Raw genomic sequence first — 57,671 nt, forward strand, 5'->3', positions numbered from 1 at the left:
ACGAAGAAGAACCGCATCGGCGACTTCTTCACCGTCGGCGACCTCGGTCTCCTCGACGAGGATGGCTATCTCTTCCTCCGCGATCGCAAGATCGACATGATCATCTCGGGCGGGGTCAACATCTACCCGGCCGAGATCGAGGCCGCGCTGCTCGCCCACCCCGCCGTCGCCGACGCGGCCGCCTTCGGCATCCCGCACGACGACTGGGGCGAGCAGGTCAAGGCCGTGGTCGAGCCCGCTCCCGGACGCGAGCCGGGTGCCGCCCTCGCCGCCGACATCCTCGACCACTGCGAACGGCAGCTCGCGGGCTACAAACGCCCCAAGAGCGTCGACTTCATCGAGACGATGCCGCGCGATCCGAACGGGAAGCTTTACAAGCGGCGGCTACGGGATCCGTACTGGGAGGGGCGCAACCGGGTGGTGTGACAGGGCGCCCGCGGTGAGGCCGATGGTGTGGTCCTGTGTGCGACGGGACCACACCACCAGCTGCTCCTCTAGCGGTGCTCGTTCACCCGGACCACCCTCAGCGCGGGCGAGGACAGGATGTCCTTCTCGCAGAACCGGGACGTCACCCAGCGCTCGCCGGAGAACAGCCGCGTCTGGTCGCTGTAGTGCGCCGAGTTCGGGTTCGACGACTGGGAGTACGTCAGCAGCGTACGGGCGACCGGGCAGCGGCTGCCGTCCCAGCCGACGGCCTGGATGTAGCTCGACCCGGTGGTGACCTCCGTGTAGGCGCCGTCCGCCGGGTTCCACGCCCCTTCGACCTTGTTCCACACACCGAGCGACTCCGTGCCGCCCGGGACCGGGATGCGCTCGTCGCCCCGCACGACGTACTGGTTCGCGCCGAGCCGGGCGTCGAGCGCGGTGCCCGTCGCCCGCAACTCGGTGACCGTGTCGGCGAGAGCTCTGGCGACGCCGGGAGCGTCGGTGTTGAGCGTGTTCGGAGTGCGGACCGGGTCCGCGGCCGAGAACGGGACCTTCCAGAGCTGCGCCGCAGGGACGGTGGCCGTCAGCTTCCGCCAGAACCGGTCGAAGAGGAGCGCGCCCCGGCTGTCGGTGTTCGTGCTGTGGTCCCACGCCTTGAGCACACCACAGGCCTCGCCCACATCAACGGCCGTACCGTTGCTGCCTGTTGCGATGCCACCGGGCAGTGCGGCACACGCCTTTGCCGCGTCGTCGGCGATGAGATCACCGGCCGGCACCCGGTTCGCGAACTGCTGCGCCTGGAGATCCCGTACGGTCAGCCGTCCCTTCTCGGCCAGCGCCGATACGTCCTCGATCGCCCCGCGCGTGCGCATCGAGCGCTGCGTACCGATGGACCCGAAGACCCGCTCGTAGCCGGTCAGCGGCTGATCGGCATTGGCGAGCCAGGCACTGTCGTTGGAGTTCTCCGCGTACGGAGCGTCCTTGAGCACCGGCATCTTCGCGGGCCCGAAGATCCCGGGCTGTACGGCGTCGGGGTCGCTGCCGAGTGCGCAGTCGCCGCGCGAGCCGTCCAGGACGGCCAGGCCGTTCGACGGATAGGTGGCCCTGCCGAGCGCCGTCGAGCAGCGCTGTGCCAACTCGTCGGTGATGCGCGGGAGTACCTGGGACTGCGTGAACAGCGAGTGGCCACCCGAGTCGGCGGCGACCGTGTTCACCCAGGGCAGTCCCTGGGTGCGCTTGAGGGAGGTGAGGACGTCGGCCGTGCTACGGGACTTGCTGAATGCGAGCCCGGTGTCGGAGGCGCGCAGGTTCGCGGCGTTCGGGTCGTTCACCGCGTACGCGGTCGTGGACGTCCAGGGGAGCGGCAGTTGCGCGCCGAGGGAGGTGATGACCGGGCCGTACCGGGTCCACCACTGGGTGCGGGTCACCGGCGCACCGTCCAGCACGTCGACGGTGACGGTCCGCTTCGTCATCCGCTCCGCCTTGCCGTCCACCAGGTACGACGTCGGGTCGGCCGGATCCAGGGTCAGCTGATGGAGGTTGAGGGTTGTCCCCGTCGCGACCGTGTGGCTCCACGCCACCTGCGCGTTGTGCCCGACGGACACCGTCGCCGAACCGAGCAGCGCACCGCCCATGACGTTCAGCTCGCCGGGGATCGTCTGCTGCATCTGCCAGAAGCGGCGGCCGCCCTGCCAGGGGTAGTGCGGGTTGCCGAGCAGCAGGCCGCGGCCGTTCGCCGTGGTGGCACCGCTGAAGGCGACCGCGTTGGATCCCATGTCGGCGGTGTCGAAGAGGTCTTGGGCGGCGAGGGCGGCGCTCTTGGTGTCGGGCGCGGCGGGGGACGTCGTCGCCGTCGGCGGCTGCGCGGCCGTGATGCCGTTCACCCCGCGGCCCTCACCGCCGAGCACGGCCAGCGCGTAGCTCCGTGCGGCCACGTCCAGGGTGGTCACCGAACGCACCCAGGTGGCGCCGCCGCACGCCGGGTCGGTGATCCGGTTCTGGGCGAGCCAGGCGTTGTAGCCGGCAGCCCAGCCGCGCATCAGTTCCTTGACCTCGCGGCTGGGGCCCTGCGGCGCGGGCTCCGCGAGCAGCTTCTCCACCGTGCCGGCGTCGCGCACCCCATGGAAGTACAGGTCACTGGAGAGGTTGCTGGTCGCCGAGGACAGCGAGCCGTCCGGGGTCCCGTCGGGACCGAGGTGGCGGGACCGCTCGCCGCGCAGGGTCAGGAAGCCGTCGGCGAGCGTGCACACCTGGTCGGCGGCCTGCGCCCAGCCGGTGCCGAAACCGAGGTTCGCGTAGTCCTTGGCAAGGATGTGCGGAATGCCGTACTCGGTGTACCGGATCACGGCCGACAGGCCGCCGCGTGAGGGGTGCTGCTGACTTCCTTGTTGCTGTGCCGCGGCCGACGGAAGTGCGGCCGCGGCCATGAGCAGAGTGACGGCGGTGATCGCGAACCGTCTCAGGCGGGTGCGCATGATGCTCCCAACATCGTTGAGAAAAGGGGCGGTTGAGCGTACCTATGGGTATGCGCCGACTGGGGTGACCGGGGTGTCCGTTCCCGTCATCCTGCGCCCGGCTTGACCTCCTTCATGCAGGGCAACGAGGATCATGTGTCATGACGCCTGAACACGGCAGCACGGTTGACGGAGTGCTGAAGGGCAGCGCCCGGCGTGTCCCGGCCCGCGTCGCGGTCGAGTACCGCGAGCGCTCCTGGACGTACGCGGAACTCGACGACGCCGTGTCCCGGGCGGCCGGCGTGCTGCTGGAGCAGGGGCTCGCCCCCGGCGACCATGTCGGCGCCTACGGACACAACTCGGACGCGTACCTGATCGGCTTCCTCGCCTGCGCCCGCGCGGGACTGGTCCACGTGCCGGTCAACCAGAACCTGACCGGCGACGACCTCGCGTACATCGTCGGCCAGTCCGGCAGTTCCCTGGTCCTGACCGACCCGGACCTCGCCGGTCAACTCCCTGACACAGTACGTACGTTGCCGCTGCGGGACGCGGACGACTCGCTGCTCGCGCGGCTGGACGCGGCGCCCGTGCACGAGGGGGCCGAGCCGCGGACCGAGACGCTCGTGCAGCTGCTCTACACCTCGGGCACGACCGCGCTCCCCAAGGGCGCGATGATGACGCACCGCGCCCTGGTGCACGAGTACCTGAGCGCCATCGCGGCGCTGGACCTGAGCCCGGGGGACCGGCCCGTGCACGCGCTGCCGCTCTACCACTCGGCGCAGATGCACGTGTTCCTGCTGCCGTACCTCGCGGTCGGCGCGACGAACGTCATCATCGACGCGCCTGACGCGGACCAGATCTTCGAGCTGATCGAGGCCGGCCGCGCGGACAGCCTCTTCGCCCCGCCCACCGTGTGGATCGGCCTGTCGAACCGCCCCGACTTCGCGGCCCGCGATCTGAGCGGACTGCGCAAGGCGTACTACGGCGCTTCGATCATGCCGGTGCCCGTACTGGAGCGGCTGCGCGAGAGGCTGCCGAAGCTGGCCTTCTACAACTGCTTCGGGCAGAGCGAGATCGGCCCCCTGGCCACGGTCCTCGCGCCGGACGAGCACAAGGGGCGGATGGACTCCTGCGGACGCACGGTCCTGTTCGTGAACGCGAAGGTGGTCGACGAGAACGGCAAGGAAGTCCCCGACGGGACGCAGGGTGAAGTCGTCTACCGTTCACCGCAGTTGTGCGAGGGGTACTGGGACAAGCCGGAGGAGACGGCCGAGGCCTTCCGCGACGGCTGGTTCCACTCCGGGGACCTCGCCGTGCGGGACGCCCACGGGTACTTCACCGTCGTCGACCGGGTGAAGGACGTCATCAACTCCGGTGGCGTGCTCGTCGCTTCACGCCAGGTCGAGGACGCGCTGTACACGCACGAGGGGGTCGCCGAGGTTGCGGTGATCGGCCTCCCGGACGACCACTGGATCGAGGCCGTCACCGCTGTCGTCGTTCCCCGCGGCGAGGTCACCGAGGCCGAACTCCTCGCGCACGCACGGGAGAAGCTCGCCCACTTCAAGGCGCCCAAGCGGGTGCTGTTCGTGGACGAGCTGCCGCGCAACGCGAGCGGGAAGATCCTCAAGCGGGAGCTGCGGGAGAGGTTCGCCTGAGGACGCCGGACAGTAGCTACTGCCCCCGCAGATCGACGATCCGCTTGATCTTCCCCACCGACCGCTCCAGCGACTCCGGTTCGACGATCTCGACCGCGACCGACACCCCGATCCCGTCCTTCACGGCCGCCACGATGGCATGTGCGGCCGCCTCGCGGGTCTCGGGTGTCGCGCCGGTGCGCGCCTCGGCCCGTACGGTGAGCGCGTCGAGGCGGCCCTCGCGGGTGAGCCGGAGCTGGAAGTGCGGTGCCACTCCCGGTGTACGCAGCACGATCTCCTCGATCTGCGTCGGGAAGAGATTGACCCCGCGCAGGATCACCATGTCGTCGCTGCGGCCCGTGATCTTCTCCATCCGGCGGAACACCCGCGCCGTACCGGGCAGCAGGCGCGTCAGGTCCCGTGTCCGGTAACGGATGACGGGCATCGCCTCCTTGGTGAGCGAGGTGAACACCAGCTCGCCCTCCTCGCCGTCCGGCAGCACCTCACCGGTGAACGGGTCGACGACCTCCGGGAAGAAGTGGTCCTCCCAGATGTGCAGGCCGTCCTTGGTCTCCACGCACTCCTGAGCGACGCCCGGACCGATCACCTCCGACAGCCCGTAGATGTCCACCGCGTCGATCGCGAACCGCTCCTCGATCTCGCGCCGCATCTCCTCCGTCCACGGCTCGGCCCCGAAGATGCCCACCCGCAGCGACGTCCCCCGCGGGTCGACGCCCTGCCGCTCGAACTCGTCGAGAAGCGTCAGCATGTACGAGGGGGTCACCATGATGATCTCGGGCCGCAGGTCCTGGATCAGCTGGACCTGACGTGCCGTCATGCCCCCGGAGGCGGGGATGACCGTACAGCCGAGCCGTTCGGCGCCGTAGTGTGCGCCGAGCCCACCGGTGAACAACCCATAGCCGTACGCCACATGCACCTTGTCACCGGGCCGTCCACCCGCTGCCCGGATCGAGCGGGCCACCATGTCGGCCCACATGGACAGGTCGCCCTCCGTGTAGCCGACAACCGTGGGGCGTCCCGTGGTGCCGCTCGACGCGTGAATGCGCCGGATCTGGTCCAGGGGCACGGCGAACATCCCGTACGGATAGTTCTCGCGCAGGTTCGCCTTCACGGTGAACGGGAAGCGTGCGAGGTCGGCGAGCGCGCGGCAGTCGTCGGGGTGTACGCGGGCCTTGTCGAAGGACTCGCGGTAGAAGGGAACGTTCTCGTACGCGTACCGCAGCGATGCGCGCAGTCGCTCCAGCTGGAGCGCCCGCAGGCCCTCCGGGCCGAGCCGCTCGCCCGCGTCGAACAGGGCCGCCGAGGCCGCGGAGCGCGTGGAGTCCATGGAATCCGCCATCGGGACTGCTCCCTCACCAACCGTATGGAATCGGGCGAACGATCATTCGGTCGTGCCGTTTGGGATCAGTAATTCAGGCCGCCCGGCCTCAGGCAAGTGCTCGGCGCGCACTATTTCGCGAGTCCTTGGGTGCAACGACGCCCGTGGATCGGTGACCCGAGCTCCCGCCCGCGCTGCGGCCCGCAGGTGCGCCGGGGCTGCCTGCCTGCGGCTGTCGGCGCGACGCCTGCATCCGCAACATCATCGCCGCGCGTGGCGGATCTTCAGCCGTCCGAACCCCATGGCCCCGGAGATCCGGATGGTCGGCCCGCCGGAGCGTGGGCGCCGCGGGACCTTGTAGCGCCAGTCCTTCCAGCCGGTCTGCAGCTCCCCGACTTCGACGGTCGCGTCGCGAGGCACCGTGATCTTGGCCCTGCCGGTGCCGAGCTGCAGCTCGATTTCGACCACCGGATGCTCGATGACCGCCCGGGACAGGTCCAGGTGCACTCTTCCGAAGGCGGACTCGACCTTGAGGGTCCGAGGCACCCGCCATGCGCCCCTCCGCTGGATCCGTCCGCCTCCGGCGGCGATCGTCGACGCAGTCTCCGCGGGCTCCTCCGGAAGCGAGGACAGGGCCGAGACGAGCTCGCCGTGCGTGGTGGCGGTGAGTACCTTGTGCAGGCGTTCGTCCATCTCCTCGTGCGAGATGTGCCCTTCGGCGTATCCCTGCTGCACGCGCCGCACGGCCGTGTCGCGGTCGTTCTCACTGATCAGCGTCGGCGGCTTTTCCGGCAGGGAACTCACTCTTCCACCCTAGCCGGTTGATGGTGGGGCGGCGATGGGTGTGCTGTGTACCGCGAGGCTTCAGTGAGCCGCCTTTGCCGCCACCGACCGGGCCCATCGATAGTCCGCCTTCCCGCTCGGCGACCGCTGGATGGTCTCCGTGATGACGAGCTGGCGCGGGATCTTGTAGCCCGCGAGGTGGGAGCGGCAGTGGGTCTGGAGGTCGTCCAGGGAAAGCCGTTCCGCGCCGCCGCGAAGCTGGACCACCGCCGCGACGTGGTTGCCCCACTTCTCGTCGGGCACTCCGGCGACGAGGGCGTCGTAGACGTCGGGATGGGACTTGAGGGCCTGTTCGACCTCCTCCGGATACACCTTCTCGCCACCGGTGTTGATGCACTGGGAGCCGCGGCCGAGGACGGTGACGATGCCCTCCTCGTCGACCGTTGCCATGTCGCCGAGCAGTACCCAGCGCTCGCCGTCCTTCTGGAAGAAGGTCTCGGCGGTCTTCTTCGGGTCGTTGTAGTAGCCGAGGGGCACATGGCCGCGCTGGGCGATGCGGCCCGGTTCGCCCACGGCGATCGGTTCGTAGGTGGCCGGATCGACCACCTGCGTACGGGAGTTCACACGCACCCGGAACCCTCGCTCCGGGCCCGAGTCCGCCGTGGCAGTGCCGTTGAAGCCGGACTCCGACGAGCCGAAGTTGTTGAGCAGCATCACGTTCGGGACGAGCGCCTGGAACTGCTCACGCACCGTCTCCGACATGATCGCTCCGGACGAGGACACGCTGAACAGGGAGGAGCAGTCGGTGCTCTTCAAGGGCCCGTTGAGGGCGTCGATCAACGGCCGCAGCATCGCGTCGCCGACCAGCGACACGCTGGTCACCTGCTCCTTCTCGATCGTCCGCAGCACCTCCTCCGGCACGAACTTGCGGTGGATCACGATCCGTTGGCCGAAATTGAAGCCGATGAAGGCCGTGAGGGTGGAAGTGCCGTGCATCAGCGGGGGAGTGGGGAAGAAGGTGATGCCCTCGCCTCCGGCCGCGACGCGCTCGGCGAGTTCCTCCGGAGTCTTGACCGGCTCGCCCGTCGGCGCGCCGCCGCCCAACCCGGAGAAGAACAGGTCCTCCTGACGCCACATCACCCCTTTGGGCATCCCGGTGGTGCCGCCGGTGTAGATGATGAACTGGTCGTCCGCCGAGCGCTGCGGGAACCCCCGTTCCGGGGATCCGGTGGTCTCGGCGTCGGCGAACTCGACGGCGGGCACCGCGACGGCATCGGGGGCGGGCGTTCCCACCCGGACGAGATGGCGCAGGGCCGGAGCCCGTGGCAGCGCCGCCGCCACCCGGTCCGTGAACTCCGCGTCGAAGACCAGGACCACCAGATCCGCGTCCTGGTAGAGGTACGCCAACTCCTCTTCCACATAGCGGTAGTTGACGTTGACCGGCACGACCCGCGCCTTCAGGCAGCCGAGTACGGTCTGCAGATACTCGATGCCGTTGTAGAGGTGCAGCCCGAGGTGCTCGCCGGGGCGAACGCCGCTGTCGATCAGGTGGTGCGCGACGCGGTTCGCGGCCGCGTCCAACTGGGCGTATGTCAGCCGGCGTTCGGCGCCGGTGCCGGGGTGGTCGATGTACACGAGCGCCTCGCGGTCGGGGACCACGTCGACGACCGACTCGAACAGGTCGGCAAGGTTGTACTCCACCGCTCCTCCTGACCCCGGACGATCGTGGCTGCCCAACGGTGCGACGTCATCGGCCGGGCCGCCATCGGCTCGACGGTCATCAGAGCAAAGCCGGACCCAACTGTGAAGGGTCCGCGCAGAACTAATCTGACTACCTGTCAGAAAACCCTTGTACTGGCTCGACACCTACTGCAACCTGTTCTCGCATCCGAGACGGTCGCAACGGTCCGGGACGGTCGCAACGGCCCGAGGCGGTTCAGCGTGGCCGGGACGGCCAGTACGGTCCGAGACGGGAGGAACCCATGGGCGGGACGGAACACCTCACCGTGCAGCGCGAAGGCGCCACGCTGGTGCTCACGCTGAACAGGCCAGAGGCCAGGAACGCGCTCTCACTGCCGATGCTGGTCGGTCTGTACGACGGCTGGACCGAGGCCGACGAGGACGACGCGATCCGCTCGATCGTGCTCACCGGCGCGGGGGGTGCCTTCTGCGCCGGGATGGATCTCAAGGCACTGGCCGGAAAGGGCATGGAGGGCGAGGAGTACCGGGATCGCCTGAAGGCGGACCCGGATCTGCACTGGAAGGCGATGCTCCGCCACCACCGCCCGCGCAAGCCGGTGATCGCCGCCGTCGAAGGGCACTGTGTCGCGGGCGGCACCGAGATCCTCCAGGGCACCGACATCCGTGTCGCCGGCCGCTCCGCGACCTTCGGCCTCTTCGAGGTACGGCGCGGACTGTTCCCGATCGGCGGCTCCACCGTCCGCCTCCAGCGCCAGATCCCACGCACCCACGCCCTCGAAATGCTGCTCACGGGCCGCGCCTACACCGCGCGGGAGGCCGCCGACATCGGCCTGATCGGGCATGTCGTCCCCGACGGAACCGCCCTCGACAAAGCCCTCGCGCTCGCCGAACAGATCAACGACTGCGGCCCACTCGCCGTCGAGGCCGTCAAGGCCTCCGTGTACGAGACCGCCGAGATGACCGAGACCGACGGACTCGCCGCCGAACTGGCCCGCGGCTGGCCGGTCTTCGACACCGCGGACGCCAAGGAGGGCTCCAGGGCCTTCGCCGAGAAGCGCCCGCCCGTCTACCGGCGCGCCTGATCTCCGAACGAGACACGCGTCCGACCTCCGAAGGAGAAATCCGGGATGCCCGAAGTCCTCAAAGCCCCCCTCGTCGTCGAGTTCCCCTTCACCCGCTCGCTCGGCCCCGTCCAGAGCGCGTTCCTCACCGGCCTGCGCGAACGCGTCGTCCTCGGCGTACGGACCGGCGACGGCCGCACCCTCGTACCGCCCGTCGAATACGACCCCGTCACCGCCGAGGAGATACGCGACCTCGTCGAGGTCGCCCCCACCGGCACCGTCACCACCTGGGCCTGGAACCACGCACCCCGTCGCGGCCAGCCCCTCGCCACGCCCTTCGCCTGGGTCCTGGTCCGGCTCGACGGCGCCGACACCGGCCTCCTGCACGCGCTCGACGCCCCCGGCCCCGACGCCGTACGCACGGGAATGCGCGTCCGCGTCCGCTGGGCCGAGGAGCGCTCCGGCGCCATCACCGACATCGCGTGCTTCGAGCCGTACGACGGCGACCCGTGGCAGGCGGCGGGACCAGGGCACGACGGCCGCTTCGAGGACATGGTGACCGGCATCGTCGCCCCCGCCCGCCTCGACTACGTCTACTCACCGGGCCGCGCCCAGTCGGCCCACATCAGCGCCCTCTCCGAGCAGCGGACCGTCGGCGAGCGCTGCCCGTCCTGCCGCAAGGTGTACGTCCCGCCCAGAGGTGCGTGCCCCACATGTGGGATCGCCACATCGGAGCAGGTGGAAGTAGGGCCGGGCGGCACGGTCACGACGTACTGCATCGTCAACATCAAGGCGAGAAATCTCGACATCGAAGTGCCGTACGTCTACGCGCACATCGCCCTCGACGGCGCCGACCTCGCGCTGCACGGCCGGATCGGCGGCATCCCCTACGACCAGGTGCGGATGGGCCTGCGGGTCGAGCCGGTGTGGACGGAAGGCGGCCGCTACCCCGATCACTACCGGCCCAACGGCGAACCGGACGCGGACTACGAGATGTACAAGGAGCTGCTGTGACGCGTGAGATTGCCGTGGTCGCCTTCGCGCAGAGCGACCACCGGCGCACCAGCGACGAGCAGTCCGAGGTGGAGATGCTCCTCCCGGTCCTGCACGACGTACTCGACCAGACGGGGCTGAAGACCAGCGACATCGGCTTCACCTGCTCCGGCTCCACGGACTACCTCGCGGGCCGCGCCTTCTCCTTCACCATGGCGCTCGACGGGGTGGGCGCCTGGCCTCCGATCTCCGAGTCGCACGTGGAGATGGACGGCGCGTGGGCGCTCTACGAGGCATGGACCAAACTCCTGACCGGGGACGCCGACACCGCGCTCGTCTACGCGTACGGCAAGTCGTCACCCGGCTCGGTACGGGACGTCCTGACGCGGCAGCTCGACCCGTACTACGTGGCGCCGCTGTGGCCGGACTCCGTGGCGCTCGCGGCGCTCCAGGCGCAGGCGCTCATCGACGCGGGCGAGACCGACGAACCCGAGCTCGCCGCGGTCGGCGCCCGCAGCCGAGCGTCGGCATCCGCCAACTCCCATGCCCAGCTCAGGGGTTCGGTGCCGCAGAGGGACTACGTCGTACGTCCGCTGCGCACCGGCGACTGCCCGCCCATCGGCGACGGGGTCGCCGCCGTGATCCTCGCGGCGGGGGAGCGGGCCCGCGAACTGTGCGCACGGCCGGCCTGGATCCGGGGTATCGACCACCGCATCGAGGCACACAGCCTCGGCGTGCGCGACCTGACGGACTCGCCGTCCACGCGCCTGGCCGCCGAGCGGGCCGGCGCCTTCGAACGCCCCGTGGACACCGCCGAGTTGTATGCGCCCTTCAGCTCGCAGGAGGTCGTCCTGCGCAAGGCGCTGCGCCTCGGTGACGACGTCGACGTCAACCCCTCGGGAGGCGCGCTCGCCGCCAACCCGGTGATGGCGACGGGGCTCATCCGCATCGGTGAGGCCGCCGCGCGCATCCACCGTGGCGAGTCCGACCGGGCGCTGGCCCACGCGACTTCGGGCCCGTGCCTCCAGCAGAACCTGGTCGCCGTACTGGAAGGGGATGCCCGATGAGCAAGGAGCCCGTGGCCGTCGTAGGCATCGGCCAGACCAAGCATGTGGCCGCCCGACGGGATGTGTCGATCGCGGGGCTGGTCCGCGAGGCAGCCCAACGCGCCCTGCGGGATGCCGAGTTGACGTGGGCCGACATCGACGCGGTCGTCATCGGCAAGGCGCCCGACTTCTTCGAGGGCGTCATGATGCCGGAGCTGTATCTCGCCGACGCGCTCGGTGCCGTCGGCAAGCCCATGCTCCGGGTGCACACGGCGGGTTCGGTCGGCGGATCGACGGCGCTCGTCGCCACCAACCTGATCGCCGGGCGCGTCCACGGCACCGTCCTGACCCTGGCCTACGAGAAGCAGTCCGAGTCGAACGCCATGTGGGGGCTGTCGCTGCCGATCCCCTTCACCCAGCCTCTGCTGGCCGGGGCGGGCGGCTTCTTCGCGCCGCACATCCGGGCGTACATGCGGCGCACGGGCGCGCCGGAAACCGTCGGCTCGATGGTCGCGTACAAGGACCGCCGCAACGCGCTGAAGAACCCGTACGCGCACCTCCACGAGCACGACATCACGCTGGAGAAGGTCCAGGCCTCGCCCATGCTGTGGGACCCGGTCCGGTACTCGGAGACCTGCCCGTCCTCGGACGGCGCGTGCGCGATGATCCTCACCGACCGGGCGGGGGCGGCCCGTTCGCCCCGGCCGCCCGCGTGGCTGCACGGCGGTGCGATGCGCAGCGAGCCGACCATGTTCGCGGGCAAGGACTTCGTGTCGCCGCAGGCGGGCAAGGACTGCGCGGCCGACGTGTACCGGCAGGCCGGCATCGCCGACCCACGCCGTGACATCGACGCCGTCGAGATGTACGTACCGTTCTCCTGGTACGAACCGATGTGGCTGGAGAACCTCGGCTTCGCCGCCGAGGGCGAGGGCTGGAAGCTCACCGAGTCCGGGGTGACGGAGCTTGACGGGGACCTGCCCGTCAACATGTCGGGCGGGGTGCTCTCCACCAATCCGATCGGCGCCTCCGGCATGATCCGCTTCGCCGAGGCGGCACTCCAGGTACGCGGGCAGGCGGGAGATCACCAGGTCGACGGGGCGCGCCGGGCGCTGGGGCACGCCTACGGCGGCGGATCCCAGTTCTTCTCGATGTGGCTGGTCGGGGCCGCGCCGCCCGCCTCCTGAAACCGTCCCTCTCACGTGGCCTGTCCGCCGCCCGAACCGATCGCTAGGCTGGCCGCGGACGACGAACCGGGAGGAGCAGGGACGTGGCCGAAAGCACCATTGAGCAGCACCCGCTCGCGGGCTGGGACAAGCCGGAGCTGGACCTCAGCAGGGCCGAGTGGCATTCCAGCAGCCGAGGGCGGGGAGACGTCCAGATCGCCTTTGTCGAAGGCTTCATCGCGATGCGCAACAGCGGCCGACCCGAAAGTCCTTCCTTGATTTTCACGCCGGCGGAGTGGGGCGCGTTCGTGTCGGGCGCCCGGGAGGGTGAGTTCGACCTGACCTGAGTTCCGTACCGCGACGGCGGTGATCCTCCCCTCTTCCTCAGGACAGGAGGGGAGGATGGCCGCTGCACGCGGAGAGTTCGGCCTCGGCGGGCACGTGGTGTGAGGGCGCCCGACTGTGGTCGAACGGGGGCCGTCCGGAGCGCTCCCGGCGTACGCTGAGGTGCCTGTAGGCCACGGTGTGCACCTGCTCCCCGCGCCGGCTGCACCACCGTGGCAGGGGGTGCACCATGGGTCAGAGCAACGCACGGAGCAGAAGGACGCTCTTCGAACGTGAGAGTGAACTCGCCGCGGCCGAGGAGGCGTTGAGCGAACTCACCGGGCTGCGCGGCGACGGCGTCGAACCGCCCCAGCGCCCTCGTGGCACTCTCCTCGCCTTCGCGGCGCGCGCCGGACTCGGTAAGACGACGCTCCTCGCCGAGGTCCGTCGCCGCGCCGCGGCCAGAGGCTGCACCGTACTGTCCGCACGCGGCGGCGACCAGGAGCAGCGCGTCGCCTTCCACGTAGCCCGCCAGCTTCTGCAACCGCAGCTCGCCGGGGCCGCGGAGTCCGAGATCCGTGCCTCGCTGGGGAGTTGGTACGCGATCGTCGGCCCGGCACTGGGACTGTGCGCGCCGGCCGAGGGTGCCCCGCCCGACCAGCAGGGCCTGCGTGACGGGCTCGACTGGGTGCTGACCCATCTCGCCGTGCAGCGCGCCCCGATGGTGCTCGTCCTGGACGACGCGCACTGGGCCGACCCGGAATCACTGAGCTGGCTCGCCGCGTTCGCTCCGCGTGCGGAGGAACTGCCGCTGCTGCTGGTCGTCGCCTACCGGCCCGAGGAACTCCCCGAGCACGCCGAGGCGTTCAGGGGACTGCCCGGACGCGCGGGCCAGCGCCCCCTCGGCCTCGAACCGCTCAGCGCCGCGGCCGTCGCCCATCTCGTACGGGAGAATCTCGGCGCCCAGGCCGACGACGCGTTCTGCCGCGAATGCTGGGCGGTCACCGCGGGCAATCCGTTCGAGGCCGTCGAACTGACCGCGAAAGTACGCGACCGCGGTCTTGCCCCGACCGAGGCCGGGGCGCATCTGCTGCGCGACCTGGCCGCCGCGGTCAAGGGCAGCGGTCTGATCGCCCGCCTGGAGCGGCTAGGCACCTCGACCGTGCGGTTCGCCTGGGCCTGCGCGGTCCTCGGCACCGAGATCCATCCGACGCTCGCCGCCGCCGTCGCAGGCCTAGGCTCCGAGGAAGCCGCCGACGCGGCCGACGCCCTGCGCGGCGCCCGCATCCTCACCGGCGCCGACACCCTGGAGTTCGTGCACCCGCTCATCGCCACCGCCGTCTACCGCGCGATCCCCGGTGGCGTCCGCGTCGCCCTGCACGGACAGGCGGCCTGGTGTGTCGTCGACGAGGGGCTCGGCCCGTCGGCCGCCGCGCGCCACCTCATGGAGACCCACCCCGACGGCGACAACTGGGTCGTTCAGCAACTGCGCGCCGCCGCCCGCGAGAACCTCCGCGCGGGCGCCCCCGACGCCGCCCGCCGCTACCTCGCCCGCGCCCTGCGAGAACCGCCGCCCTTCGAGGACCGCGCCGCCGTGCTGTACGAACTGGGCTGCGCCTCCCTGCTCACCGAACCGGCGACCACCGTCAACCACCTGCGCGCCGCACTCGAAGAACCCATCCACGACCCGGAGTTGCGGCACAACATCGTCTACCGCCTCTCCCAGGTCCTGGCCCACAGCGACCGCCTCGCCGAGGCGTCCGAGACGCTCGCCCGCGAGATCCCCGTGACCGGCGACGCCCGGGTGCGGCTGCGCTTGCAGTCCGAGCAGTTCATGTGGGACGCCTTCCGCGCCGACGAACCCGACTCACCCGCCCGCTCCCGCCGCCTGGCCCGCCTCGCCGACCGGCTGACCGGCCGCGATCTCACCGAGCGCTACGTCATCGGCCTGCGCGCCTGGGACGCCACTCTGCGCGGCGAACCCGCCCCCGTCGCCGTCCACCACGCCGAACGCGCCCTCGCCGGAGGACTCGGCTGGGCCGAGGCCGACCGCGGCTTCGAGGTGCCCGTCCTGGTCGCCCTCACCTTCATGTTCGCCGACCGGCCCGGCCGCACCGAGGAACTGTTCGCCACCGGGATCGCCGACTTCGAGTCCCAGGGCTGGCACGGCGCCCACCTCTCCTTCGGCTACACCCTCCTCGCGTACGTCCGCTACCGCCGCGGCCGCCTCACCGAGGCCGAGGACTTCGCCAGGGCCGGCCTCAGGCTCGCCGAGCGCGTCGGGCCCGGCACCCCCGTGCACTGGTACTCCGTCGGCGTCCTCATCGAGACCCTGCTCGCCCGCGGCCGGATCGCGGAGGCCACCCGGATCGGCGAGGACCACGCCTTCGGCGCACCCTTCCCGGCCGCCGTGACCTTCCCCGACGTCCAGACCGTGCACGGCGAACTGCTGCTCGCCCGCGGCCTCACCAAGGACGCGGCCGCCGAGCTGGCGGCTGCCGGGCGCCGCCTCGACCCGCGCGGTATGCGCAACCCCGCCTGGTGTCCCTGGCAGCTGCACCTCGCCCGCGCCGAGAGCCACGACGCCCCGGAACGCGCCGTCGCCACGGCACTGGAAGCGGTGAACCGGGCCCGTCAGTTCGGCGCCCCCTCGGCGGTCGGACAGGCACTCCGCGCCGCCGCCGAGGTCTCCTCCGGCTCGACCCGCGTCAAACTCCTCGAAGAGTCCGTGAGCCACCTGGAGCGCTCCCCGGCCGCGTACGAACTCGCCTGCGCCCTGATCGCGCTCGGCACCGAACTGCGCCGCGCCGGACGTCCCGTCGAAGCCGCCGAACACCTCTACCGAGGGCTCGACGCGGCCGTGCAGTGCGGCGCCGACGGACGCGTCGAGGAGGCCCGTGACGAGCTGGCCGCCGCCGGCCTCGGGCCGCGCCGCCTGCACAGCACCGAGACGGACACGCTCACCGCCCGTGAGCGCACCGCCGCCGCGCTGACGGTCCGGGGCCGCACCTCGGCCGAGATCGCCGCGGAGCTGCACACCGACGAGCAGACCGTCGTACGGCTCCTGTCGGCGGTCTACCGCAAGGTGGGCACGGAGCGTACGGGACTCGGCGCCGCGCTGGGGGAGCGGACGGCCCGACAGGCGGGGGAACAGCCGTCCGCGTAACCGTTCGCAAGGGCCGCCCCCGGGCCCCGGTTCACGCCCGTGCACGTACCATTGCGGCATGTCCTTCCTCCGCCGCCGCAGCGCCACTCCCGCCGGGCCCGACTTCGATGTTCTGGCCATGGACCCGGGCGACTGGCCGGGCAATCTCGGCGCGGGCCTGCTGCCCGCTCCCGACGGCAGCTGCCAGGGCGTCTTCCTGCGCTACGACCTGTTCGGCGGCCGTGGCCCCGCGATGATCATCGGCAATCTGCCGGAGGGTTCGCCGGCCCGTGACGTGCCCGAGGGAGAGGTCCCCTTCGAGGTGGCCCAGCTCCTGCTCGCGCTGGAGAACGACGAGGAGGTCACCGTCGTCGGCACCGAGGACATGCCGGTGATGCAGGGTGACAACCTTCTGATCGTGCGCCGCCTCAAGCTCTCCGAGACGCGCATCTCCTGCGTGCAGTTCGACCGCAGCGACAAGGTGCTGGTCACCATCGCCGCCTGGGACCGCCCCATCACCGACGATCTGTACGCACTGCTCAAGCCGCTGCCGGCGGAGCTGTTCCAGCAGGGCTGAATCCTCGCAAAGCGGCCTCTTCCGGGCTGCTGGCGTTCGTGGATCTGTACGGCTTGTCATGACCCTTGTCGGTCAGACATCGGACCCTTACCGTCCGATGGCATGTCGCATGAGATATCCCGAAGAACCACGCTGAAATCCGCACTCGGCGGCGCCGGGGGTCTGGCACTGGGCGGGGGAGTCCTCGCTCAGTCCGCAGACGCCGCTGATTCCTCCGATGTCTCCCAGGTCCCTGTCGGCTTAGCCCTCTGGTACGCGGCCCCCGCCGCGGACTGGGAGCGCGAGGCCCTGCCCCTCGGCAGCGGCGCGCTCGGTGCCATGGTGTTCGGCACCCTCGCCACCGAGCGGCTCCAGTTCAACGAGAAGACCCTGTGGACCGGCGGCCCCGGCTCGCGGCAGGGCTACGACTTCGGCAACTGGCGCACACCCCGCCCCGGCGCGATCACCGCCGTACAGGAGCAGATCGACACCGAGGCCAAGCTCGACCCCGTCGCCGTCGCCGCCGAGCTCGGCCAGCCGAAGGCCGGATTCGGCGCCTACCAGACCTTCGGCGACCTCCACCTCGAGCTGCCCGGCGCTCCGGCTCAGACTCCCGACTCCTACCGTCGCACCCTCGATCTGCGCGAGGCGGTCGCCACCGTCACCTACACGGACGACCAACAGGCACGTCACCACCGGGAGTTCTTCGTCTCCCATGCCGACAACGTCATCGCGGGTCGCCTCACCGGCGGCGTCGGCGTCACCCTGCGCTACACCTCGCCGCGGGCCGACTTCACCGCGACCGCGAGCGGGGACCGGATCACCGTACGCGGTGAACTCGCCGACAACGGGATGAAGTTCGAGGCGCAGCTCCGGGTACGTCAGGAGGGCGGCAGCCTCGTCGCCAACCCCGACGGCACGCTGACCGTCACCGGGGCGAACAGCGTCTGGTTCGTGCTGGCCGCGGGCACCGACTACGCCGACACCTACCCCGACTACCGCGGAGCCGACCCGCAAGCGAGCGTGACCAAGACCGTCAACAGCGCTTTCGGTAAAGGCTATTCGACACTCCGAGCCCGCCATGTGCGCGACCACCGCGCCCTGTTCGACCGGGTCACGCTCGACATCCGAGCAGAGGTCCCCGACGTTCCCACGGACCAACTGCTCGCGGGCTACACGGGCGGGACGACTCCCACGGACCGCGCCCTGGAAGGTCTCTTCTTCCAGTACGGCCGCTACCTCCTCATCGCCTCCTCGCGCCCCGGCTCACTTCCCGCCAACCTCCAGGGCGTGTGGAACCAGAGCACCGCGCCACCCTGGTCGGCGGACTACCACGTCAACATCAACCTGCAGATGAACTACTGGCTGGCCGAGGCCGCCAACCTCGCGGAGACGACTGTGCCGTACGACCGTTTCGTCGAGGCACTGCGCGCCCCCGGGCGGCGTACCGCCGAGGAGATGTTCGGCTCGCGCGGCTGGGTCGTGCACAACGAGACGAATCCCTACGGCTTCACGGGCGTGCACAACTGGGCGACCTCCTTCTGGTTCCCGGAAGCGGCGGCCTGGCTGACCGGGCAGCTCTACGAGCACTACCGGTTCGGCGGATCCACGGACTACCTGCGCTCCACCGCCTACCCCGCGATGAAGGAAGCCGCCGAGTTCTGGCTCGACAACCTGCGCACCGACCCACGCGACGGAACCCTCGTCGTCACGCCGAGCTACTCGCCCGAGCACGGGGACTTCACGGCGGGCGCGGCGATGTCGCAGCAGATCGTGCACGACCTGTTCACCAACACGCTGGAGGCGGCGCGAATTCTGGGCGACAGCCCGGAGTTCCGCGAGCAACTGGCTGAAACGCTCGGCCAGTTGGATCCGGGTCTGCGGATCGGCTCATGGGGGCAGCTCCAGGAGTGGAAGACGGATCTGGACGACCCGGCCGACGACCACCGGCATGTCTCGCACCTCTACGCGCTGCACCCGGGGAGGCAGATCGAGCCGGGCAGTGCTTGGGCGGACGCGGCGAAGGTCTCGCTCACCGCGCGAGGCGACGGCGGGACCGGTTGGTCCAAGGCCTGGAAGATCAACTTCTGGGCGCGGCTGCGCGACGGCGACCACGCCCACAAAATGCTCGGCGAGCAGCTCAAGTCCTCGACGCTGCCGAACCTTTGGGACACGCATCCGCCGTTCCAGATCGACGGCAACTTCGGCGCGACCTCCGGGGTCGTCGAGATGCTGCTGCAGAGCCAGCACGATGTGATCGAGGTGCTCCCCGCGCTGCCCGCCGCCTGGCCGGACGGCTCGGTGCGCGGTCTGCGCGCCCGTGGCGGTGCCACGCTCGACATCGAGTGGGCGGAGGGAAAGGCCACGCGCATCACGCTGACCGCGTCCCGGACCCGCGAACTCACCGTCCGCAGCGAACTGCTTGAGGGGGGCGAGGTGGTGTTCAAGGCGGTCGCCGGTCGGCGCTACGTCTGGAAGGCGTAGTGCAGCTCCGCTGATCGTGCGGCGGGGGCCGGGTCCGGGTGTCCAGCGGACCCGGCCCCCGTCATCACGAGGCCGAGGAAGCCAGCCGTACATCCGCGGCGCGCACGAACGCCACCCGATGCCCGAACTGGATCTCGTAGTACATGTCCTTGCCGATCACGACCTTGTGCGATGTCGTGTCGAACGTCGGCGCGTAGTAGTACTCGCCCGGCACCTTGTCACCGACCGCGTACTCCTGGCCCGCGAGCAGCTTGTACGGCAGGGGTGAGACCGACTGGACGGGTACGCCCGCCGGGTACGCCGCCTTCTCCGGGTAGGCGCGGCCGTAGACGGGGATCTCCGAGAGGCCTGTCCTGGGCGTGATCACGAGCCCTGACGCGCTCACCGCCGTGGGCTGCTTCGGCGGGTTCTTGAACCAGGCCTTCTGACCGAGATACCAGATCGCCGTCCAGTCGCCGTCGCGGTCGGCCACCGCGTACCGCTGCCCGGTGGAGACCCGTGAGCCGATGTCGTTCACGTCGATCGTCGAGGCACCGCCGCCCGGCCGCAGACCGATGTCCTTGATCAGGGGCGACTTCTCGTCCGCCGCGCTGTAGAGCCGCACCTCGCTGGAACCGTGCACGGCGCAGGGCTCGCCCGAGGTGACGCAGCCGGTGTAGGCGGGCCGGTTCGAGGTGAAGTCCGGCAGCACGGTCACCAGCCCGCCGCCGGCCTTCGCCGTGGCGCGGAACGGGTGGCCGAGCAGGGTGAAGTAGTGCTGCCAGTCCCAGTACGGACCCGGGTCGGTGTGCATGCCGGGGATGGTCGACGTCGTCGTGCCCGGAACGTTGTCGTGGCCGATGATGTGCTGCCGGTCCAGCGGAATGGCGTACTTCTTGGCGAGGTAGGCCACCAGCCGCGCCGAGGCCCGGTACATCTCCTCCGTGTACCAGGCGTCCGGCGAGGCGAGGAAACCCTCGTGCTCCAGGCCGATCGACTTGGCGTTGACGTACCAGTTGCCCGCGTGCCAGGCCACGTCCTTGGCCTTCACATGCTGGGCGATGTGACCATCGGTCGAGCGAAGGGTGTAGTTCCACGACACATAGGTCGGGTCCTGGACCATCTGCAGGACACCGTTCCAGGTGCCCTCCGTGTCATGGATGACGATGTACTTGATGCTCTGCGAGGCGGGCCGGCTGCCGAGGTCGTGGTTTCCGTAGTCGCCGTCGCCGAACTCCTCGTACGGTGCCGGGATCCACTCGCAGGACACGGTCGTCGGGCACTCCGTGCCGGCTGCGGAGACCGTACGCAGTCCGGCTCGCCCGAGCTGTGCGGTGTCCGGGCTCAGCTCCGGCTGAGCGGTCAGCCGGACCTGCTGACCGGCGTCCGTGGTGCGCTGTTCGCCGCCGCGGATCACGTCGTAGACGTCATCGGCGTACGTCGCCGCCGTCGAGGTGTCGTCCGCGCCCGAGAAGCGTGCCACCGCTCCGTACCAGTCGGCGGCGTCCCCGCTCAGCGGCTCGCCGAGGTCGCGCTGTGCGGCGGCGAGGAGTGCGGCGCCGCCGGCCACGTTCGCCGCGGTGTCCGTACGCAGTTGCTCCGCGGGGAGGCCGGTGAGCTCGGCCGCCTTCGGCAAGGTCTTGAGGCGGGCGGGGAGTTCGGAGTTCGTCGGCACCGCTGTGTCGGGGTGCAGCGCGGGGCGTGAGCTGTCGCCGCGGGCGTCCTCCGTGCCTTCGCTGTGGTGCGGCGCCTCGGCGATCGCCGTACGCGCGTCGGTGAGGTGCATGGGGCCGTAGCCGCCGCTGACGCTCGGCGCTCCGCCGTGCGCGTCCCAGCGGGACTGCAGATAGGAGACGGCGAGCAGCACGCTCTGCGGCACGTGGTACTCGGCGGCCGCATCGGCGAAGGCGCTCTGGAGCTGTGCCGAGGCGGCCTGCGTCGTGTTGCCGGAGGGGGCCGCGCCGAGCAGCGGCAGCAGCAGCGCTGCCGAGGCGACGGCGCCCGCGGTCCTGCGCGCGCGTCTGTGCCCGGCGATGGTCCTGGGGTCGGTGGCGGGTCCTCGCAAAGCAGCCTCCTGGGACGGTCGAGCGCGGTGGGGCGTGCAGGGCCGAACGTGCGTCAGTGCTATCGGCTCTTCGACGATCCGTCAATCATGCCCAGGTGCAGGCGATTTCCCATGTCAGGGAGGGGTGAAGCAGATTTCGTGGCGGCGACAGGGCCGCCTGCGGAGTGTCAGTTGGCTGGACCAATAACCCGGTTGGGGGATGCGTAACCCGAAGATCCCCGGCATGACGAAGGTCCGCGGTGCGCCCCTGTCCAAGGCGCTACCGCGGACCACCATCCCCGTCAGCGAGTGCCGACCGCCGCTCGAACGGCCCGCCGGGCCATCTGACAGTCGTCGTGCAGCCGCCTCAGCAGCAGCCGCTGTTCCTCGCCGGACGGCGCAGCACCCGGATGGGCCGGTCCCGGTGCCGCCGGGGTCGCGTCGTGCATCGAACGCTGCACGGCCGTCTCGTAGGTACGGATCTCCCGGGTCAGTACGAGCATCAGGTTCACCAGGAACGCGTCGCGCGCCGCCGGTCCAGCGGACTGCGCGAGCTGGCTGATCTGCCGCCGCGCCACCGGAGCGTCACCGAGGACCGCCCACAGGGTCGCGAGGTCGTACCCCGGCAGATACCAGCCCGCGTGCTCCCAGTCCACCAGCACTGGACCGGCCGGTGAGAGCAGGATGTTCGACAGGAGGGCGTCGCCGTGGCAGAACTGGCCCATGCCCTGGCGGCCCGCCGAGTGCGCGATGCCGTGCACCAGTTTCTGCAGATCGCCCATGTCCCGGTCCGTGAGCAGACCCAGCTCATGGAAACGGGAGATCCGCTCCGCGTAGTCGATCGGGGCGTTGAACGTCCCCGCCGGCGGCCGCCACGCGTTCAGCCGGCAGATGGCACCCAGTGCCGCCCGGATGTCCGCGCGGGGAGGCGCTTCCGCCGGATGCCGCTGCAGCGCGGCCACCCGGCCCGGCATTCGCTCGATCACCAGAGTGCAGTTGTCCGGGTCCGCCGCGATCAGCCGGGGCACCCGGACCGGTGGCCGGTGCCGCACGAACGAGCGGTAGGCAGCTATTTCATGCCTGCTCCGCTCCGCCCAGACCGGGGAGTGGTCGAGTAGACACTTGGCGACGGCCGTGCTGCGCCCGGTCGTGCCGACCAGGAGTACGGAGCGTCCGCTGCGGCGCAGTACCTGGACCGGAGCGAACTCCGGGCAGATCCGGTGCACCGACGCGATCGCCGTGCGCAGCTGCGCGCCCTGAGGGCCGGACAAGTCGAGTCTCCCGCTGAGCGGTTGGGTGCTGAGCCCCGGAACACGCCGCGTCCGGCCGGCACCGAGCACGGGGCCCGCCGCGGGACGTGCGGGGTCGAGGTAGGGGCCGCTGCCCGCCGGGCGGGGGTGCAACGACCGGGGCGGGGCGGACACGGAGGACGATGCTGTGTACATGGGCGAAACAGATCCCTTCGTGTGCCTGCAAGATGCCGCGCTACCCGCCCCGGCTGCCCTGGTGCACCCTGGGGAATGTCCTGGGACAACCGGGTCGGGGTGGCGCTTTCCTACCTGACACCGGATGCCCAGTGGCACACCATCTGGCGCACCCTGGCGAACCCTGGCGAATAGTCGCTCAGCAACTGACAGACGGTTACTGTCAATTCAGCCGAGAACCTGGGGGCTTGACGTGAACGGACAACCCAACACTCGTCTGTCGGACCTGTTCGGCCTGGCCGGCTGGTCCAAGGGCGAACTCGCGAGAATGGTCAACCGGCAGGCGGCGGCCATGGGCCACCCCCAACTGGCGACCGACACCTCACGGGTGCGGCGGTGGATCGACATGGGAGAGATCCCGCGCGATCCGGTGCCGCGGGTGCTGGCAGCTCTGTTCACCGAGCGTCTCGGCCGTGTCGTGACCATCGAGGACCTCGGTCTGGTCCGGCACGGGCGCGTGGGGAAACGGCAGGGCGGCGGGAATGCTGAACATCCCGACGGAGTGCCGTGGGCGCCCGAGCGGACTGCTGCGGTCCTCACCGAATTCACGGGAATGGACCTCATGCTCAACCGACGCGGCTTGGTGGGCGCGGGTGCCGCGCTTGCCGCGGGCTCCGCACTCAGTACTGCCATGCACGAGTGGCTCCACACCGATCCGGCCCTCGCGGCCGACGCCCCTGATCTCGACAATCCCCTGCACGCCGACCCCGCTGGGTTCGACCGCTACGAGGCCGCCCCCATCGGGTCGCAGGAGATCGAAGAACTGGAGCGCTCGGTCGAGGTTTTCCGCGCCTGGGACGCGGCCCGCGGCGGCGGGTTGCAACGCAAGGCCGTGGTGGGCCAGCTCAACGAAGTGGGAGGAATGCTCTCCTACCGACACCCTGACCATCTGCAGCGGCGCCTGTGGGGCGTCGCCGCCAACCTCGCCGTACTCGCGGGCTGGATGTCGCACGACATCGGCCTGGAGCCCACGGCCCAGAAGTACTTCGTCATCGCCGCCCACGCGGCCCGTGAGGGCGGCGACCGGCCGCGCGCCGGGGAGGCGCTCTCGCGAGCGGCTCGCCAGATGGTGCACCTGGGCCGGCCAGACGACGCACTCGACCTGATGAAACTCGCCAAGTCCGGTTCCGGCGACGAGGTGCTGCCCCGCACGCGGGCGATGCTCTACACCATCGAGGCCTGGGCACAGGCGTCCATGGGCAAGGGCCAGGCGATGCGGCGCACCCTCGGCGAGGCGGAGGACCTGTTCGTCTCCGACCGCGGCGACGTACCTCCGCCGAGCTGGATGCAGATGTTCGACGAGGCCGACATGCACGGTATGCAGGCCCTGGCCTACCGGACCCTCGCCGAACACGAGCCGGCCGCGGCCGTCACCGCGCAGCGTCATGCGAAGGAGGCGCTCAAGCTGCGCGAGTCGGGCAGGGAGAGGTCACAGATCTTCGACCACATCTCCCTGGCGTCCGCCTGCTTCATCGCCGACGACCCCGAACAGGCCGACCGGTACGCGCGACTGGCCCTGACGTCGATGGGGGCCAACTCCTCCCACCGAACCTGGGACCGGCTGCGCGAGATGTACCGGCTCACCGGGCAGTACTCCAGCTATCCGAAGATCCACGAGCTGCGTGAGGAAATCGAACTCGCCCTCCCCAAAGGCACGTTCAAGCCGAAGGGTGGCGACAGCGCGCGGGCGTAGGTCCGAGGGTCCAGCGGGCAGGACGTGAGCCCGACCGCCACGGCGTTGTGCTGGTCGTTCGTCAGGGGCCGACCCTGGCCACGAGCACACAGGCGTCGTCCTCGCGCTCGGTCTCGCCGAACTCCTCGACAACCGTCCGTACACACTCCTGTGCCGTGCGGGCCTCGCTGAAGCGCGGGGCCAGTGCGAGCAGCCTCGGGGTGGCCTCCGTTCCTTGGCCGCTCTCGGACTCGTCCGAGCCGGCGGAACCCCATCGGCGGGGGACCAGTCCGTCGGTGTGCAGGAGCAGCAGGTCGCCGTCTTCGAGTGTCTCCTCGGCCTGTCCGTAGGTGGCACCCGAGGTCGCCCCGAGCAGCACGCCGTCCGGTGCTGCCAGCATGCGCCCCGTCCCGTTGCGGAACAGCAGCGGGGCGGGGTGTCCTGCCTGTGCCCAGATGAGGGTGCGGGTCTCGGGCCGGTAGCGGCAGCAGACCGCGCTGCCGAGGGCGGGTTGAACGGAGACGTCCAGTAACTGGTTGAGCCAGGACATGAGTTGACCCGGCTGGGTGCCGGCTACGGCCATCCCGCGCAGGGCGCCGATCAGCATGGCCATGCCCGAGGTCACGGAGACTCCGTGACCGGTGAGATCGCCGATGCTCAACAGCGTTTCGCCGTCCGGGAGTTCGAGTGCGTCATACCAGTCGCCGCCGACCAGCGCGCTGCTGGACGACGGCAGATAGCGGGCCGCGAGGTCCAGCGTCTCGGGACCCCGCCGCGGGAACCGCAGGGAGCCACGCCACGGCGGCAGCACGGCTTCCTGCAGCTCTACCGCGAGCCGGTGCTCGGTCTGCGCGATGTGCCGCTGACGCTGCAACGAGTCACGGGTCTCGCTCACCGTCCGCTGGCTGCGGCGCAGTTCGCTGACGTCGCGCAGCACGGCCCACATCGAGACGGTGCTGCCGTCGGCGTCGAGCACGGGCTCGCCCATCATGTGCACGGTCCGCACGCCGCCGTCGGGGCGCTGGATGCGGAACTCTCCGTCGATGGGCTTGGCGTCGATGAGGCAGGCCGTGACCATCGCCGTCAGCATCGGCCGGTCCTCGTCGTGCACCAGCGACGGCAGTTCATCGAGCGTGAGCGGGGGAGCGGCCGGGTCGCGCCCCAGGATCTCGAAGAGCTCCCCCGACCAACTGGCCTCGTCCGTCAGCAGATTCCACTCGGCGCTGCCGACCCGGCTGAGCAGTGAGCCGTGCCGGGATGCGGCAGGCACGGCTCGGACGGCGGGGACCGGCGGCACGGGCTGGACAGGTGTGGGCGGGGGTCCGTCCCGCAGTTGGGCCAAGTGCTCGTCGAGGTCGTTGAGTTGATGCAGCGCCAGATTGCAGAGCGCGCGCTGCCAGCGTCCTTGCGGGTCCTCGTCGCCGGCGGGTGCTTCCCGTCGTACGGCGTCCACCTCGCCGCGCAGCCGCCGCGTCTGCGAAATGAGCGCGTCGACCGTGCCGCGCTGGGGCGGCTGGGCGGCTGAGCGGTCCGCAGAGAGATGGGAGGGCATGACGTACTCCGATGCGGGGACGGTACGACCAAGGCTGACGGAAGGACCGTTACGACTCTCGCACAGCCCGCGACGCGCTGTAAGGGATTTGGCAACACACGATACGGTGATGCATCTGGCATATGCCACCGTCCCCGCGGAGCGCTTACCACCGGCTGCGTCCGGTTCGGGCCCGGTGTGGTCAAGTCGCAGGCTGCGTACGTGACTTGATGGCGTTCGGGGCTACGCGTGCACATTGCTCATTCTCTTGTTCGAGGGTCGTTTGTGCTAGCCCTGCTGTGTTACGGAATCGGGCATAGGCACCGCGGGAGAGTTCCTCAACGGCGTCCCGTACGGCCTCGGCTTCCGCGTCCCCATGCTGGTCATCTCACCCTGGACGCGCGGCGGCTGGGTCTCCTCGGAGGTCTTCGACCACACATCCGTCCTGCGCTTCCTGGAGACCTGGACCGGCGCGCTCGGCAAGCCCGCCGCCTGCCTGAACATCAGCACCTGGCGCCGCAAGGTCACCGGCGACCTGACCGGCGTCTTCGACTTCGCACACCCGTGTAAGGCGCCGGGAAGTACGACATCTCGGTGACCGGCCCCAACCGCTTCCTGCGCCGCTTCAAGGACGACGCGACGCAGGCGGGCAAGTCGGCGGAGGTGAGCACCTGTTACGCCACCGATTCCGGCAGCGGGAAAACCGCGATCTACTTCAGGATGACCAACTCGTCCGCCGCCGTGAAGTTCACCATCACCTCGAACCAGTACCGCATCGACGGGCCCTGGACGTACACCGTCGGCGCGGGCGGCTCGGCGGAGGACTACTTCAACGCGGTCTCGTACCAGGGTGGTTGGTGCGACTTCACGGTCACCGTCGACTCCGACGCGAGCTGGTCGCGCCGGTTCACCGGGCACATCGAGACGGGGGCGGCGAGCGTCAGCGGTTGACCGGGCCGATCAAGGCGGGCGTGGTGGGTGTCAGCGGTTGACCGGGCCGATCGGGACGGGCGTGGTGGGCGTCAGCGGTTGACCCGGTCGTAGAGTCCCGGGCGCGGGGCGAGTTCGACGGTCACCCGGCCGCCGCTCTCCTGCGCCAGGACTCCCGCCTCGGCGACGGCGGAGGCCGCGTACCCGTCCCAGGCGCTGGGCCCGACGACCCGGCCCTCGCGGGTGGCGTTCACCCACGCCTGCACCTCGCGGTCGTAGGCGTCGGCGAACCGTACGAGGTAGTCCTGCGCCACCTCCTCGTACGAGCCACCGGCCGTCGTCACGACCATCGTGTGCTCGTCCCCGATCCGCGCGCTCCCGCTCTCGCAGACCGCCTCGCAGCGCACCTGGTAGCCGAAGCCGGAGTTGACGAAGATCTCCACGTCTACCAGGGCACCCTCCGCCGTCTCGAACAGTACGATCTGGGGGTCGAGGAGGCCCTCCGGAGCGTGCGAGGTCGGGCGCGGACGCAGCACGGTCACGGCCGTGAGCTCCTGGTCGAGCAGCCAGCGCGCCGCGTCGATCTCGTGCGAGACGGAGCTGTTGATGAGCATCGCGGTGGTGAAGTGAGGGGGCGAGGAGACATTGCGGTGCGTGCAGTGGAGCATCAGTGTGCGGCCCAACCGTCCACTGTCCAGCAGCGACTTGAGACGCTGGTACTCGGCGTCGTACCGGCGCATGAACCCGATCTGCGCCAGCCTCCGCCCGAGCCGCGCCTCGGCCTCCACGACCCGCAGCGCCCCGGCCGACTCCGGAACCATCGGCTTCTCGCACAGCACCGGCAGGCCGCGCGCGAAGGCCGCGAGCAGCGCTTCCTCGTGCGCGGGCCCGGGGGACGCGATCAACACGGCCTGTACGCCGGGTGCGTCGAGCGTGGCCGTCGCGTCGGCGTGCACCGATACGCCGTCGATTCCGGCCACGGCATCCTTGACCCGCTCGGTATCGGGGTCCGCGACCGCGGCAACCCGGGCGCCGTTCACCACCCGGTCGATTCGCCGTATGTGATCGGCGCCCATGTGTCCCGCACCCAGGACCGCTACACCCAGTAGTTCACTCACGTGCTCCGCACCTTTCCGGCCGACGACACGGATCATTGTCGGCCGGGGAGATCAGTAACGCAGCACCCCTGCGATCCCTTTCGCGTCCCCGAGGCTTCCGTCGGGGACGAAGCGCACCTCGGCGCCGGTCTCCAGACACTGTTCGACGATCTCGTCGACGATGTCCTCGCGGGCGTCCAGGTCCCCGCTCTCGGCCGGGACGAGATGGTCGCCGTCGTCGTCACGTACCGTCACGCGGAAGTTCTCCTCGACGGCGAGCAGTTGCACGCGGCCCTCGGACGCGTTCTGCCACACCTCGTCGACCCCGGCGGCGAACGCCTTGCGGCCGCGCGCCGATTCGAGTTCCCGGGCCACCGCGTCGACGCCCTTCTTCTCCTCGGCGCTGATCAGCGGGCGTACCGCGTGCCACACGGCGTCGGGCGTGCCGTGCGCGAGGCCGCCGTGCGGGATGTGCGCCGCCTGCTTGGTGACGGTGCCGATCTCGTCGAGGAGGGAGAGAGCGGCGGTCTCACCGGTGACGTACAGCGGCCGCGGGTGCTTGCGCAGGACGGCGCTGACAGCGGTGTCGGCGTCCCGCAGGAAGTGCCGCGTCTGCTCGTCACGGAAGGAGCTGGGCAGGTTGCCGACGCGTTCCTGGCGCTCGGCGTCCGGGTCCTCCAGGCTCCGCGTGAGCGGGAAACCCCCGGAGCTCTCCTCGACGACACGGTCGACGCCGCCGTTCCACAGCGTGATCCGGTCGGCCGAGACCGACAGCACCCAGAACGGCCGCTCGGAGGCCTGTGCGGCGACGAGATTGCGGGTCAGGAAGGTGTCCGAGAGCACCACACGCTCAGGCACGGTGCGGGCCAGCGACCAGACCTGGTGCTCGCCGGGGGCCGCGAAGATCGCCAGGCCGTCCTCGGCGTGCGTCAGATCGACCTCCGCGAGAGCCCGGTCGAGCTGCTCGACGAGGTCCATGCGCCGCTCGCGGGTGACCGACGGATCGGCCTCGAGCTGCTTCTTGGCCTCGGCTACCACATTGCGCAGCCGGACCGGATCCTGGGCGTTGTCCGGTTCGCGGCGGTGGGTCGGCGTCAGCACGGAGACCGCGGGATAGGGCCGGGGCCTGCGCAGTTCGGTCAGGGTCGCGGGACTGAGTGCGTGCTCCATACCTGCACGATAGGGCCAATTCGCCTATCGGGCACTTGGTGCATTTGCCTGGCGGAGCCGCTCGCCCCGGCGTTTCGCGCAGTCCCGCGACCCGGATCTCATACCGGCTCGAGTGCCTACTTGAGCCCGAGAGCCTTGTCAGCGGCGGCCACCGACGGCTTCCACCACGTGGTCACCGGCTCCCACACCAGAACCGCGTCACCGGCGCCCAGCTCCGGCGCCGTGAAGGTACGGCCGAACCGCGCGGGGTCGGCGGAGACGGTGATGGAGTCCACCCGGCGGGCCTCGGGGTCGGCACGGTCGACGATCGTGCGTACGGCCGCGTAGGCGGTCTTGCCCGCGCCGACCCGGTAGGGCCCGCTGTCCCCCGCGGGCACCGGCAGGGCCGCGCCGTCGAGGTCCCCGAAGGTGACGGTCGGAATGCGGTCGACGGTGCAGGTCCGCTTGGAGTGGTTGGTGACGCTGATGTGTACGACGGTGGCGTTCTTTGCGGACTGGTGTGCCGCGACGGTGACGGCCTTCTCTGGGCAGGCGGCGACCTTGGTGGCGGCCGGCGGCTGCGCCGTGGCGGCCGAGCCCTGGGGCGCGGCGACGAGCAGCGCCGCGGCGGCGGTCGCGGTCGCGAGAACGAAGACGGGACGGATACGCATCGGTGGTGTTCCCCCTGTGAAGCTGCGATGGGCATGTGTACGGGTACTGCGGCGTGCCCGGTCGAGGCGACGCCTGCCCAGTGTGACGGCCGTGCCGATCAGGAGGTTGTAGCCGACTTGTCCGTATTACAGGGCTGTTGCAGTTCCGGTGTCCACGGTTCTCGCGCGAGGCCCGGGTCGCGGCGGTTTCCCGCGAGGCCCGGGTTCAGTCGTCGGAGTCGGGCGGTCCGCACGAGCTGCCGTTGTCGGGCAGGGAGCCGTACAGCAGGAAGTCGTCGACCTTCTGGTGCACACACTTGGAGGACGCGTACCCGGTGTGACCGTCGCCCTTGTTGTCCAGTACGACGGCCGACGAACCGAGCCGCTCGGCGGTCTCCATGGTCCAGCGGTACGGAGTCGCGGGGTCGCCACGGGTGCCGACGAGGAGCATCTTCGGGGTGCCTACGTCTCTTACCTCGTCGCGTATGTAGTCAGTGCCCTTGGGGCGGCCGTAGCACATCAGCACCTGGGTGAGCCGGTACTCGCCGAAGACCGGGGACACCTGCGCGTACTCGGCACGGAGTTTCTCGATCTCCTTGGTGACCTGGCCGGCTGAGGGACGGTCGGGGTCATCCGCGCAGTTGATCGCCATCAGGGCGGCCGGGAGGTTGTCGATGGGGACGTCCACCGGGTCGACGAGGCCGCCGTCCGGGCTGGCCGTCACGGTCAGTTCGTCGTCCTTCCGGGACGTCGTGGCCTGGGGTGCCACGGCCGGATCGCCGTCCGGCCGGGCTCGCACGGTGGTGCCGGGGAAGGCCGCGCCGCCCGACAGCTGTACGAGCCAGCGGGTGTCGCCGTCCTGGAGCAGGGAGTTGAGGGCCTGCTCCAGCGTCGGCCACATCTGGCGGCTGTAGAGCGCCTGGCTGATGGCGCCCACGAGGTCCTGCCCGGAGAACTCCTGGCCGAAGTCGGCCGGGACCGGGTCCGCGTCCAGCGACTCGATGAGCTGGACGACCTCTGTTCGGGCGCTGCGCGGATCCTGCCCGAACGGACAGGTCATGTCGTTCGTGCACCAGGTGAGGAAGTCCTCCAGCGCGGTCTGCTGGCCCGCCGCGCCCACCAGTCCCTGCTCGGCAAGCGGTTCGGTGAGCGTGTCCACGCCGTCGAGGACCAACCGGCCCGTCTTCTTGGGGAATTGGGCCGCGTACACCGCGCCCAGGCGCGTTCCGTAGGAGAAGCCGAGGTAGTTGAGCTTCTTGTCGCCGAGAGCCTGGCGCATCACGTCCATGTCCCGGGAGGCGTTGACCGTGCCGATGTGACGCAGCACCGGCCCCGAGTGCTTGGCGCACTCGTCGGCGGCCCTCCGCAAGGCCTTGAGGGCGTCCTGCGGATCGGTGGTGTCGTCCGTCGTGCCGTCGCTCTCGTCGGCGCCCTCGCCGCAGCTCACGGGCGAGGACTGGCCGACGCCTCTGGGGTCGAAGGTGACCACGTCGTAGCCGTTCGTCAGGCCCATGAAGTCCTCGCCGCCGACGGCGAGTTGGGGTATCCCGGCACCGCCGGGGCCGCCGAAGTTCAGCAGCACCGAACCCCGTGACTTTCCCGTCGCGCGATAGCGGGCCAACGCCAGGTCCAGTGTTCCGTCACCGGGGTTCGCGTAGTCCAGCGGGACGGTCACCTTTCCGCACTGCATGTCCTCGGGCATCTCGTAGCCGTTGCACGTGGACCACTTGATCTTCTGGCCGTAGAAGCGGGACAGGTCGGGAGCGTCGGCGGCCGAGGCCACCGAGGGCAGTCCGGCCGCCAGCAGGGCCAGCGTCACGGTCGTGGCTCCGGTGAGCGCGCAGCGTTGGTGCACGGACGGCATGCATGCCTCCAGGTATGCCCGGCTGCCCCCTCGCTCACGATAAGCGCGGGTTCCGGGGGACGCCTCTGGGCGAGCGGAATGGGCCGCGGTGCCTTAATCTGCGCGCCCGACGGAGGTTGCACCCTGGCTCCAGGGCCCCCCGATGGCGCTCGCGCGAGCCCCCTCGCCAGTTCGATAAGCGTGACGCTCGATGGGGTGAAAGACCGATAAGCCATAACTCGGATGGTTCTCCCGCGTTTTATGGCATGCGGGCGACCGTCCGCGACCATGTCTGGAAGGCAGGGACCCTATGAAACGGGTTACCCGAAATGGATTGATCGTCGCAGCCGCCGCCTCTGGCGCGATGGCCGTGACCATGCCGGCGCACGCCGACTCCGCTGCGGACGGCACCGCGGCGCGCTCGCCCGGTCTGATCTCCGGCAACACCATCCAGCTCCCGGTGCACGTTCCGGTGAACGTGTGCGGGAACACCGTGAACGTCGTCGGGCTCCTCAACCCGGCGGCGGGCAACAGCTGCGCCAACGAGGGCGGCGGTGCCGGGGCGTCCGGAGGGACGCGGGGCGGCGGCGGTGCCGAGGCGCCCGGAGGTACGCAGGGTGGTGCCGTCGCACACAGCAGCGGAAAGGATTCGCCAGGTGTGCTCTCCGGTAACGGTGTGCAGCTTCCCGTCGATCTTCCCGTCAACGTCACGGGCAACTCCGTGAGCGTCGTCGGCATCGGCAACGCGGCCGTCGGCAACGAGTCCACGAACAACTCCGGAGGCCGGCCCGACCGCCCGGTCAAGCCCGCCCCGAAGCCGCCCACCCCGCCCGCCCAGGCGCCCCCTGGCACATCCCACCACCAGGCTCCACCGCAGCCCGTGGCCTCCCTCGCCCACACCGGGGCGGACCAGACACTGCCCGTGATCGCCACGAGTGCCGCCCTGCTCCTGAGCGGAGCAGCCCTGTACCGGCGATCCCGGCCGGCCACGGCCCGCTGACCCCACCGCCCACCGAGGCCGGGAAGGCCCCGACGGGAGAGGCCCCACCGGGCGCGCGACCGGTGGGGCCTCCGTGTCGTCACCGGCGTCACGGGCGGCACCGGCGTCAGCGCAAGGGGATGGCCGGCCCGTCGCCCTGGGGGACTTCCCCGCGGAGACTGCAATAACGCACCAGGTCACGCCACGAACCGTCACGGAACACGACACTGCGGAGCACACCCTCACGCGTGAACCCGACCTTCTCCAGCGCGCGTTGCTCGGCGATGTTGCCCACCTCGGTGTCCGCCTCGATCCGCGGCACGGCGGTGTGCGCGAAGAGATACCTGACGAGTTGCCGCTGGGCCTCGGTTTCCACGCCCTTGCCGCGTGCCTCCGGCAGCAGACCGATGCCCATGTTCCAGTAGTACGAGGGCCGGCCGAAGGCGATCTTCCGCCAGGAGACGAACCCCAGGTGCTCGTCGTCACGCACCACCATCAGCTGCCCCGCGTCGTCCGTCAGCAGACCGTGCTCCGCCCACTGACGTCGCCGGCGCCCCGTGTCCCACCAGCCGAACCACTGAAAGGGCTCCGCCGTCTCGCGGTCCGCCAGGAACCGCTCCATGACCGCCAGGTCGTCCTCGGCCACCGGGCGCAGTGCCACGCGATCCACGCTCATGAGCGGCAACCCTAAGTCTCGGACCAGGCGGTGTTTACGGCTCTGGCCGAATCCCCCGTCGCGCGAGGTGATCGTCGCGGAGATCGGGAAAGATGCCGCGCGTGCGGCCGACCACCGCACAGACACACCCCTGTATGAATTGGAGCCCCGTATGACCTCTCCGGGAGCGGAAGACCTCGTCGTCACGCGTGCCTCGCTCGACGACTGGAAGGTGGTCTGCGAGTGGGCGGCGGACGAGGGGTGGAATCCTGGGGTCTCCGACCGCGTGAGTTTCTTCGCGCAGGACCCGGAGGGGTTCTTCCTCGGCCGGCTCGGCGGTGAACCGGCCACGGCCGTCTCGGTCGTCAACTATGGCGCCGACTACGCCTTCCTGGGCTTCTACCTCGTACGCCCCGACCTGCGCGGTCGCGGATACGGCATCATCACCTGGAAGACGGCCCTCGCTCACGCCGGTGACCGGACCGTCGGGCTCGACGGGGTGGTGGCGCAGCAGGACAACTACCGTCGGTCCGGCTTCGAACTCGCCTACCGCACCTCACGTTTCGGGGGAATCGTCTCCCGGAGTGAGACCCCGACCGGAGTCCGGGCCGCCGAGGCGGCGGACCTCGCGGCCGTCACGGCGTACGACAGCGCCTGCTACCCGGCCGACCGGCCGCGTTTCGTGGAGTCGTGGCTGGGCGGCGACGGCCACCGGGCCTTTGTCCGCCGGACGGAGGGACGTCTCACGGGGTACGGCGTGATCCGCCCCGGCCGCGATGCCCTGCGCATCGGCCCGCTGTTCGCCGACACCGCGGAGGACGCGCGGGCGTTGCTCCTCGCGCTGGCCGGTGAGGCCGCAGGGCGGGAGGTCGCCATCGACATTCCCGCGACGAACGCGGCCGCGGTCGTTCTGGCCGAGGAGTTCGGCCTCACCTCTTCGTTCGACACGGCCCGGATGTACACGGGTCCGGTGAGGTCGTTCGCGGGTGAGCGTGTGTACGGAGTGACCACCCTCGAACTCGGCTAGGAGCGTGGGCCGTTGGAGGTGACGGCCGTTTTCGGCCGGATCTCCGCAGGCCGCCGTACGGGAAGGCTCCGTCGGTGCCCCACCGCCACGACGGCCGGCGCGGCCGCGATCAGGGCGGAGCCGTCCAAGGCAGGGCCCCGGCGCCCGCACCCTCCCGACTCCCGGCCCGTAACCGCGACGCGCGCGGGCGTATCTGGTGGCGGTCCAGCCCGACCGCGTCAGCCAGCCAGCTCCCGCGCGTGCCGCGCGGCCTCGCGCACCGGGCCGCGGTGCACGGGCCCGTGCCCGGGAAGCAGGACGTCGGCGTCGAGGGCCTCGATGTGCGCCAGCGACGCGCGGGCCTTTTCTCGCTCGGCGTCGAACATGGCCGGCAGAAGCTGTGGACCCTGTACCCGTGACGTGGGGTGGCTGCTGACCAGGGCGTCTCCGGAGATCAGGATGCCGGCGTCCGGCAGGTGGAAGACACAGTGCCCCGCCGTGTGGCCGGGCGTGTGCACCGGAACCGGACGGCCGGGCAGATCGAGGGCGCCCTCCTTGGGGAACGGCTCGGGCCTGGTCATACGGACGTCCGCCTTGCCGCCCGACTTGATGGCGTGCAGCGCCCAGGGCACGACACCGGGACGCCAGGCCTGGCGCAGCACCTGGCTGACGCCGACCTGGTGCAGGAACTCCCGGCGCGCGTGCGGCAGTTCGGCCTCGTGCAGGTGGACGGGGATACCGAACGTGCTGCTCAGGTACTCGGCCGAACCCAGGTGGTCGTTGTGCGCGTGCGTGATGAGGACGCCCGTGATGGCCTCGGGGGAGTGGCCGAGGGCGTCCAGCGAGTCCAGGACCGCCTGCCGGTCGCCGGGATAGCCCGTGTCGACCAGGGTGACGGCGTCGCCCTCGGTCAGGATCACCCAGTTCGTATTGCTGCCGTGCACCAGATGGACCCCGGCAGCCACTTCGACCATAGCCCCGTCGTTCATGGGCTCTCTCCCGATGTCTGAGAACTTTCCCGGCCGAGCGCGGCCGTTCAGAGGCGAAGTTACCGCGTGTGTCTGAGGCCGTCCCGACCGCATTCCGGTTCACGAGCCGAGCGTGTGGGCCGAGCGGGAACGGCCGGTGCGGTCACGGGCCTTGACGCGCCACTGACAAGGCGCTGCCATATGGCGCGAGTCGCGTTGACTTTTGTTCGACTCTGCGAACAAACCGCTCAAAGGGGAGCCGTATGTCCACTATTTCGAACACGCTGTTGCTCAGAGGCCTTCTGAGACGCGCGGTCTTCCAGTGCGCCGTCCTGTGTCTCGCCGCATCCGGACTGGCCGGTCTGGGCCTGAGCCGCCCGGCCGCACCGCTCGCGGCCGAACCGGCCGCCGTCAGCACCAACCAGATCGGCGTCAGCCCCGCCCTGATGGGCTGGGCCTCCTGGAACAGCTTCGCGAGTGTCATCGACCACGACACGATCAAGGCCCAGGACGATGCCCTCGTCTCGTCGGGGATGGCCGCCGCGGGCTACAAGTACGTCAACATCGACGAGGGCTGGTGGGTGGGTACCCGCGACAGTGCCGGCAACATCACGGTCGACACCGAGCAGTGGCCCGGCGGGATGGAAGCCATCGCCGACTACATCCACAGCAAGGGCCTCAAGGCCGGTATCTACACCGACGCCGGCAAGAACGGGTGCGGCTATTACTACCCGACCCCGGACACCGTGCCCGCCGCGCCCAACACCGGGATGGAGGGCCACAACCAGCAGGACCTGGAGGCCTTCCAGAACTGGGGCTTCGACTTCGTCAAGGTCGACTGGTGCGGCGGTGACGCCGAGGGCCTCGATCAGGAGACGACATACAAGGCGATCAGCGCGGCCAGCGCCGCCGCGACGGCCGTCACCGGGCGCTCGCTCGTGCTGTCACTGTGCGAGTGGGGCACGGGCAACCCCTGGAACTGGGCCGCGGGTACCGGCGACATGTGGCGCACCAGCACCGACATCGTCTTCTGGCCGGGCAACCCGACCATGTCCAACATCCTCGCCAACTTCGACAAGTCCCTGCACCCGGCGGCCCAGCACACCGGCTACTACAACGACCCGGACATGATGACGATCGGCATGACCGGTCTGAGTGCCGCGCAGAACCGCACCCACATGGGCCTGTGGGCGATCGCCGGCGCGCCACTGCTCGCGGGCAACAACCTCGCCACCATGAGCCCGTCGACCGCCTCGATCCTCACCAACTCCGAGGTCATCGCGATCGACCAGGACGCGCGCGGTCTGCAGGGCGTCGAAGTCGCCGAGGACAGTACGGGGCTGCAGGTCTACAGCAAGATCCTCTCGGGCACGGGCAAGCGAGCGGTCCTGCTGCTGAACCGTACGTCCGCGGCGGCCGACATCACCGCCCGCTGGCAGGACTTGGGACTGACCACGGCGTCGGCCGCGGTGCGCGACGTGTGGTCGGCGTCCAACGTCGGGTCGCACCCGACGAGTTACACCGCCTCCGTGCCCGCCGGGGAAGCCGCCCTGCTCACCGTCTCCGGTACGGAGAGCTCCGGGACGACGTACGAGGACACCACCTCGGCCACGACACCGACGTTCACCGGGGTCGCCGCGGCCGACGCCGGCACGAAGCTGATCGACATCAGCTACGCCAACTCCGGTTCCGCAGCTCGCAAGGCGACATTCCAGGTCAACGACCAGTACACGCAGACGCTTGCCCTGCCGCCCACCGGGTCGTCGACCACGTACCGCACGGTCTCCGTGCTGGCCCACCTGGCGAAGGGGTCGAACACGCTGGCCTTCGGGGCATCGGGTACCGCACCCGACATCGACGCCGTGGCCATCCGTGCCATCCCGGGCACCAACGGCACCGCGATCGTCGGCACCGGCTCCGGGCGCTGCCTCGACTTCTTCAAGAGCGCCATCGGCAACAACGCCCAAGCCGGACTCTGGGACTGCGGCGGAGGCCAGAACCAGACGTTCACCCACACCTCGCGCGGTGAACTCGTCATCTACGGCAACAAGTGCCTGGACGCCTACAACAGCGGCACCGCCAACGGCACCCGGGTCGTCATCTGGGACTGCCACGGCGGCACCAACCAGAAGTGGACCGTCAACTCCAACGGCACCGTCACCAACAACGTCTCGGGGCTGTGCCTCGATGCCATCGGCAACGGCACGGCCAACGGAACGCTGATCGACCTGTGGTCGTGCAACGGGGGAGCGAACCAGCAGTGGACCCGCAAGTGACGGCGAACTGATACGGGCGGATCGGGCGCCCCGGCCATCGCACTCGCGCGACGGCCGGGGCGCTCGGCCGCTTTCTCGGCGAAGCCGGGTATGAAATGTGACGGATAGTCATATTAGGTTAGGCTAGCCTAAAGAAGTCAGCCCAGTTCCCCTTTCTCCGGAGTCCAGCCGCATGTTCGAGTTCGTGCCGCCCGAGGGCACCCCGCACCACCCGCCCCGACTGCCACGCCCCGACGCGCTGCCGCGACTCGAGGAACCGGGCTGCCCACTGCCCGCGCCGCAAGGTGTCGAGGAGTTCTGGGCCGGGATCCGCCGCCGCGGCACCCCGCTCGTCTCGCCCGACCCCTTGGGCAGCGCCGACCATGTGGCCGTCACATACCTGTGGCGCGGCACGCCCGCCACCCGTGCGGTACAGGTCCTGCCCAACAAGCTCGGCGACCCGCGCGCCCCGGAGGGCAATCTGATGGAGCGGGCCCCCGGAACCGACATCTGGCACTGGACGCTCCGCCTGCGGCACGACTGGCGCGGCACCTACGAGTTCTACGTCGACGAGGGTGACGGGCCGGTGCCTGGCACCCCCGAGTACTGGCGATGGCTGCGCACCCAGCGCCGTTCCGACGCCTTCAACTCCCGTGCGCTTCCCGGGCGGTGGGACGGCAGCCCCGTTTCGTACGCCGAACTCCCGGACGCCCCCAGCGCGCTGGACTGGACGCCGAGGCCGGACGTAGCCCGCGGCACGACCACCGAGCACAAGGTGGGAAGCGCGCTCCTTGGTGGCCGGCGGCGCGTCTGGCTGTATGAACCTCCGGTGTCCGAGAGGCAGTCGGCGGACCTGCCTGTCCTGGTCCTGCTCGACGGCGAGCACTGGCAGCCGGGGCTCGGTCTCGCGCACCTCCTCGACAACCTCATCGCGGACGGCCGTATCCCGCCGCTTGCCGCCGTCCTGCCCGAATCGGTGGACGCGGACACCCGCTGGGCGGAGCTGACCTGCCGTCCGGAATTCGTCGCCTTCCTCGCGGACGAACTGCTGCCGTGGGCGGCCGACCGGCTGCCGGTCACGGACGATCCCGCACGCACGGTGATCGCGGGCCAGAGCCTCGGCGGACTCACCGCCGCCTATGCCGGCCTCACGGCCTCGCACCGCTTCGGCAACGTGCTCGTCCAGTCGGGCTCGTTCTGGTGGCCCGTCGGCCCGGAGCCGGAGTGGCTGACCGGGCGCATCGCCGAGGCCCCCCGCCTCCCGGTGCGCTTCCGCCTCTCCTTCGGTGAACAGGAGTGGGTCGCCCTCCCCGCCGCCCGCCGCCTGCGCGACACCCTCACCGCCGCCGGCCATGACGACGCCTCCTACCGCGAGTTCAACGGCGGGCACGACTACCTGTGCTGGCGCACCGAAATGGCCGGCGGACTGGTCGAGTTGCTGTCCGGCACGGCCACCTGACGCGGGGTGCGCTGGAGGGCTCATCCCCGCCCCGCGTAAGCCTCGTCGAGCTCCTTCAAACGAGCCGCCAGATGCGCGGCGATCTCGTCGAGGTGTCTGTCCCGCATCAACTGCGGGTGCGTGCAGTCCAGGTCGTGATTGACGACGGTACCGGTCACATGCGCGCCCCATGCCTCCCGGGTGAGCCAGTCCTCGGCGCGCGGCGCCGCGGCCGTGAAGAACAACAAGTCGCCGTCGTACAAACGGTGTTGGTGCTCGCGCATCATCCGCGCGTGGTTCGGCACGATGTCGACGATCTGCGACAGGGTGTGGTCGCCGAGTCCGGCGAGCGGGCTGCCCGCCCGGCGCAGGGTGGCGAGTACGTCGTCCCTGGTGCGCTCGTCGGTGCGGTCGAAGCCCGCCATGCGCAGTACGGCGGTCAGCGCGTCTCCCTCCTCGGGCGCGGGCCGCTCGCGCCACTGCTCGGCAGGGAACGCGTCGAGCAGGGCGAGGAGTTCGACCTCCTCCCCGGCCTCCTGGAGCAGCACGGCCACGGTGTGCGCGAGGATCCCGCCCACGGACCAGCCCAGGAGACGGTACGGACCGTGCGCCTGGACCTCGCGGATCTGTTCGGCGTAGTCGGCCGCCTCCTCCTGGAGCGTGCCCGGCAGCGGCTCGTCTCGGACCAGGCCACGCGCCTGGATGCCGTACACGGGCTGTCCCGGACCGAGCCGGGCGGACAGTCCCGCGTAGCACCAGGAGATGCCGCCCGCCGGATGGAAGGCGAACAGCGGACGCCGGTCGCCCTCGGCGCGCAGCGGCAGTACGACGTCCAGCGCGTCCCCCGACGCCGGCCCCGCCTCGTCGATCCGGGCGGCGAGTGCGGCCGGGGTCGGCGCCTCGAACAGCGAGCCGATCGTCAGCTCGGCCCCGAGCTCCTCCCGTACGCGTGCCACCAGCCGCACCGCGAGCAGCGAGGTGCCGCCCAGGTCGAAGAACGCGTCGTCGGGACCGGCCTGTCCGACCCCGAGCACCTCCGCGAACAGCCGCGTCAGCGCCTCCTCGCGAGGACCCGAAGGGCGCCTGGCGCTCTCGCCGCCCACGAAGACCGGGGCGGGGAGTTCGCGCCGGTCCAGCTTGCCGTTGGGGCTCAGCGGGAAGGCGTCGAGGGTGACGACCGCTGCCGGGACCATGTGGTCCGGCAACTCGCGTGCCAGCGCCGCGCGTACGGTCGCGGGGTCGGCTCCACCGGTCACGTACCCGACGAGCCGGTCGTCGAGGACCAGCGCGCAGGAGCCGTCCACACCGTCCTGGGCGGCCAACGCGGCCTCGATCTCGCCGAGTTCGATGCGCTGCCCGCGCAGCTTCACCTGGTGGTCGGTGCGGCCGAGGTACTCGACCTCGCCCGCCTTCGTCCAGCGCGCCAGGTCGCCCGTGCGGTACATGCGGCTGCCGGAGGCGCCGAACGGATCGGCCACGAACCGGGACGCCGTCAGCTCCGCACGGTTCAGGTAGCCGTCCGCCAACTGCACGCCCGCCAAGTACAGTTCGCCCGGAATCCCCGGCGGGCAGGGCCGCAAGGCCGCGTCGAGCACGTACAGCCGGGTGTTCCACACCGGCCGTCCGATCGGCACCGGGCCCGAGCCCTCCGGGACGCAGGCGTGGTAGGTGACGTCGACGGCGGCTTCGGTCGGCCCGTACAGGTTGTGCAGCCGGGCGCCGGGCAGCATGCGTCCGAAGGTGTTCGCGGTCTCGCGCGGCAGGGCCTCGCCGCTGCAGAAGACCCGGCTCAGGCTCTCGCACTGTGCCGGGTCCGCCTCGGCCAGGAACACCTGGAGCATCGACGGCACGAAGTGGCAGGTGGTGACGGCCTGTTCGCGGATCAGCCGGGCCAGGTAGCCGGGGTCCTTGTGACCGCCGGGCTCGGCGACGACGAGCGCCGCGCCTTGGCGCAGCGGCCAGAAGAACTCCCACACGGACACGTCGAACGAAGACGGCGTCTTCTGCAGCACACGGTCCTCGGCCGTGAGCCCGTACGCGTGCTGCATCCAGCGCAGCCGGTTGTCGATCGCCGCGTGGGAGACGACGACGCCCTTGGGACGGCCCGTGGAACCGGAGGTGTAGATGACGTACGCCGGATGGGACGGAGTCAGCGCCCGAGGCGGGTTCACCCACGAGTGCGTGGACACGTCCAGCCCGTCCAGGACGACGAGCGGGGTGCCCGTGTCCTTGGGGAGGCGCCCCACGCGGTCGGTGACGGCGCACACCGGCGCCGCGTCCCGGAGCATGTAGGTGAGCCGCTGCTCCGGGTAGTCGGGGTCGAGCGGCAGATAGGCGGCGCCCGCCTTCAGCACGGCGAGCAGCGAGACGATCAGCTCCACCGAGCGCGGCACCGAGACCGCCACCACCGCGCCCGGCCGGGCGCCGAGGGTCTGCAGATGCCGGGCCAGCCGGTTGGCGCGGGCGTTGAGGTCCGCGTAGCTCAGCGAGTTGTCCCCGTACACCAGCGCCGTCGCGTCCGGAGTCCGTGCGGCGCGCGACTCGATGGGGCCGATGAGTGTGGTCGGCGGCAGCTTGCGGCCCGTGTGGTTGAACTCGTCCACGACCAGGGCGTGTTCGGCCGGAGTCGCGATGCCGTGGGCGGCGAGGGGGAGTTGCGCGTCGGCGTTGGCGAGACGGTTCAGGAGATGCAGGAATCGTTCCTGGTGCGCGGCGAGTTCGGCGTCGTCGTACAGGGCCGGGTTGCCGTCGTGGTCGATGCGCAGACCGTGGCCGTCGGCGCGGTCGTAGATGTTGATGGTCATGTCGTCGACCGGGCCGGCCGACAGGTTCCGCGCGCGGGTCGGCGCTCCGGCGAAGTCGACGCCGTAGTCGAAGGGCATGACATTGACGAGCGGGCCGACGAGGCCCCGCATCTCACCGAGCAGCCCCAGGTCGCGGCGGATGTCCTCGTAGCGGTAGCGCTGGTGGCGGCGTACCTCCCGGATGCCGAGGATCACCTGCCGTACCAGCTCGGCGAAGGTCGCGTCGGGGGAGACGGTGAGCCGCAGCGGCAGCACGTTCATCACCATGCCCGGCACACGCAACGCGACCGAGCCCATGCGGCCCATCATCGGCAGCCCGAGAACGACGTCCGACTCGGCGGTTGCCCGGGAGGTGTACAGGGCCTGCGCGGCGATCAGTACGTCCGGCCAGGTCGCGCGGGATCGGGCGGCGAGTTCACGCAGGCGTTCCGTGGTGCCCGGCCGAAGGTAGGTCGTACGGCGGCGGAATGTGCGCGACGGCAGTGCGCCGCGGCCCGCCAGCCGGGGCGCCTCGGGGCGGTCCGCGAACGCCTGGGACCAGTGTGCGCGGTCGGCCGCGAAGGACTCCGAGGAGCGGTACTCGGCGTCGGCGGCGACGAGTTCGGCGAGTGACCTGAAGGTGCGCGGACCCGGCTCCTCGCCCCGCGCGAGCGCCGTATAGACCTCGGCGGTGCGCCGCACGAGGAGCGAGTAGCCGAAGCCGTCCATGACGAGGTGGTGGATGCTCTGGTACCAGAGCCAGCGCTCTTCGCCCACGCGGAAGAGGGCGTGCCGGAACAGCGGCCCCGCCACCAGGTCGAAGGGTTCGGCAAGATCGGCGCGCATCCACGCCTCGGCCTGGTCCTCGGCGACCTTCGCCCCGCGCAGGTCGCGCACGGTGAGCGGCAACTCCACGGCGGCGCCGATGTGTTGACGCGGACCGTCCGGGGTGTCCTCGACGCGCACGCGCAGTGCGTCGGCCTCGGCGACGACCTGGCGCAGGGCGGCGGCGAAGAGATCCGGGTCGATCGGCCCGTCGATCTCCAGGCACTCCGCGGTGTTCTGCGCGGGGCTCAGGGGATCGAGGGCCTGCGCGAACCACATGCCCGACTGGGCCGCAGTCAGCGGCAGTTCGGTGACCGCGGCACCGGTGTCGTTCGTCAGGAGGACCGTCATGAGACGACCCCGAGGAGTGGCGCCCAGGCCTCGATGGCGGGCTGCTCGGCAAGGTCGGCGAAGGCCGCGTCGACGCCGTGGTCCCGGCGCCAGCGTTCCAGCAGTGCCATGACCCGGACCGAGTCGAGGCCGTAGTCCACGAGGTTCTCGTCGAAGGGGATGTCCGCGGGATTCTCGCCGAGGGAGTCGGCGACGTCACTGCGGATCTGCTCCAGGGTGAGGGCCATGGGGCTCAGACCTCCTTGAGAAGCGCGTCGGTGGTGGTCACGACCGCGCAGCGGCCCGCGGCCCAGCGCAGGGCCATGTCGTGGTCCGCACGGGAGAAGTCGGCGACGGCGTCGGCGACGACGAACGCCTGGATGTCCCGCATCCACGCGTCGCAGGCACTCATGAGGACGCCGATGTGGGCGTACACGCCGACGACGATCAGCTGGTCGCGGTCCTCGTCGCGGAGCAGTTCCTCCAGCCGGGTGCGCACGAACGCGCTGTACTTCCACTTGGTGAGCATCCGGTCGCCGGGCTGCGGCGCGACCACGTCCGGCACGCTCAGCGCATGCGGGTCGTTGGCGACCCCGGGACCCCAGAAGTCGAGCTGGAGACCGCGCTGGCGAGGCGTCTGCCCGCCCCGCTGCGTCGAGTACACGACCGGTATGGCGCGGCTGCGGGCGTGCTCAAGCAGCCGGGAGGTGTTGTCGAGCATGCCGGTCAGGGGCTGTTCACCGGCCGGGAACGCGCCGAGGAAATGGTTCTGGAGGTCATGGACGAGCAGCACGGCGCGCGCGGGATCCACGGTCCAGGCGACCCGGTTCGCGGGCAACTCGTCCTCGGTCGGCAGGGGATAGGGAGCTATGGCCGGAAGTGCCATGGGAGATCTGGGCCTTTCAGTACTGCTCGGCGACGGCGGTGGATCGCAGCTGCTTCTTGCTGACCTTGCCGATCCCGGTCTGCGGGAAGGCGTCGACGAACTCGACGAGATCGGGGACCTTGTAGGCGGCGACGCCGCGCTCGCGGACGAACCGCTTGATGGCGACGGGTTTCAGCGGATCGGCTCCCTCGCGCAGGATCACGTAGGCGAGGGAGCGTTCGCCTAGGTACTCGTCGGCCACCGCGACGACGGACACGTCGTGCACGGACGGGTGCGCGAGGATGATGTTCTCGACCTCCTCCGGCACGACCTTCTCGCCGCCCCGGTTGATCTGGTCCTTGGCCCGGCCCTCGACGACGAGATGGCCGCTCGCCCTGCGGCGCACGATGTCCCCGGTGCGGTAGAAGCCGTCCTCGGTGAAGGCCGTCGCGTTGTGCTCGGGAGCCCGCCAGTAGCCGCGGATCGTGTAGGGGCCGCGTGTCAGCAGATGCCCGAACTCCCCCTCGGCGACGGCGAGTCCGGAGTCGTCGACAATGCGGATCTCGTCGGCCGGGGAGATCGGCAGCCCCTGAGTGGTGACAACCGTCTCCGGGTCGTCGTCCAGCCGGGTGTAGTTGACGAGCCCCTCGGCCATCCCGAAGACCTGCATCAGACGGCAGCCCAGCGCGGGCTCCAGACGGCGCGCCGCCTCCTCGCTGTACTTGGCACCGCCGACGAGCACCAACTCCAGGCTCGCCAGGTCGTGTTCGGATCCCGGACCGTTCTCCGTCCACACCAGCGCAAGCGGCGGAACCAGACCCGTCATGGTGATCCGCTCCCGCTCGACGAGGGGGAACGCGGTCGCCGGATCCGGCGCGGGACACAGCACGGCCGTGCCTCCGGCGTACAGCACGCCCAGCCAACCGGGCGAGCTCATCGGGAAGTTGTGCGCGGCCGGCAGTACGACCAGGAAACGGGTGTCGGCGTCGACGCCGCAGATCTCGTTGGAGCCCCACAGCGAGTACAGATAGTCGTCGTGGGTGCGCGGGATGAGCTTCGGTACGCCCGTCGTGCCGCCCGAGAGCTGAAGGAACGCCAGCTCGTGCGGCTCAGGACCGGGAAGCGGCCCGGTCGGATCGCAGGGCACTTCCGCGAGGGCCGTGTGCTCGCCCGGGTCGCCGACCACGAAAACGTGCCGCAGACTCGGCGTGCGTTCCTTGACCCGCGATGCGAGGGCGCGGTGGTCGAAGCCCGCGTGCCGGTCGGGGATCACATAGGCGACGGCATCGGTGAAGGCGCAGAAGTAGCCGATCTCGGTCTCGCGGTGGGCGGGCAGCGCGTACACCGGCAGCGCGCCGATCCGGAACAGCGCGAAGACGACCTCGATGAACTCGCCGACATTCGGAAGGTGCAGGACGACCCGGTCGCCCTTGGATATCCCGCGCGCCACGAACCCGGCGGCCAACCGGTCGGCGCGCTCGTCCAGTTCGCGGTACGTCCAGGTGCGCCGCTCCGGCGCCGGGTCTACGAGGGCGATCCGGTGGGGATGGGCGGCGGCGCGCTCGCGGAGCATGCCGCCGAAGGTCTCTCCGCGCCAGTAGCCCGCCGCGCGATAGCGCTCGGCGAACTGCGCGGGCCAAGTGGGGGCGTCCACACCGGGGGTGATGGCACTTCCCGCGAGGTCGGGCCGGGCGGCGGTCACAGCGCGGCCCCCACGGCGCTGAGGAACGTACGGAACTTGGCGCCCGTCTCAGCCGTCTCGGCCTCCGGCGAGGAGGCCGCCACCACGCCCGCACCCGCGAACAGCCGCAGCGAGCGCCCCTCGGCCTCGGCGCAGCGGATCGTCACGACCCACTCGCCGTCGCCGTCCGCGTTCTGCCAGCCGACCATGCCGGTGTAGGGCCCGCGGTCGAAGGGCTCCAGCTCGGCGATGACGGCCCGGGCCAGCTCGGTCGGCGTCCCGCACACCGCCGGAGTGGGGTGCAGCGCGGACGCCAGGTCGAGGGCGGAGACTGCGGGGTCCGCGAGTTCGCCGGTGACGGTCGTCGACAGGTGCCACATGGCCGCCGTACGCACCAGGGTGGGCCGGTCGGGCACCTTCAGGCGGGTGCAGAACGGCGCGAGCGCCTCGCGTACGGCGGCCACCACGACGGCGTGCTCGTGCAGGTCCTTCGGGGATTCCAGAAGCGCGGCCGCGCGCCGGACGTCCTCGGCGAGATCGGTGCTGCGCTGCGCGGACCCGGCCAGCGGATTGGCGGTCAGGCGTCCGCCCCGACGGGCGACGAGGAGTTCGGGACTCGCCCCGACGAGAGTGCGGCCGGGCCCGCTGGGAACGGCGAAGGTGTATCCGGCCGGGTCACGGCGCGCGAGTCGGCGCAGCATGGCCGGCAGATCCGGCTCGCGCGGGGAGGTGAGCTCCAGGGTGCGGGCGAGGACGACCTTGTCGAACTCCCCGGCCCGCATCCGCTCGACGGCGGCGGCGACGGCCGCGCCGTACCCCGCGGCGGCCGGAACCTCTCTCACCTGCCAGTCGGTTCTCTCGTCGGTGTCGGGCACGGGCAGCGCGATCAGCGGGTCCTCGCGAAGCGGCGGCGCCCACCGTACGGACTCCGGGACGGCCAGCGAGGCTGGGGCGTCCGGGGCGAAGGGCAGCGCCCCCACGACGATCGGAGCAAGGTCGCCCGCGCGGCGCCGGGCCTCCAGGACCTCGCGCACCCGCAGGGCCAACGGCCTTGTGTCGTGGGGTATTTCGGCGGCGGTGCCCCGGCCGAGCAGAGTGTGCCGGGGGGAGGCGAGGAACCGGTCCGGGCCGGGGCGGTAGGCGTCGAGCAGGGCGGTTGCCGCGCCGGGGGACACCAGCGTGGGGCTGGTGGCTTCGTGCAGAGATGCAGACATGGGTGTCTCCAGTGGGGAGAGGTGGCACGACCGGAGTCGGCGGGGCAGGGGCCGGTTTCAGGCCCGGAGGGTGGCGCCGCCGTCGACGTACAGGTCGTGCATGGTGATGTGACGGGCGCGGTCCGAGACGAGGAAGACGACAGCGTCGGCGATGTCGTCGGGGTCGGCGATCCGGCCGAGCGGTATGCCCGTGCGGTGGGACGCGAGGTCACCTTCGATGACGCGCCGGGCCGCTGCCGCCTGGTCGGTGGAGTCGGTCCACAGCGCGCGTTGCATGTCGGTGAGGGTCGAGCCCGGGGAGACGGTGTTACATCGGACGCCCCGTGAGGCCACCTCCAGGCCAAGGCACTTGGTGAACATCACGGCCGCGGCCTTCGAGGCGGCGTAGGCGGCCATGCCCGCGCGAGGGATCCCCGCCGCGTTCGAGGCGACGGTGACGACACTGCCCCGGCCGCGCCCGGCCATCCGGCGGGCGACGGACCGCGAGACGTGGAACACGCCGTTCGTGTTGACGGCGAAGGTGGCTGCCCAGTCCTCGTCCGTCAGATCCACGACGTCCGAACTCCGCAGGATCCCGGCGACGTTGACAGCGATGTCGAGCGGTCCGAGTGTGCGCTCGGCCTCGGCGACCAGGGCCTCGACCGCGGCGGCGTCCGTGACGTCGAGCGGGCGGGCGGTGACCTGCTCGCCGTACTTGTGGGCGAGGGCCGCCACGCCCTCGGGGGCCAGGTCGGTGGCGAGGACGCGGGCGCCGTGCTCGACGAGCGCCGCGACCACCGCCTCGCCGATTCCCCGGCCCGCCCCGGTCACGAGGGCGAGCCGTCCGGTGAGTTCCGGGCCGGCGCTCACTTCGAGAAGCCCGGCTCGACACCGAGGGGGAGCACGACCGGACGAGTGATGCCACGGGACGGGAAGTGTGGGTTCGGCGCCATGGCCTTGGGTCTCCGTCGGTGTTCAGGTAGGCGGTCTCGGACGCGGGCTCCGATACCTCAACGGCCTTGCTCAACAAGGCAGTTGAGGCACTTTCAGGCATACGGAAGCAATCCGTTCCGTCAGGTTCGGAGCAGCAAAACTTAGGTTAGCCTAACCTTATGGAAAATTGGGCGCCAACATTTTGGTCAACAATCAACGGGGTGTGAGAAGGCTTGAAAGGAACCCCATCCACTTCCGTCGCAGGCGCGCCCTGTCTGTCTGCGTCCTCTTTCGCGGACCGGACCACCGGAAAGGCATGAACACTCCCGGCGCGGTCCCAACGGCTACGGCAAATCACCCCTGTTGCACACCTTGGCCGCCGTACCTGATTCCGACGCCACCGGCAGCCACAGCGTGAACGTCGCCCCCTGGCCCGGTCCCGGCGACGCCGCGACAACGTCTCCTTGGTGGGCTCGGGCGATACCCCGGGCGATGGTCAGGCCGATGCCGCTGCCACCGGCCGGGGCGGGCCGTCCCGGGTGCTCCAGGCGTTCGAAGCGGCTGAAGATCCGGTTCAGGTCGTGCCCGGGGATGCCGATGCCGTCGTCCGTGACGCGGACGACGACGCGGGGCCGCGGTTCGCCCTCGCCGTGGACGGAGACCGACACACTGCCGTCCGCGTCACACGCGATCAGGGCGTTGCCGAGGAGGTTCACCAGGACCTGGGTGATCCGGTCGGGATCGCAGAAGGCGATGACGGGGGAGTCCGCAACGACGGTGAGCGCCACGCCCTGGTCGTCGTACTGCGGGCGCAGCCGCTCCGCCGTGGCCCGGGCCAGCGCGGCGACGTCCGCGTCCTCGTAGTGCAGGGCGAAGGCTCCCTCCTCGGCCCGCGACAGACTGGAGAGGTCGGACGCCAGCCGCCGCAGCCGGTCCAGGTCGTCGGAGAGCGAGGCGAACATCGCGTCGTCCGGTGTGAAGATGCCGTCGGCCATGCCCTCGATCTGGCCGTGCAGGATGGTGATGGGGGTCCGCATCTCATGGGCGATCTCGGAGACCAGCCGGGCGCGCCGCCGCTCGGTGTCGGCGAGCGCCGCCGCCAGCGTGTTCACGTCCTCGGCCAGCGCGGCGAGGCCCGGCTCACTCGGCAGTTCGACAACGGCGTCGTAACGCCCTTCGGCGAGCCGGCGGGTGGCCGCGCGGATGGTGTCCAGCGGCCGCACCAGAAACCGGGACAGCACGACGGCCGCCAGGACGGCGGCCGCCACGCCCGTCCAGAAACCGATGTTGTCGGGGTCGACGCGGTGGTTCCAGGGGCCCCTGACCAGGATCTTGGCCACTGAGGTCGCCCCCAGCGTCACCACCAGGACGGTGACGTGGGAGAGCACCAGACGGTTGCGCAGCGAAAGGCGGGAGTGGAGCCGTCGCAGCCGGGCACGCCAGGTGCCGAAGAGGCCCTCGGCGGTGCCCTTTCCCCTGGCCACTACGGCGTGTGCTTTGTGTTCGGGGTCGGTCCGTCCTGGGTGGGACGGCCGACGAACCGGTAGCCCACGGCCCGTACCGTGCCCACGAACCGGGGCGCGATCGCGTCGTCCCGCAACGCCCGCCGCAGCGTACGGATGTGTACGTCCACGAGTCGTTCGTCACCGAAGAAGTCCTCGCCCCACACCTGGGCGAGGAGACCGCGCCGGGTGAACACGCGGCCGGGAGCACGGGCCATGGCGAGCAGCAGGTCGAAGTCCAGGGCGGACAACTCCGCCGTATGGTCGCCGTCGATGAGGACAGTCCGGGTGGCCGGATCGGCGGTGAGGCCCTCGAAGCGGAGTGTGCCGTCGTCGTCCGGAGCCCCGGGGCCGTTGTCGGTGCGCCGCAGGATGGCCCGTACCCGCAGGGCGAGTTCGCGCGGGCTGAACGGTTTGGTGACGTAGTCGTCGGTGCCGTTGGTGAAGCCGATGAGCCGGTCCACCTCCTCGGTCCGCGCGGTGAGCATGATGACGGGGACCTGGCTGGACTGCCGGATCCGGCGCAGTACCTGGAAGCCGTCGAGGCCTGGCAGCATCACGTCGAGGACCACCAGGTCGGGGCGGTGCTGGGTGACGGCCCGCAGCCCGGAGGGCCCGTCGGCGGCCTCCACCACCTGGAACCCGTCCGCCTCCAGATAGCCGCGCACGGTCATCCGGATCTTGGGTTCGTCATCGACGACCAGAACGCGCTGTGTACTCATCGTGCTCACTTTCCGTCACAGGCGTGGCAAGGGTCCCGGCCACTGCTGCGGATCCTCCGGCGGCCCGGAGGTACAGGTCCTCGAATGCCGTCAGCGTACGGCGGATGTCGTGCTCGGCGACGATTTCCCGGCTGGCTTCGCCCATCCGAAGGCGGGCCACGGGATCGCGAAGAAGCCTGGTGAGGGCATGCGCGAGGGCGCGCACGTCACCGGGCGGGAAGAGGTAGCCGTTGCGGCCCTGGTGGACCAGATGCGGCAGGGCCATCGCGTCCGCCGCGACGACGGGTCTGCCCGCCGCCATCGCCTCCATGGTGACCAGGCTCTGCAATTCGGCGGTGCCGGGCATGCAGAAGATGTCACAGCGGGTGTAGGCGTCCAGCACCTCCTGGTCGGTGGCCAGTCCGTGGAAGGTGACCCGGTCGGCGATGCCGAGGTCCTCGGCCAGTTCCTCCAGGGCACGGCGGCAGGAGCCCTCTCCGACGATCTCGCCCCGGACGTCCGGCAGCAGCGCCAGCGCACGCAGGAGTTCGTGGACGTTCTTCTCCTTGTCGAGCCGGCCCACGAACAGCACGCGCGCTTCCTCGCCACCGTTGTCCACGGCGGGCTGGGAGAAGCGGTCCAGGTCCAGGCCGCAGGACACCGGACGGGCGGGTACGCGCAGCCCGTTGTCGTGCAGCAGCCGCACCGCCCGTGCGGTGGGCGCCGTGACGGCCTGGGCGCGGCGGAAGACACGTACGAGGTCACGCCAGGCGAACCGGCAGACGGCGCGGGTGAGCTTGGCCGGGAGCCGGGTGTAGCCCAGGAGGTTCTCCGGCATGAAGTGGTTGGTGGCCACCACGGGTGTCCCGCGCCGGTGTGCGGCGGCCGCGAGCGTCCGGCAGACGGAGAAGTGGGACTGGATGTGCACCACGTCGGGGGAGAGCCGGTCCAGCAGCCGGGCCACCGGCCGGGCGGTCTGCCAGGGCAGGCAGACGCGGAAGGTGGGATGGAAAGGGGTGCGGTGGGAGGCGATCCGGTGCACGGTGATCCCCTTCTCCACGGCGGTACTTGGGCCCGTCTCCGTCGCGGGGCAGACGACGTGGACCTCGTGGCCCCGGCCCAGGAGCCCCTCGGCGAGGCGCTGGGCGAAGTTCGCGGCGCCGTTCACGTCCGGCGGGAAGGTGTCGGCGCCGATGACGATGCGCCGAGGGCGAGGGCCCTGCATGACGTACTCCTGCGGTGCTGAGGGCCGGCGACCCGAGGTCAGGTGGGGAAAGGGGGTGGAGCGGGTGATGTGGAGAACCCCGGTGAGCGCGAGGGCCCAACAGGCCAGGGCCGTGCCGACGATGGCCGGGGTGAGTCCGGGGGCCTCGCCCAGCAGACCGACCCCGATGACCACGGCGACGAACGGATCGACGAGGGTCAGGCAGGCGACCGTCACCTCGGGCGGCCCAGCGGCCTGGGCGCCCTGTGTGAGCCAGAAACCGGCGAGCGCGGTGAGGACCAGTCCGGCGAGTGTGCCGCACAGCGCACCGCTCACACCGGACGTCGTGAACTCCTCTCCCGCCGCCCGCAGCAGCACCGACATACAGCCGTACGCGCTCCCGGCACCGACGGCTCGCGCCACACAACGCCCTTGGCCGGGCAGCAGGTTGGAGAGCCCGGCGCAGCAGGCCACGATCAGGACGACCAGGGCGCCGGCCTGGAGCTGGGCCGTCGTCGTGACGGAGGTGGCGACGGTGGCACCCGAGGCGATCACCGCGAAGGTGCCCGTTCCGGCGACGATCGCGGCCAGCGCCAGCCCCGTAGCCCGGTCGAGCCCGACACGGCGGACCCGCAGCCCCCAGAGCACGCTCACCACGACGGCGCCCACACCCAGCGGCTGCACGACCGTCACGGGCGCCAGCCGCAAGGAGGTGATGTGCAGCGTCGTACCCGCCCCCAGCAGGGCAAGCCCGGCGAGCCAGCGAGGTCGCCGTACGACGGCCGACAGTGCGGTCGACCGCCCCGGCGAGGCGCCGGGCGAGGTTCCGTGGGTGGCGTCGTACTGGAGCCGTGCGCCCGCCGCGTAGCAGAATGCGTTCAACACGCTGAGCAAGATGGCGAGTTGGGTCATCAGCGGGTCCGGCCGGCGCGTAGCGAGTCGGCCATCGCGAACATCAGGGCGATCTCCAGCCCCAGCGTGACCCGCTCGGCCAGCCCGAGCAGCCGGGCCGCCGGCACGGACCCGGGCGTGCGTGGCCGGCTCGCGCTCACATGCGTGCCCAGGAAGAGCAGCGCGGCCCCCGAACTCGCCCAGGAAAGGTGCCGTATTCGTCGTGCCCGCGCGCTCGTCGGCCGGTGGACGCGCAGCCGGCGGGCCAGCAGCAGACCGGCGGCGGGCAGCGCGGCCAGTGAGGCGCCCGCCGCGTGGCGGTGGACCAGTCCGCTCAGGGACTCGGCGTCGCCCGCCGGATCGGTGCGGAAGACCGCGCAGAGCGACAAGCCCGCGCACCCCACCGCCAGCGCCGCCGGTGCGAGGGTCCCGACGGGCAGACGGCTGCGGAGCAGGGCGGCGAGCAGCGCCGCCGACCCCGCCGCGGCGGAGGCGGCACAGGCCGTGAACAGGGTCGCCGCGCCTTCGTGCAGCGCGTAGTCGCTGAGCGTCTGGCCGACCGGATCGACCTGCCCGGACCACCCCAGGTGCAGCAGCGCGGCCAGCGCGACCGAGCCGGTGAGGGCGGTGTGCGCCGCCGACGCAAGCTGTCTGTGGCCGTCGTGAGCGGCCGCGCCCTGCGGCGAGAGGAAAACATGCATGTCCGTCAGACAACGGGTGGCCGATAAGGCGGGTACCGCTCGCCGCATGAAGCTTCCGTGAAGCGCAATTTGAATCGCAATATGAACCGCAATATGGAGAACAAAATTGTTGACAATCTTGTCGGACTGGATTTACGTTCGACAGGCACTCACCCAGGGAGGGCACATGCCGAAGGAAGCCCGTCCTAGCACCGGAGAGCAGGCCAAGCAGCATGCGCTCGCGCAGCTGCGGCAGGCCATTCTGCGCGGCGACATGGCACCGGCCCAGCGGCTGGTGGAGAACGAACTCGCCGAGCAGTTCTGTGTGACACGGGCCAGCGTCCGGGCAGCGCTGATCGAGCTGGAGTCGGACGGGCTGGTGGAGCGGATCCGCAACCGTGGATCACGGGTGCGGGTGGTGACGGTCGAGGAAGCGGTGGCCATCACCGAGTGCCGGATGGCCCTCGAAGGGCTGTGCGCCGCAAAGGCAGCCGTCGCCGCGAGCGACGAACAGCTCGCGGAACTGGCGGACTTGGGCAAGGCGATGATCAAGGCCGTGGCCGACGGCGAACCGATCACCTACTCCGAGCTCAATCACGAAGTGCACGCCCGGGTAAGGCAGTTCAGCGGTCAGCAGGTGGCCGTGGAGCTGCTGGAACGGCTCAACGCGCAGCTGGTGCGCCACCGTTTCCAGCTCGCGCTGAGGCCGGGCCGGCCGCAGCAGTCCCTGAGCGAACATCTGGCCATGATCGAGGCGATCACGGCCAGGGACCCGCAGGCGGCCGAGGCGGCCGTCCGCGCCCACCTCGTCAGCGTGATCGAAGCGTTGCGCGACTGACGCGACTGACGCGGCCGAGGCGACTGACGCGGCCGAGGCGGGCGCACACCTTTCCACCAAGGAGAGTTGAGCCATGACGCACGGCCATGTGCCCGCCGGCCCACGGTCGACGCTTGTCGTCACCGCGCATGCCGGAGACTTCGTGTGGCGGGCCGGGGGCGCGATCGCCCTGGCCGCCTCCCGCGGAGAGAGGACCACCATCGCGTGCCTGACCTTCGGCGAGCGCGGTGAGTCCGCCAAGGCCTGGCGCGAGGGCAGGAATCTCCAGGAGATCAAGGCGATACGCCGCGAGGAGTCCGAGAAGGCCGCCGCCACCCTAGGCGCCGAGGTCCGCTTCTTCGACGCCGGCGACTATCCGCTGGTCGCCACCGCCGAGCTGACCGGCCAACTGGTCGCCGTCTACCGCGAGATCCAGCCCGACGTCGTGCTCACCCACCCGGTCGAGGACCCGTACAACGGCGATCACCCCGCCGCCAACCGGATGGCCCTGGAGGCCCGCGTCCTCGCCCAGGCCATCGGCTACCCCGGCCCCGGCGAGATCATCGGCGCCCCGCCGGTCTTCTACTTCGAGCCGCACCAGCCCGAGATGAGCGGCTTCAGGCCCGAGGTGCTCCTCGACATCACCGAGGTCTGGGAGACCAAGCGCAAGGCGATGGAGTGCCTCGGCGCCCAGCAGCACCTGTGGGACTACTACACCGACCTCGCCGTCCGCCGCGGTGTCCAGCTCAAGCGCAACGCGGGGCCCAACCTGGGCCTGGCCCACAAGACGATGGCCGAGGCGTACATGCGCCCGTACCCGCAGATCGCAAAGGAACTGGCGTGACGGCCGAGGCGCAGCGGAGCCCGGCGGTTCGCGGAGCGAAGCGGAGCGGGCACCCGGCACCAGGGGAGCCGACGCGGAGCTCTGCACGAGCAGGAGGAGAGCACATGAGTGGCGTGATCATCACCAACCCGCCCAAGGCCGCCCCCAGAGACGTCGAGGCCCTCGCCGGTTACGGCGTCGCCACCGTCCACGAGGCGATGGGCCGCACCGGCCTGCTCGGCACGCATCTGCGCCCCGTCCAGCAGAACACCCGGATCGCGGGCACCGCCGTCACGGTGCTGAGCTGGCCCGGCGACAACCTCATGATCCACGCGGCGGTCGAGCAGTGCGGCGAGGGCGACATCCTGGTCGTCACCACCACCTCGCCCTCCACCGACGGCATGTTCGGCGAACTGTTCGCCACCGCGCTCAAGCGGCGCGGTGTGCGCGGCGTCGTGACCGACGCGGGCATCCGCGACACCGCCGAGCTGCGCGGCATGGGCTTCCCCGCGTGGGCCGCAGCGGTCAGCGCGCAGGGCACCGTCAAGGCGACCGGCGGCTCGGTGAACGTGCCGGTGGTGATCGGCGGCCGGATCATCCACCCCGGCGACGTGATCCTCGCCGACGACGACGGCGTGGTCTGCGTGCCCCGCGAACAGGCCCGCCGGGCGGCCGAGGCAGCCGAGGCCCGCGAGAACAAGGAGTCCGCCACCCGAGCCGCCTTCGTCGAGGGCCAACTCGGCCTCGACCGCTACGGCCTGCGCGAGACCCTCGCCCGGCTCGGCGTGACCTACCACCCGTACGACGAGCACGACGAGCACGACGACTTCGACGCGCACGACGAGCACGACCAGAACTCGCGGGACGGAGCGGAGTCATGACCGCACCCGAGGAGATGCGCTGCATGCTCATGCGCGGCGGCACCTCCAAGGGCGCGTACTTCCTGGCCGAGGACCTCCCCGCCGCCCCCGGCGCACGCGACGAGCTGCTGCTGCGCGTCATGGGCAGCCCCGACCCGCGTCAGATCGACGGCCTGGGCGGGGCGCACCCGCTGACCAGCAAGGTGGCCGTGGTCTCCGCCTCGGCCGACTCCGGGGCGGACGTCGACTACCTGTTCCTTCAGGTCGGGGTCGACAGGCCCGAGGTCTCCGACCGGCAGAACTGCGGCAACCTGCTCGCCGGCGTCGGCCCGTTCGCCGTCGAACGCGGTCTGGTCGCGGCCGGGGACGCGCGGACCTCCGTACGGATCCGCATGCTCAACTCCGGGGACCTCGCCGTCGCGAGCATCCCCACCCCCGGCGGACGTGTCGACTACGCCGGCACGGCCGAGATCTCCGGAGTACCGGGCACGGCAGCGCCGGTGGTGATCGAGTTCCCCCGTGGCGACAGCCCGCTGCTGCCCACCGGACACGCTCGCGACCTCGTCGCCGACATCCCGGTCACCTGCGTGGACAACGGAATGCCGACCGTCCTGGTCGCCGCCTCCGTCCTCGAAGTCACCGGCTACGAGAGCCCCAAGGACCTGGAAGAGGATCTGCCCCTTGCCGACCGGCTCCGGGAGATCCGGCTGGCGGCGGGCAGGCTGATGGGTCTCGGTGAGGTCGGAGGCACAACGGTGCCCAAACTCAGCCTGCTGGCCCCGCCGTTGGACGGCGGCGCGGTCATGACCCGCACCTTCATCCCGGTGCGCTGTCACACCTCCATCGGGGTCCTGGGCGCGGCAAGCGTCGCCGCGGGGCTGCGCGTCGAGGGCGGCGTAGGTGACGGCGTGGCGCACCTGCCCGGACAGGGGGACCGGCTGCGCGTCGAGCACCCCACCGGGTTCCTCGACATCGAAGCCGGTATCGAGTACGACGCCGACGGCGTCCCCAGGTCCCGACGCACCGCCGTCGTCCGCACCGCACGGAAGATCTTCGACGGCACGGTCTTCGCCCGGCCGGCCGGAGCCGCACCTCACCTGTAAGGAGGCTCATATGGCCCCGCCGCTCGGCGACATCGCCCACCTCGGGCACGTCGAACTGCTCACCCCGGACCTGGAAGGCAGTCTCAGGTTCTTCACCGACTACCTCGGCTTGACGGTCAACGGCCAGCACGGCGACTCGTACTACCTGCGGACCTGGGACGACTACGAGCACCACAGTCTTGTCCTCACCGCGTACGACACCGCGGGCATGCGCCGCACCGCGCTGCGCGCCTCCAGCGACGACGCCCTGCAACGACGGGTCAAGGAGCTGGAGAGCGCGGGCCACCAGGGCCGCTGGACCGAGGACGAGCCGGGCCTCGGTCCGCTCTACGTCACCACCGACCCCGACGGCCACGAGCTCGCCCTGTACTGGGAGTCCGAGTGGTACCGAGCCCCGGACGAGCTCAGGCCGGCCCTGAAGAACCAGCCTCAGGCCAAGCCGGGCCACGGCGTGGACGTGCGCCGCCTGGACCACGTCAACTATCTCGCCGCCGATGTCGCTGCCAACGCCGACTTCCACCAGTACGTCCTCGGTGCCCGTCCGACCGAGCAGATCCGGCTCGACGACGGGAGGATCGCCGCGAAGTGGCTGACGTTCACGGACAAGTCGTACGACGTCGTCCACACCGAGGACTGGACGGGCTCGCGCGGCCGGCTGCACCACATCGCTTTCGCGACCGACACCCGCGAGGACATCCTGCGCGCCGCCGACCTCGCCATCGACACAGGCGTGTTCATCGAGACCGGCCCGCACAAGCACGCCATCCAGCAGACGTTCTTCCTGTACGTCTACGAGCCGGGCGGCAACCGCATCGAGCTGTGCAACCCGCTCACCCGGCTGGTGCTGGCCCCCGACTGGCCGCTGATCACCTGGACCAAGGAAGAACGGGCCAAGGGGCAGGCCTGGGGGCTGGAGACCATCGAGTCCTTCCACACGCACGGCACACCGCCCGTCGACTGACGGCAGCGAGGATGTCGTACCGCTTTTCCCTCGTGGGTGTAGCCGCGGTGCGCTGGTCCTCGGTGTCGACCGAGCTGACCCCCACCGGCTGAAGGGGGCGTGAGAAACACGCCCCGGCGGGACCCTGAAAAGGGTCCGGACCAACGTCATCCGGAACCAGCGCTCCGTGTCCGGTCATGGAGACGAGGTCCGTATGGGTTCGCGTTCATGAACGTTATCCCATTGCCCTGGCCGCCCCAGGGTGCTGGAGTGATCCCATGGATCACGTTGCGGTACTTGCCCTGTTCGACCGGGATATGCGAGAAGGGGCGCGGCCGGACGCCCCAGGTGCTCGGATCGAGCACGTCGGCAAGGTGGTGCGACAGGTGAGCCCCGGGCAGGGCTGGAGCGGTGTGACCTGGTCGGATCTCGACGAGGCGAGCGCGGACGCGGCGATCGCCGAGCAGATCCGGTACTTCACCGCACTCGGGCTCGACTTCGAGTGGAAGCTCTACGGACACGACCAGCCGGAAGACCTCGGGCAGCGGCTGAGGGACGCCGGGTTCACCGCCGAGCCCGAGGAGACCCTCATGATCGCCGAGCTGGGTGATCTCGTGCTCGACGCCGAGCCTCCCGAGGGCGTACGGCTGCTTCCCGTCACCGACCGCGCGGGCGTGGACCTCGTGGCCGACGTGCACGAGCAGGCGTTCGGCACGGACGGCACGCGGCTGCGCCACCAGCTGCTCGCCCAG

At 70.6% G+C, this 57,671-nt stretch carries 44 protein-coding genes and 1 pseudogene (2 of these 45 cut by a window edge); 22 read left to right on the forward strand and 23 right to left on the reverse strand.

The features are described from left to right. On the forward strand, positions 1–426 hold the final stretch of the coding sequence (locus ACFVKT_RS09050; RefSeq protein WP_385729933.1) for an acyl-CoA synthetase. Its footprint begins 1,128 nt before the window's first position; only the last 426 of its 1,554 coding nucleotides appear in the window; the start codon falls outside the window, past its left edge; its stop codon occupies positions 424–426. A 68-nt stretch (positions 427–494) separates the two neighbouring features. Here the strand turns inward: ACFVKT_RS09050 and ACFVKT_RS09055 are convergent, their stop codons facing one another. Further along, positions 495–2,900 carry a penicillin acylase family protein gene (locus ACFVKT_RS09055; RefSeq protein ID WP_385729150.1) on the reverse strand — a complete coding sequence of 802 codons (2,406 nt, stop codon included), beginning with the start codon at positions 2,898–2,900 and terminating at the stop codon, positions 495–497. 140 nt (positions 2,901–3,040) lie between these two features. Here ACFVKT_RS09055 and ACFVKT_RS09060 point away from each other — a divergent pair, with 140 nt between their 5' ends. Beyond that, entirely contained in the window at positions 3,041–4,534 is a 1,494-nt protein-coding gene (locus tag ACFVKT_RS09060) for an acyl-CoA synthetase (RefSeq protein WP_385729151.1), read from the forward strand. A gap of 16 nt (positions 4,535–4,550) precedes the next feature. Here ACFVKT_RS09060 and paaK read toward each other — a convergent pair whose 3' ends face one another. The 3 genes from paaK to ACFVKT_RS09075 form a co-directional block, all read right to left on the reverse strand. After that, positions 4,551–5,873, reverse strand: a complete 1,323-nt coding sequence (gene paaK, locus ACFVKT_RS09065; protein WP_385729153.1) for a phenylacetate--CoA ligase PaaK — start codon at positions 5,871–5,873, stop codon at positions 4,551–4,553. 240 nt (positions 5,874–6,113) lie between these two features. Further along, positions 6,114–6,656: a DUF1707 domain-containing protein gene (locus ACFVKT_RS09070; protein WP_385729155.1), complete on the reverse strand. Its 543-nt coding sequence runs from the start codon at positions 6,654–6,656 to the stop codon at positions 6,114–6,116. A gap of 60 nt (positions 6,657–6,716) precedes the next feature. Then, entirely contained in the window at positions 6,717–8,336 is a 1,620-nt protein-coding gene (locus tag ACFVKT_RS09075) for an acyl-CoA synthetase (protein ID WP_385729157.1), read from the reverse strand. Positions 8,337–8,617: 281 nt separating this feature from the next. On the opposite strand from ACFVKT_RS09075, the gene ACFVKT_RS09080 reads away from it, so the two are divergent. The 8 genes from ACFVKT_RS09080 (at position 8,618) to ACFVKT_RS09115 (ending at position 19,108) form a co-directional block, all read left to right on the forward strand. Further along, complete coding sequence (locus ACFVKT_RS09080) at positions 8,618–9,418, forward strand: crotonase/enoyl-CoA hydratase family protein (RefSeq protein ID WP_385729159.1); 801 nt, start codon at positions 8,618–8,620, stop codon at positions 9,416–9,418. A gap of 45 nt (positions 9,419–9,463) precedes the next feature. Next, positions 9,464–10,411 (forward strand): Zn-ribbon domain-containing OB-fold protein, encoded by a 948-nt coding sequence (locus tag ACFVKT_RS09085; protein WP_385729161.1) that lies wholly within the window; start codon positions 9,464–9,466, stop codon positions 10,409–10,411. After that, a complete protein-coding gene (locus tag ACFVKT_RS09090) occupies positions 10,408–11,457 on the forward strand; it encodes a thiolase domain-containing protein (RefSeq protein ID WP_385729163.1) in 1,050 nt (349 codons plus the stop codon). Before ACFVKT_RS09085 ends, ACFVKT_RS09090 begins: the two co-directional genes overlap by 4 nt. Further along, the gene (locus ACFVKT_RS09095; RefSeq protein WP_385729165.1) at positions 11,454–12,620 is read left to right on the forward strand and encodes a thiolase domain-containing protein; all 1,167 of its coding nucleotides are present in this window, start codon (positions 11,454–11,456) and stop codon (positions 12,618–12,620) included. The genes ACFVKT_RS09090 and ACFVKT_RS09095 overlap by 4 nt, the downstream gene beginning before the upstream one ends. A gap of 83 nt (positions 12,621–12,703) precedes the next feature. Next, the gene (locus ACFVKT_RS09100; RefSeq protein WP_384376807.1) at positions 12,704–12,946 is read left to right on the forward strand and encodes a DUF397 domain-containing protein; all 243 of its coding nucleotides are present in this window, start codon (positions 12,704–12,706) and stop codon (positions 12,944–12,946) included. A 227-nt stretch (positions 12,947–13,173) separates the two neighbouring features. Further along, complete coding sequence (locus tag ACFVKT_RS09105) at positions 13,174–16,089, forward strand: ATP-binding protein (protein ID WP_385729167.1); 2,916 nt, start codon at positions 13,174–13,176, stop codon at positions 16,087–16,089. A 58-nt stretch (positions 16,090–16,147) separates the two neighbouring features. Beyond that, on the forward strand, positions 16,148–16,645 hold the full coding sequence (locus ACFVKT_RS09110; protein ID WP_385729169.1) for a hypothetical protein: 498 nt from the start codon (positions 16,148–16,150) through the stop codon (positions 16,643–16,645). Positions 16,646–16,747: 102 nt separating this feature from the next. Then, complete coding sequence (locus ACFVKT_RS09115; protein WP_385729171.1) at positions 16,748–19,108, forward strand: glycoside hydrolase N-terminal domain-containing protein; 2,361 nt, start codon at positions 16,748–16,750, stop codon at positions 19,106–19,108. A 64-nt stretch (positions 19,109–19,172) separates the two neighbouring features. On the opposite strand, the gene ACFVKT_RS09120 is transcribed toward ACFVKT_RS09115, so the two are convergent. Beyond that, complete coding sequence (locus tag ACFVKT_RS09120) at positions 19,173–21,152, reverse strand: N-acetylmuramoyl-L-alanine amidase (protein WP_385729172.1); 1,980 nt, start codon at positions 21,150–21,152, stop codon at positions 19,173–19,175. Between the two features lie 281 nt (positions 21,153–21,433). Beyond that, complete coding sequence (locus tag ACFVKT_RS09125; RefSeq protein ID WP_385729173.1) at positions 21,434–22,576, reverse strand: aminoglycoside phosphotransferase family protein; 1,143 nt, start codon at positions 22,574–22,576, stop codon at positions 21,434–21,436. Positions 22,577–22,808: 232 nt separating this feature from the next. Between ACFVKT_RS09125 and ACFVKT_RS09130 the strand changes: the two genes are divergently transcribed. Continuing rightward, positions 22,809–24,308, forward strand: coding sequence for a hypothetical protein (locus tag ACFVKT_RS09130; protein WP_385729174.1), 1,500 nt, complete (start codon positions 22,809–22,811; stop codon positions 24,306–24,308). 61 nt (positions 24,309–24,369) lie between these two features. Here ACFVKT_RS09130 and ACFVKT_RS09135 read toward each other — a convergent pair whose 3' ends face one another. Then, complete coding sequence (locus ACFVKT_RS09135) at positions 24,370–25,839, reverse strand: PP2C family protein-serine/threonine phosphatase (protein WP_385729175.1); 1,470 nt, start codon at positions 25,837–25,839, stop codon at positions 24,370–24,372. Between the two features lie 298 nt (positions 25,840–26,137). On the opposite strand from ACFVKT_RS09135, the pseudogene ACFVKT_RS09140 reads away from it, so the two are divergent. Further along, a pseudogene (locus tag ACFVKT_RS09140) lies at positions 26,138–26,769 on the forward strand (phospholipase domain-containing protein); the annotation flags it as partial. 71 nt (positions 26,770–26,840) lie between these two features. Here ACFVKT_RS09140 and ACFVKT_RS09145 read toward each other — a convergent pair. From ACFVKT_RS09145 to ACFVKT_RS09160, 4 genes are all read right to left on the reverse strand, one after another. Further along, entirely contained in the window at positions 26,841–27,866 is a 1,026-nt protein-coding gene (locus tag ACFVKT_RS09145; RefSeq protein ID WP_385729176.1) for a Gfo/Idh/MocA family protein, read from the reverse strand. Between the two features lie 51 nt (positions 27,867–27,917). Further along, the gene (locus tag ACFVKT_RS09150) at positions 27,918–29,015 is read right to left on the reverse strand and encodes a chemotaxis protein (RefSeq protein WP_385729178.1); all 1,098 of its coding nucleotides are present in this window, start codon (positions 29,013–29,015) and stop codon (positions 27,918–27,920) included. 116 nt (positions 29,016–29,131) lie between these two features. Continuing rightward, positions 29,132–29,665, reverse strand: coding sequence for a DUF4232 domain-containing protein (locus ACFVKT_RS09155; protein ID WP_385729180.1), 534 nt, complete (start codon positions 29,663–29,665; stop codon positions 29,132–29,134). A gap of 205 nt (positions 29,666–29,870) precedes the next feature. After that, positions 29,871–31,508, reverse strand: a complete 1,638-nt coding sequence (locus tag ACFVKT_RS09160; RefSeq protein ID WP_385729182.1) for an alpha/beta hydrolase — start codon at positions 31,506–31,508, stop codon at positions 29,871–29,873. A 289-nt stretch (positions 31,509–31,797) separates the two neighbouring features. On the opposite strand from ACFVKT_RS09160, the gene ACFVKT_RS09165 reads away from it, so the two are divergent. Then, the gene (locus tag ACFVKT_RS09165; protein WP_385729184.1) at positions 31,798–32,487 is read left to right on the forward strand and encodes a chaplin; all 690 of its coding nucleotides are present in this window, start codon (positions 31,798–31,800) and stop codon (positions 32,485–32,487) included. A gap of 106 nt (positions 32,488–32,593) precedes the next feature. On the opposite strand, the gene ACFVKT_RS09170 is transcribed toward ACFVKT_RS09165, so the two are convergent. Beyond that, positions 32,594–33,142 carry a GNAT family N-acetyltransferase gene (locus ACFVKT_RS09170; RefSeq protein WP_385729186.1) on the reverse strand — a complete coding sequence of 183 codons (549 nt, stop codon included), beginning with the start codon at positions 33,140–33,142 and terminating at the stop codon, positions 32,594–32,596. A 151-nt stretch (positions 33,143–33,293) separates the two neighbouring features. Here ACFVKT_RS09170 and ACFVKT_RS09175 point away from each other — a divergent pair, with 151 nt between their 5' ends. Then, positions 33,294–34,148: a GNAT family N-acetyltransferase gene (locus ACFVKT_RS09175; RefSeq protein ID WP_385729188.1), complete on the forward strand. Its 855-nt coding sequence runs from the start codon at positions 33,294–33,296 to the stop codon at positions 34,146–34,148. Between the two features lie 218 nt (positions 34,149–34,366). On the opposite strand, the gene ACFVKT_RS09180 is transcribed toward ACFVKT_RS09175, so the two are convergent. Then, positions 34,367–35,116 (reverse strand): MBL fold metallo-hydrolase, encoded by a 750-nt coding sequence (locus ACFVKT_RS09180; protein ID WP_385729190.1) that lies wholly within the window; start codon positions 35,114–35,116, stop codon positions 34,367–34,369. A 242-nt stretch (positions 35,117–35,358) separates the two neighbouring features. Here ACFVKT_RS09180 and ACFVKT_RS09185 point away from each other — a divergent pair, with 242 nt between their 5' ends. Both ACFVKT_RS09185 and fes read left to right on the forward strand, forming a co-directional pair. Further along, positions 35,359–37,371: a ricin-type beta-trefoil lectin domain protein gene (locus ACFVKT_RS09185; RefSeq protein ID WP_385729192.1), complete on the forward strand. Its 2,013-nt coding sequence runs from the start codon at positions 35,359–35,361 to the stop codon at positions 37,369–37,371. Between the two features lie 172 nt (positions 37,372–37,543). Beyond that, positions 37,544–38,809 carry an enterochelin esterase gene (gene fes / locus ACFVKT_RS09190; RefSeq protein ID WP_385729194.1) on the forward strand — a complete coding sequence of 422 codons (1,266 nt, stop codon included), beginning with the start codon at positions 37,544–37,546 and terminating at the stop codon, positions 38,807–38,809. 20 nt (positions 38,810–38,829) lie between these two features. On the opposite strand, the gene ACFVKT_RS09195 is transcribed toward fes, so the two are convergent. The 10 genes from ACFVKT_RS09195 to ACFVKT_RS09240 form a co-directional block, all read right to left on the reverse strand. Then, positions 38,830–42,747, reverse strand: a complete 3,918-nt coding sequence (locus tag ACFVKT_RS09195) for an amino acid adenylation domain-containing protein (protein WP_385729196.1) — start codon at positions 42,745–42,747, stop codon at positions 38,830–38,832. Continuing rightward, positions 42,744–42,974 carry a phosphopantetheine-binding protein gene (locus ACFVKT_RS09200; RefSeq protein WP_385729198.1) on the reverse strand — a complete coding sequence of 77 codons (231 nt, stop codon included), beginning with the start codon at positions 42,972–42,974 and terminating at the stop codon, positions 42,744–42,746. Before ACFVKT_RS09200 ends, ACFVKT_RS09195 begins: the two co-directional genes overlap by 4 nt. Before the next feature lie 5 nt (positions 42,975–42,979). Then, positions 42,980–43,612 carry an isochorismatase family protein gene (locus tag ACFVKT_RS09205; protein WP_385729200.1) on the reverse strand — a complete coding sequence of 211 codons (633 nt, stop codon included), beginning with the start codon at positions 43,610–43,612 and terminating at the stop codon, positions 42,980–42,982. Between the two features lie 16 nt (positions 43,613–43,628). Then, positions 43,629–45,293 (reverse strand): (2,3-dihydroxybenzoyl)adenylate synthase, encoded by a 1,665-nt coding sequence (locus ACFVKT_RS09210; RefSeq protein WP_385729202.1) that lies wholly within the window; start codon positions 45,291–45,293, stop codon positions 43,629–43,631. Then, positions 45,290–46,486, reverse strand: a complete 1,197-nt coding sequence (locus ACFVKT_RS09215; RefSeq protein ID WP_385729204.1) for an isochorismate synthase — start codon at positions 46,484–46,486, stop codon at positions 45,290–45,292. Before ACFVKT_RS09215 ends, ACFVKT_RS09210 begins: the two co-directional genes overlap by 4 nt. Positions 46,487–46,543: 57 nt before the next feature. Continuing rightward, a complete protein-coding gene (locus ACFVKT_RS09220) occupies positions 46,544–47,335 on the reverse strand; it encodes a 2,3-dihydro-2,3-dihydroxybenzoate dehydrogenase (protein ID WP_385729206.1) in 792 nt (263 codons plus the stop codon). Positions 47,336–47,742: 407 nt separating this feature from the next. Next, complete coding sequence (locus ACFVKT_RS09225; protein ID WP_385729208.1) at positions 47,743–48,882, reverse strand: sensor histidine kinase; 1,140 nt, start codon at positions 48,880–48,882, stop codon at positions 47,743–47,745. Beyond that, the gene (locus ACFVKT_RS09230) at positions 48,882–49,622 is read right to left on the reverse strand and encodes a response regulator transcription factor (RefSeq protein WP_385729210.1); all 741 of its coding nucleotides are present in this window, start codon (positions 49,620–49,622) and stop codon (positions 48,882–48,884) included. The genes ACFVKT_RS09225 and ACFVKT_RS09230 overlap by 1 nt, the downstream gene beginning before the upstream one ends. Then, positions 49,591–51,690 (reverse strand): glycosyltransferase, encoded by a 2,100-nt coding sequence (locus ACFVKT_RS09235; RefSeq protein WP_385729212.1) that lies wholly within the window; start codon positions 51,688–51,690, stop codon positions 49,591–49,593. The genes ACFVKT_RS09230 and ACFVKT_RS09235 overlap by 32 nt, the downstream gene beginning before the upstream one ends. A 26-nt stretch (positions 51,691–51,716) precedes the next feature. Next, the gene (locus tag ACFVKT_RS09240) at positions 51,717–52,397 is read right to left on the reverse strand and encodes a DUF998 domain-containing protein (protein ID WP_385729214.1); all 681 of its coding nucleotides are present in this window, start codon (positions 52,395–52,397) and stop codon (positions 51,717–51,719) included. A gap of 166 nt (positions 52,398–52,563) precedes the next feature. On the opposite strand from ACFVKT_RS09240, the gene ACFVKT_RS09245 reads away from it, so the two are divergent. From ACFVKT_RS09245 to ACFVKT_RS09270, 6 genes are all read left to right on the forward strand, one after another. Further along, entirely contained in the window at positions 52,564–53,214 is a 651-nt protein-coding gene (locus tag ACFVKT_RS09245; RefSeq protein WP_385729216.1) for a GntR family transcriptional regulator, read from the forward strand. A gap of 73 nt (positions 53,215–53,287) precedes the next feature. Beyond that, a complete protein-coding gene (locus ACFVKT_RS09250; protein WP_385729219.1) occupies positions 53,288–54,037 on the forward strand; it encodes a PIG-L deacetylase family protein in 750 nt (249 codons plus the stop codon). Between the two features lie 104 nt (positions 54,038–54,141). Continuing rightward, a complete protein-coding gene (locus ACFVKT_RS09255; RefSeq protein WP_385729221.1) occupies positions 54,142–54,897 on the forward strand; it encodes a 4-carboxy-4-hydroxy-2-oxoadipate aldolase/oxaloacetate decarboxylase in 756 nt (251 codons plus the stop codon). Continuing rightward, the gene (locus tag ACFVKT_RS09260) at positions 54,894–55,979 is read left to right on the forward strand and encodes a 4-oxalomesaconate tautomerase (protein WP_385729223.1); all 1,086 of its coding nucleotides are present in this window, start codon (positions 54,894–54,896) and stop codon (positions 55,977–55,979) included. The genes ACFVKT_RS09255 and ACFVKT_RS09260 overlap by 4 nt, the downstream gene beginning before the upstream one ends. A 10-nt stretch (positions 55,980–55,989) precedes the next feature. Continuing rightward, complete coding sequence (locus ACFVKT_RS09265; RefSeq protein WP_385729225.1) at positions 55,990–56,940, forward strand: catechol 2,3-dioxygenase; 951 nt, start codon at positions 55,990–55,992, stop codon at positions 56,938–56,940. Positions 56,941–57,197: 257 nt separating this feature from the next. Beyond that, positions 57,198–57,671: the 5' portion of a GNAT family N-acetyltransferase gene (locus ACFVKT_RS09270; protein WP_385729227.1), read on the forward strand. The gene runs 321 nt beyond the window's last position; only the first 474 of its 795 coding nucleotides appear in the window; it begins with the start codon at positions 57,198–57,200; the stop codon falls past the right edge of the window.

The sequence above is a fragment of the Streptomyces sp. NPDC127595 genome, assembly GCF_042671685.1.
Taxonomy (GTDB): domain Bacteria; phylum Actinomycetota; class Actinomycetes; order Streptomycetales; family Streptomycetaceae; genus Streptomyces.

What these genes read in the sequence shown, in the direction of transcription:
- ACFVKT_RS09115 (WP_385729171.1), top strand. Translation starts at nt 16,748, where the DNA reads ATGTCGCATGAGATATCCCGAAGAACCACGCTGAAATCCGCACTCGGC.
- ACFVKT_RS09170 (WP_385729186.1), bottom strand. Translation starts at nt 33,142, where the DNA reads ATGAGCGTGGATCGCGTGGCACTGCGCCCGGTGGCCGAGGACGACCTG.
- ACFVKT_RS09095 (WP_385729165.1), top strand. Translation starts at nt 11,454, where the DNA reads ATGAGCAAGGAGCCCGTGGCCGTCGTAGGCATCGGCCAGACCAAGCAT.
- ACFVKT_RS09240 (WP_385729214.1), bottom strand. Translation starts at nt 52,397, where the DNA reads ATGCATGTTTTCCTCTCGCCGCAGGGCGCGGCCGCTCACGACGGCCAC.
- ACFVKT_RS09165 (WP_385729184.1), top strand. Translation starts at nt 31,798, where the DNA reads ATGAAACGGGTTACCCGAAATGGATTGATCGTCGCAGCCGCCGCCTCT.
- ACFVKT_RS09150 (WP_385729178.1), bottom strand. Translation starts at nt 29,015, where the DNA reads ATGGAGCACGCACTCAGTCCCGCGACCCTGACCGAACTGCGCAGGCCC.
- ACFVKT_RS09135 (WP_385729175.1), bottom strand. Translation starts at nt 25,839, where the DNA reads ATGCCCTCCCATCTCTCTGCGGACCGCTCAGCCGCCCAGCCGCCCCAG.
- ACFVKT_RS09160 (WP_385729182.1), bottom strand. Translation starts at nt 31,508, where the DNA reads ATGCCGTCCGTGCACCAACGCTGCGCGCTCACCGGAGCCACGACCGTG.
- ACFVKT_RS09185 (WP_385729192.1), top strand. Translation starts at nt 35,359, where the DNA reads ATGTCCACTATTTCGAACACGCTGTTGCTCAGAGGCCTTCTGAGACGC.
- ACFVKT_RS09205 (WP_385729200.1), bottom strand. Translation starts at nt 43,612, where the DNA reads ATGGCACTTCCGGCCATAGCTCCCTATCCCCTGCCGACCGAGGACGAG.
- ACFVKT_RS09085 (WP_385729161.1), top strand. Translation starts at nt 9,464, where the DNA reads ATGCCCGAAGTCCTCAAAGCCCCCCTCGTCGTCGAGTTCCCCTTCACC.
- ACFVKT_RS09055 (WP_385729150.1), bottom strand. Translation starts at nt 2,900, where the DNA reads ATGCGCACCCGCCTGAGACGGTTCGCGATCACCGCCGTCACTCTGCTC.
- ACFVKT_RS09245 (WP_385729216.1), top strand. Translation starts at nt 52,564, where the DNA reads ATGCCGAAGGAAGCCCGTCCTAGCACCGGAGAGCAGGCCAAGCAGCAT.
- ACFVKT_RS09195 (WP_385729196.1), bottom strand. Translation starts at nt 42,747, where the DNA reads ATGACGGTCCTCCTGACGAACGACACCGGTGCCGCGGTCACCGAACTG.
- ACFVKT_RS09125 (WP_385729173.1), bottom strand. Translation starts at nt 22,576, where the DNA reads ATGTACACAGCATCGTCCTCCGTGTCCGCCCCGCCCCGGTCGTTGCAC.
- ACFVKT_RS09250 (WP_385729219.1), top strand. Translation starts at nt 53,288, where the DNA reads ATGACGCACGGCCATGTGCCCGCCGGCCCACGGTCGACGCTTGTCGTC.
- ACFVKT_RS09200 (WP_385729198.1), bottom strand. Translation starts at nt 42,974, where the DNA reads ATGGCCCTCACCCTGGAGCAGATCCGCAGTGACGTCGCCGACTCCCTC.
- paaK (WP_385729153.1), bottom strand. Translation starts at nt 5,873, where the DNA reads ATGGCGGATTCCATGGACTCCACGCGCTCCGCGGCCTCGGCGGCCCTG.
- fes (WP_385729194.1), top strand. Translation starts at nt 37,544, where the DNA reads ATGTTCGAGTTCGTGCCGCCCGAGGGCACCCCGCACCACCCGCCCCGA.
- ACFVKT_RS09255 (WP_385729221.1), top strand. Translation starts at nt 54,142, where the DNA reads ATGAGTGGCGTGATCATCACCAACCCGCCCAAGGCCGCCCCCAGAGAC.
- ACFVKT_RS09080 (WP_385729159.1), top strand. Translation starts at nt 8,618, where the DNA reads ATGGGCGGGACGGAACACCTCACCGTGCAGCGCGAAGGCGCCACGCTG.
- ACFVKT_RS09175 (WP_385729188.1), top strand. Translation starts at nt 33,294, where the DNA reads ATGACCTCTCCGGGAGCGGAAGACCTCGTCGTCACGCGTGCCTCGCTC.
- ACFVKT_RS09215 (WP_385729204.1), bottom strand. Translation starts at nt 46,486, where the DNA reads ATGTCTGCATCTCTGCACGAAGCCACCAGCCCCACGCTGGTGTCCCCC.
- ACFVKT_RS09180 (WP_385729190.1), bottom strand. Translation starts at nt 35,116, where the DNA reads ATGAACGACGGGGCTATGGTCGAAGTGGCTGCCGGGGTCCATCTGGTG.
- ACFVKT_RS09110 (WP_385729169.1), top strand. Translation starts at nt 16,148, where the DNA reads ATGTCCTTCCTCCGCCGCCGCAGCGCCACTCCCGCCGGGCCCGACTTC.
- ACFVKT_RS09265 (WP_385729225.1), top strand. Translation starts at nt 55,990, where the DNA reads ATGGCCCCGCCGCTCGGCGACATCGCCCACCTCGGGCACGTCGAACTG.
- ACFVKT_RS09105 (WP_385729167.1), top strand. Translation starts at nt 13,174, where the DNA reads ATGGGTCAGAGCAACGCACGGAGCAGAAGGACGCTCTTCGAACGTGAG.
- ACFVKT_RS09260 (WP_385729223.1), top strand. Translation starts at nt 54,894, where the DNA reads ATGACCGCACCCGAGGAGATGCGCTGCATGCTCATGCGCGGCGGCACC.
- ACFVKT_RS09155 (WP_385729180.1), bottom strand. Translation starts at nt 29,665, where the DNA reads ATGCGTATCCGTCCCGTCTTCGTTCTCGCGACCGCGACCGCCGCCGCG.
- ACFVKT_RS09230 (WP_385729210.1), bottom strand. Translation starts at nt 49,622, where the DNA reads ATGAGTACACAGCGCGTTCTGGTCGTCGATGACGAACCCAAGATCCGG.
- ACFVKT_RS09060 (WP_385729151.1), top strand. Translation starts at nt 3,041, where the DNA reads ATGACGCCTGAACACGGCAGCACGGTTGACGGAGTGCTGAAGGGCAGC.